43 protein-coding genes, 1 tRNA gene and 1 pseudogene are annotated in these 45,936 nt (G+C 67.6%); 37 read left to right on the top strand and 8 right to left on the bottom strand.

Going from position 1 to position 45,936, the window contains the following annotated elements; all coding sequences use genetic code 11:
- From DQP56_RS08225 to DQP56_RS08185, 9 genes are all read left to right on the top strand, one after another.
- On the top strand, nucleotides 1-784 hold a 784-nt coding region (locus DQP56_RS08225; protein WP_165824942.1), incomplete at its 5' end, for a molybdopterin-dependent oxidoreductase.
- Nucleotides 781-2,007 (top strand): NADH-quinone oxidoreductase subunit NuoH, encoded by a 1,227-nt coding sequence (gene nuoH, locus DQP56_RS08220; RefSeq protein WP_112684465.1) that lies wholly within the window; start codon nucleotides 781-783, stop codon nucleotides 2,005-2,007. The genes DQP56_RS08225 and nuoH, both read left to right, overlap by 4 nt.
- On the top strand, nucleotides 2,000-2,569 hold the full coding sequence (gene nuoI / locus DQP56_RS08215) for an NADH-quinone oxidoreductase subunit NuoI (protein WP_112684464.1): 570 nt from the start codon (nucleotides 2,000-2,002) through the stop codon (nucleotides 2,567-2,569). Before nuoH ends, nuoI begins: the two co-directional genes overlap by 8 nt.
- Nucleotides 2,569-3,414 carry an NADH-quinone oxidoreductase subunit J gene (locus DQP56_RS08210; protein WP_112684463.1) on the top strand — a complete coding sequence of 282 codons (846 nt, stop codon included), beginning with the start codon at nucleotides 2,569-2,571 and terminating at the stop codon, nucleotides 3,412-3,414. The genes nuoI and DQP56_RS08210 overlap by 1 nt, the downstream gene beginning before the upstream one ends.
- On the top strand, nucleotides 3,411-3,710 hold the full coding sequence (nuoK, locus tag DQP56_RS08205) for an NADH-quinone oxidoreductase subunit NuoK (RefSeq protein WP_112684462.1): 300 nt from the start codon (nucleotides 3,411-3,413) through the stop codon (nucleotides 3,708-3,710). Before DQP56_RS08210 ends, nuoK begins: the two co-directional genes overlap by 4 nt.
- Before the next feature lie 15 nt (nucleotides 3,711-3,725).
- A complete protein-coding gene (gene nuoL / locus DQP56_RS08200; RefSeq protein WP_112684461.1) occupies nucleotides 3,726-5,663 on the top strand; it encodes an NADH-quinone oxidoreductase subunit L in 1,938 nt (645 codons plus the stop codon).
- Nucleotides 5,664-5,665: 2 nt separating this feature from the next.
- Complete coding sequence (locus DQP56_RS08195; RefSeq protein WP_041318400.1) at nucleotides 5,666-7,225, top strand: NADH-quinone oxidoreductase subunit M; 1,560 nt, start codon at nucleotides 5,666-5,668, stop codon at nucleotides 7,223-7,225.
- A gap of 2 nt (nucleotides 7,226-7,227) precedes the next feature.
- Nucleotides 7,228-8,841 (top strand): NADH-quinone oxidoreductase subunit NuoN, encoded by a 1,614-nt coding sequence (nuoN, locus tag DQP56_RS08190; protein ID WP_112684460.1) that lies wholly within the window; start codon nucleotides 7,228-7,230, stop codon nucleotides 8,839-8,841.
- Nucleotides 8,842-9,008: 167 nt separating this feature from the next.
- Nucleotides 9,009-9,497: a flavin reductase family protein gene (locus tag DQP56_RS08185; RefSeq protein WP_013829804.1), complete on the top strand. Its 489-nt coding sequence runs from the start codon at nucleotides 9,009-9,011 to the stop codon at nucleotides 9,495-9,497.
- A gap of 30 nt (nucleotides 9,498-9,527) precedes the next feature.
- Here DQP56_RS08185 and DQP56_RS08180 read toward each other — a convergent pair whose 3' ends face one another.
- From DQP56_RS08180 to DQP56_RS08170, 3 genes are read right to left on the bottom strand one after another with little or no spacing between them, the layout of a single operon-like run.
- The gene (locus DQP56_RS08180) at nucleotides 9,528-10,520 is read right to left on the bottom strand and encodes a Gfo/Idh/MocA family protein (RefSeq protein ID WP_112684459.1); all 993 of its coding nucleotides are present in this window, start codon (nucleotides 10,518-10,520) and stop codon (nucleotides 9,528-9,530) included.
- A complete protein-coding gene (locus DQP56_RS08175; protein ID WP_013829806.1) occupies nucleotides 10,517-11,212 on the bottom strand; it encodes a PIG-L deacetylase family protein in 696 nt (231 codons plus the stop codon). Before DQP56_RS08175 ends, DQP56_RS08180 begins: the two co-directional genes overlap by 4 nt.
- Before the next feature lie 3 nt (nucleotides 11,213-11,215).
- Nucleotides 11,216-11,818, bottom strand: coding sequence for a TetR/AcrR family transcriptional regulator (locus tag DQP56_RS08170; protein WP_112684458.1), 603 nt, complete (start codon nucleotides 11,816-11,818; stop codon nucleotides 11,216-11,218).
- Between the two features lie 28 nt (nucleotides 11,819-11,846).
- Here DQP56_RS08170 and DQP56_RS08165 point away from each other — a divergent pair, with 28 nt between their 5' ends.
- On the top strand, nucleotides 11,847-13,013 hold the full coding sequence (locus DQP56_RS08165; protein ID WP_435673833.1) for a phosphotransferase family protein: 1,167 nt from the start codon (nucleotides 11,847-11,849) through the stop codon (nucleotides 13,011-13,013).
- Nucleotides 13,013-14,131, top strand: coding sequence for an Rv3169 family protein (locus DQP56_RS08160; protein WP_112684457.1), 1,119 nt, complete (start codon nucleotides 13,013-13,015; stop codon nucleotides 14,129-14,131). The genes DQP56_RS08165 and DQP56_RS08160 overlap by 1 nt, the downstream gene beginning before the upstream one ends.
- Before the next feature lie 51 nt (nucleotides 14,132-14,182).
- On the opposite strand, the gene DQP56_RS08155 is transcribed toward DQP56_RS08160, so the two are convergent.
- Both DQP56_RS08155 and DQP56_RS08150 read right to left on the bottom strand, forming a co-directional pair.
- Nucleotides 14,183-15,181: a TIGR03617 family F420-dependent LLM class oxidoreductase gene (locus DQP56_RS08155; RefSeq protein ID WP_112684456.1), complete on the bottom strand. Its 999-nt coding sequence runs from the start codon at nucleotides 15,179-15,181 to the stop codon at nucleotides 14,183-14,185.
- 5 nt (nucleotides 15,182-15,186) lie between these two features.
- On the bottom strand, nucleotides 15,187-16,101 hold the full coding sequence (locus tag DQP56_RS08150; protein ID WP_112684455.1) for an alpha/beta fold hydrolase: 915 nt from the start codon (nucleotides 16,099-16,101) through the stop codon (nucleotides 15,187-15,189).
- Nucleotides 16,102-16,278: 177 nt separating this feature from the next.
- Here DQP56_RS08150 and DQP56_RS08145 point away from each other — a divergent pair, with 177 nt between their 5' ends.
- The 8 genes from DQP56_RS08145 to DQP56_RS08110 all read left to right on the top strand — a co-directional run bounded on the left by DQP56_RS08145 (nucleotide 16,279) and on the right by DQP56_RS08110 (nucleotide 25,089).
- On the top strand, nucleotides 16,279-17,253 hold the full coding sequence (locus DQP56_RS08145; RefSeq protein WP_112684454.1) for an NADPH:quinone oxidoreductase family protein: 975 nt from the start codon (nucleotides 16,279-16,281) through the stop codon (nucleotides 17,251-17,253).
- 100 nt (nucleotides 17,254-17,353) lie between these two features.
- A complete protein-coding gene (locus DQP56_RS08140) occupies nucleotides 17,354-18,085 on the top strand; it encodes a cutinase family protein (protein ID WP_435673832.1) in 732 nt (243 codons plus the stop codon).
- Between the two features lie 117 nt (nucleotides 18,086-18,202).
- Nucleotides 18,203-20,029, top strand: a complete 1,827-nt coding sequence (locus DQP56_RS08135; protein WP_112684452.1) for a flavin-containing monooxygenase — start codon at nucleotides 18,203-18,205, stop codon at nucleotides 20,027-20,029.
- On the top strand, nucleotides 20,026-20,613 hold the full coding sequence (locus DQP56_RS08130) for a TetR/AcrR family transcriptional regulator (protein ID WP_112684451.1): 588 nt from the start codon (nucleotides 20,026-20,028) through the stop codon (nucleotides 20,611-20,613). Before DQP56_RS08135 ends, DQP56_RS08130 begins: the two co-directional genes overlap by 4 nt.
- On the top strand, nucleotides 20,610-22,016 hold the full coding sequence (locus DQP56_RS08125; protein WP_112684450.1) for a TIGR00366 family protein: 1,407 nt from the start codon (nucleotides 20,610-20,612) through the stop codon (nucleotides 22,014-22,016). The genes DQP56_RS08130 and DQP56_RS08125 overlap by 4 nt, the downstream gene beginning before the upstream one ends.
- Nucleotides 22,017-22,194: 178 nt before the next feature.
- Nucleotides 22,195-23,565, top strand: coding sequence for a flavin-containing monooxygenase (locus DQP56_RS08120; RefSeq protein ID WP_112684449.1), 1,371 nt, complete (start codon nucleotides 22,195-22,197; stop codon nucleotides 23,563-23,565).
- Nucleotides 23,555-24,184, top strand: coding sequence for a TetR/AcrR family transcriptional regulator (locus tag DQP56_RS08115; RefSeq protein WP_112684448.1), 630 nt, complete (start codon nucleotides 23,555-23,557; stop codon nucleotides 24,182-24,184). Before DQP56_RS08120 ends, DQP56_RS08115 begins: the two co-directional genes overlap by 11 nt.
- Nucleotides 24,181-25,089: an alpha/beta hydrolase gene (locus DQP56_RS08110; RefSeq protein WP_112684447.1), complete on the top strand. Its 909-nt coding sequence runs from the start codon at nucleotides 24,181-24,183 to the stop codon at nucleotides 25,087-25,089. Before DQP56_RS08115 ends, DQP56_RS08110 begins: the two co-directional genes overlap by 4 nt.
- Before the next feature lie 280 nt (nucleotides 25,090-25,369).
- On the opposite strand, the gene DQP56_RS08105 is transcribed toward DQP56_RS08110, so the two are convergent.
- Nucleotides 25,370-25,443: transfer RNA gene (locus DQP56_RS08105), tRNA-Met, on the bottom strand.
- Between the two features lie 430 nt (nucleotides 25,444-25,873).
- On the opposite strand from DQP56_RS08105, the gene DQP56_RS08100 reads away from it, so the two are divergent.
- The 16 genes from DQP56_RS08100 to DQP56_RS08025 all read left to right on the top strand — a co-directional run bounded on the left by DQP56_RS08100 (nucleotide 25,874) and on the right by DQP56_RS08025 (nucleotide 40,112).
- Nucleotides 25,874-26,107, top strand: coding sequence for a hypothetical protein (locus DQP56_RS08100; protein ID WP_112684446.1), 234 nt, complete (start codon nucleotides 25,874-25,876; stop codon nucleotides 26,105-26,107).
- Nucleotides 26,104-27,000, top strand: coding sequence for an MlaE family ABC transporter permease (locus DQP56_RS08095; RefSeq protein ID WP_112684445.1), 897 nt, complete (start codon nucleotides 26,104-26,106; stop codon nucleotides 26,998-27,000). Before DQP56_RS08100 ends, DQP56_RS08095 begins: the two co-directional genes overlap by 4 nt.
- A 3-nt stretch (nucleotides 27,001-27,003) precedes the next feature.
- Nucleotides 27,004-27,864: an ABC transporter permease gene (locus DQP56_RS08090; RefSeq protein ID WP_407663406.1), complete on the top strand. Its 861-nt coding sequence runs from the start codon at nucleotides 27,004-27,006 to the stop codon at nucleotides 27,862-27,864.
- Nucleotides 27,865-27,867: 3 nt separating this feature from the next.
- A complete protein-coding gene (locus DQP56_RS08085; protein ID WP_112684444.1) occupies nucleotides 27,868-29,274 on the top strand; it encodes an MlaD family protein in 1,407 nt (468 codons plus the stop codon).
- Entirely contained in the window at nucleotides 29,271-30,320 is a 1,050-nt protein-coding gene (locus DQP56_RS08080) for an MlaD family protein (RefSeq protein ID WP_234825557.1), read from the top strand. Before DQP56_RS08085 ends, DQP56_RS08080 begins: the two co-directional genes overlap by 4 nt.
- On the top strand, nucleotides 30,317-31,351 hold the full coding sequence (locus DQP56_RS08075; RefSeq protein WP_112684442.1) for an MlaD family protein: 1,035 nt from the start codon (nucleotides 30,317-30,319) through the stop codon (nucleotides 31,349-31,351). The genes DQP56_RS08080 and DQP56_RS08075 overlap by 4 nt, the downstream gene beginning before the upstream one ends.
- Nucleotides 31,348-32,484 carry an MCE family protein gene (locus DQP56_RS08070; protein ID WP_112684441.1) on the top strand — a complete coding sequence of 379 codons (1,137 nt, stop codon included), beginning with the start codon at nucleotides 31,348-31,350 and terminating at the stop codon, nucleotides 32,482-32,484. Before DQP56_RS08075 ends, DQP56_RS08070 begins: the two co-directional genes overlap by 4 nt.
- Nucleotides 32,481-33,596: an MCE family protein gene (locus DQP56_RS08065; protein WP_112684440.1), complete on the top strand. Its 1,116-nt coding sequence runs from the start codon at nucleotides 32,481-32,483 to the stop codon at nucleotides 33,594-33,596. The genes DQP56_RS08070 and DQP56_RS08065 overlap by 4 nt, the downstream gene beginning before the upstream one ends.
- Nucleotides 33,593-34,864, top strand: a complete 1,272-nt coding sequence (locus DQP56_RS08060) for an MlaD family protein (RefSeq protein ID WP_112684439.1) — start codon at nucleotides 33,593-33,595, stop codon at nucleotides 34,862-34,864. The genes DQP56_RS08065 and DQP56_RS08060 overlap by 4 nt, the downstream gene beginning before the upstream one ends.
- A gap of 10 nt (nucleotides 34,865-34,874) precedes the next feature.
- Nucleotides 34,875-35,471 (top strand): Rv1363c family protein, encoded by a 597-nt coding sequence (locus tag DQP56_RS08055; RefSeq protein WP_112684438.1) that lies wholly within the window; start codon nucleotides 34,875-34,877, stop codon nucleotides 35,469-35,471.
- Between the two features lie 25 nt (nucleotides 35,472-35,496).
- Nucleotides 35,497-36,045, top strand: coding sequence for an Rv1363c family protein (locus DQP56_RS08050; RefSeq protein WP_133258900.1), 549 nt, complete (start codon nucleotides 35,497-35,499; stop codon nucleotides 36,043-36,045).
- Nucleotides 36,042-36,848, top strand: coding sequence for a mannan-binding lectin (locus DQP56_RS08045; protein ID WP_112684436.1), 807 nt, complete (start codon nucleotides 36,042-36,044; stop codon nucleotides 36,846-36,848). The genes DQP56_RS08050 and DQP56_RS08045 overlap by 4 nt, the downstream gene beginning before the upstream one ends.
- A gap of 69 nt (nucleotides 36,849-36,917) precedes the next feature.
- Nucleotides 36,918-37,097, top strand: coding sequence for a hypothetical protein (locus DQP56_RS08040; RefSeq protein ID WP_112684435.1), 180 nt, complete (start codon nucleotides 36,918-36,920; stop codon nucleotides 37,095-37,097).
- 21 nt (nucleotides 37,098-37,118) lie between these two features.
- The gene (locus DQP56_RS08035) at nucleotides 37,119-38,036 is read left to right on the top strand and encodes an oxygenase MpaB family protein (protein WP_205868821.1); all 918 of its coding nucleotides are present in this window, start codon (nucleotides 37,119-37,121) and stop codon (nucleotides 38,034-38,036) included.
- Nucleotides 38,037-38,038: 2 nt separating this feature from the next.
- Nucleotides 38,039-38,848, top strand: coding sequence for an oxygenase MpaB family protein (locus DQP56_RS08030; RefSeq protein ID WP_234825556.1), 810 nt, complete (start codon nucleotides 38,039-38,041; stop codon nucleotides 38,846-38,848).
- 13 nt (nucleotides 38,849-38,861) lie between these two features.
- On the top strand, nucleotides 38,862-40,112 hold the full coding sequence (locus DQP56_RS08025; protein ID WP_234825555.1) for a TetR/AcrR family transcriptional regulator: 1,251 nt from the start codon (nucleotides 38,862-38,864) through the stop codon (nucleotides 40,110-40,112).
- Between the two features lie 87 nt (nucleotides 40,113-40,199).
- Here the strand turns inward: DQP56_RS08025 and DQP56_RS08020 are convergent, their stop codons facing one another.
- Together DQP56_RS08020 and DQP56_RS08015 are read right to left on the bottom strand one after the other, a co-directional pair.
- Nucleotides 40,200-43,166, bottom strand: a complete 2,967-nt coding sequence (locus DQP56_RS08020) for a UPF0182 family protein (protein WP_112684434.1) — start codon at nucleotides 43,164-43,166, stop codon at nucleotides 40,200-40,202.
- Nucleotides 43,167-43,221: 55 nt separating this feature from the next.
- Nucleotides 43,222-44,241: a YlbL family protein gene (locus DQP56_RS08015; RefSeq protein ID WP_112684433.1), complete on the bottom strand. Its 1,020-nt coding sequence runs from the start codon at nucleotides 44,239-44,241 to the stop codon at nucleotides 43,222-43,224.
- 101 nt (nucleotides 44,242-44,342) lie between these two features.
- Between DQP56_RS08015 and DQP56_RS08010 the strand changes: the two genes are divergently transcribed.
- Both DQP56_RS08010 and DQP56_RS08005 read left to right on the top strand, forming a co-directional pair.
- Nucleotides 44,343-45,686: a zinc-dependent metalloprotease gene (locus DQP56_RS08010; RefSeq protein ID WP_112684432.1), complete on the top strand. Its 1,344-nt coding sequence runs from the start codon at nucleotides 44,343-44,345 to the stop codon at nucleotides 45,684-45,686.
- 93 nt (nucleotides 45,687-45,779) lie between these two features.
- Nucleotides 45,780-45,936, top strand: a pseudogene (locus tag DQP56_RS08005) (cyclodehydratase); the annotation flags it as partial.

Here is a 45,936-nt window from a genome sequence, read left to right as displayed (position 1 = left end):
CGACGAGCTGCCGTCCCAGCCCGGGCGTGACACCGACGCCATCCTGGCAGCTGCCGCCGACGGGACACTGGGGGCGCTGCTGGTCGGCGGGATCGAGCCCGGTGACCTGGCCGACCCGGCCGCCGCGCTGGCCGCCCTGGACGCGGTCGGATTCCTGGTCAGCATCGAGTTGCGGCACAGCGAGGTCACCGAACGCGCCGATGTGGTGCTGCCGATCGCGGCGGCGGTGGAGAAGTCCGGCACCTACCTCAACTGGGAGGGCCGGCCCCGTCGGTTCGGCGCCGCACTGGATGAGCGCGGCACGTTGTCCGACGTGCGGGTGCTCGACGCGCTCGCCGAGGAGATGGGCATCGACCTCGGGCTTCCCACCGTGGCGGCGGCGCGCGAGGAGCTGACCCGGTTGGGCGCCTGGAACGGCGAACGCGCGGCCTCCCCCGACGTGGCGGCGGGCCGGCCCGGGCAGCCGGGCTCCGGTGAGGCCGTGCTGGCCAGCTGGCGCATGCTGCTCGACAACGGGCTGATGCAGGCCGGCGAGCCGAACCTTGCCGGGACCGCCCGCAAACCGGTGGCGCGGCTCTCGGCGCCGACCGCCACCGAGATCGGTGTCGCGGCCGGCGATCAGATCACCGTCGGCACCGAGCACGGCGCAATCACCCTGCCGCTGGTCATCACCGAGATGCCGGACCGGGTGGTATGGCTGCCGATGAATTCGTCTGACTCAGCGGTGCACCGCGATCTCGGGGTCGGCCCGGGCGCGGTGGTACGGATTGGACGCAGATCATGAGCATTCCCTGGTGGCTGGTGCTGGCCAAAGTGCTGGCCGTCTTCGCATTCCTGGTACTGACAGTGCTGTTCGCCATCGTCATCGAACGAAAGGTGCTGGCGCGCATGCAGATGCGCCCCGGTCCTAACCGGGTCGGGCCGAAGGGCTGGCTGCAGAGCCTCGCCGACGGCATCAAGCTGGCCCTCAAGGAGGACATCGTCCCCGCCGGCGTCGACCGGGCGATCTACGTGATGGCTCCGGTCATCTCGACGGTCCCGGCGATCACCGCGTTCGCGGTGATCCCGTTCGGTCCGGAGGTCAGCATCTTGGGCCATCGCACCGATCTGCAACTGGCAGACCTGCCGATCGCGGTGTTGTTCATCTTGGCGATGTCCTCGATCGGGGTGTACGGCATCATCCTGGCCGGCTGGTCATCCGGGTCGCCGTACCCGCTGTTGGGCGGCATCCGCTCCACCGCGCAGGTGATCTCCTACGAAGTCGCGATGGGCTTGTCGTTCGCGTCGGTGTTCCTCTACGCCGGCACGATGTCCACCTCGAGCATCGTGGCCGCCCAGGACGGGATCTGGTTCGCATTCCTGCTGCTGCCGTCGTTCATGGTCTATCTGACCGCGATGGTCGGTGAGACCAACCGGGCGCCGTTCGATCTGCCCGAAGCCGAGGGCGAGCTCGTCGGCGGATTCCACACCGAGTACTCGTCGTTGAAGTTCGCGCTGTTCTTCCTGGCCGAATACATCAACATCACCACGGTTTCGGCGTTGGCCGTCACGTTGTTCTTCGGCGGCTGGCACGCGCCGTTCCCGCTGAACCTGTGGGCCGGCGCAAACCAGGGATGGTGGCCGCTGCTGTGGTTCACCGCCAAGGTGTGGGGATTCATCTTCATGTACATCTGGCTGCGCGCCACCCTGCCCCGGCTGCGGTACGACCAGTTCATGGCGCTGGGCTGGAAGATCCTGATCCCGGTGGCATTGCTGTGGGTGCTGCTCGCGGCGGTGATGCGCAGCCTGGGCAACGAGGGCTACCAGCACTGGGAGGCGGTGCTGATCGCTATCAGCACACTCACCACGCTGCTGGTGCTGGCGGTGTTGCACCGCCGCTTCAGCGCGGTGAACACCGGGCCGGACGAGCCCGCGCCTGCGCCGGTCGTCGCATCCGAAGGTTCTTTTCCGACACCACCGCTGCCGCAGCGGAATTCACCGCGGGTCAAGGAGGATGTCAATGGCTAAGCTCAGAGACGCGCTCGCCGGGTTCGGCGTCACCTGGCGAACGATGTTCAAGCGGCCGATCAATGACGGCTACCCGGAGCAGAAGAAGCCGACGGCGCGGCGCTATCACGGCCGCCACCAGCTCAACCGGCATCCGGACGGGTTGGAGAAGTGCATCGGCTGCGAACTGTGCGCGTGGGCATGTCCGGCCGATGCCATCTACGTGGAGGCCGCCGACAACACCGACGACGAACGCTTCTCGCCCGGCGAACGCTACGGCCGGGTTTACCAGATCAACTATCTGCGCTGCATCGGCTGCGGACTGTGCATCGAAGCCTGCCCGACGCGCGCGCTGACCATGACCAACGACTACGAGATGGCCGCGGACAACCGGGCCGATCTGATCTTGGAACGTCACCAGCTGCTGGCGCCGCTGGAGCCCGGTATGACCGCACCGCCGCACCCGATGCCGCCGGGCGCCACCGAGAAGGACTACTACCTGGGCAGGGTCGGCCCGGATGGGCTCGACGAGAACCCGGACCTGTTCGTCATGCTGGACCGGAAGAAGCAGGGCAAAGCCTGATGGACGCCGCACTGCTTGCCTCCGACATCGTCGTCCGCACCTCCACGGGGGAGGCGGTGACCTTCTGGGTCCTCGGCGCCCTGGCCCTGGTCGGCGCCGTCGGGGTCGTGACGGCCGCCAAAGCGGTGTATTCGGCACTGTTTCTCGCGATGACGATGCTCTCCCTGGCCGTTTTCTACTTCGTCCAGGACGCGATGTTCCTCGGCGTGGTGCAGATCGTGGTCTACACCGGCGCGGTGATGATGCTGTTCCTGTTCGTGATGATGCTGATCGGGGTCGACTCCGCCGAGTCATTGGTGGAGACGCTGCGCGGCCAGCGGATCGCCTCGACCCTCGCCGGGATCGGTTTCGGGGTGCTGCTGATCGCCGGGATCGGCGGCGCGACGATGCACCTGCGCGGAATCGGCGCCCCGGCCACCGGCGGCTCGGCCGACTCCGGCATGGTGGGCCAGGGCAACGTCGAGGGGCTGGCGGCGCTGATCTTCACCCGCTACCTCTGGGCCTTCGAACTCACCAGTGCGCTGCTGATCACCGCGGTGGTCGCGGCCATGGTGTTGACCCATCGGGAGCGGCTGCAGCCGCGGCTGACGCAGCGGGAGCTGTCCATCCTGCGTTTCCGGTCCGGCACCCGCCCCACCCCGCTGCCGACGCCGGGCGTCTACGCCCGCCACAACGCCGTCGACATCGCCGCGCGACTGCCCGACGGCTCCTACTCGGAGCTGTCGGTGTCGGACACCTTGCAGCACCGCTGGGTCGGCGCCACCGGCAACGCGGCCCACGCCGACGACGATGCTGCGGGGCGGCGGATGGCTCCGGCGAGCAACGGGGAGGAGTCAGGCCAATGAACCCGGAAAACTATCTCTACCTGTCGGCGATGCTGTTCACCCTCGGCGCCACCGGGGTGATGTTGCGGCGCAACGCGTTGGTGATGTTCATGTGTGTCGAGCTGATGCTCAACGCCGCCAACCTGGCGTTCGTCACCTTCGCCCGGCTGCACTCCCAGCTCGACGGCCAGATGGTGGCCTTCTTCACCATGGTCGTCGCCGCCTGCGAGGTGGTTATCGGCCTGGCCATCATCATGACGATCTTCCGGGCCCGGCGATCCGTGTCGGTCGACGACGCGAACTTACTGCGCGGCTAGGAGTTGGGAAGCTCTATGACGAATCTGAGCCAGCTGAGCTGGCTGCTGGTGGCCCTGCCGGCGGCCGGCGCGTTGATCCTGCTGCTCGGCGGGCGACGGACCGACCGCTGGGGACACCTGCTGGCCTGTGCCGCGGTGCTCTCCTCGTTCGGGATCGGGCTGGCGCTGCTGGCCGAGATGCTGCGCCGGAGCGGCGAGGACCGGGCGATTCACAGCCACCTGTTCAGCTGGGTGCCGGTTGGTGCGCTGCAGGTCGACTTCGGGATCCTGATCGATCAGCTGTCGATCTGCTTCGTGTTGCTGATCAGTGGGGTGGGCGCGCTGATCCACATCTACTCGATCGGCTACATGAAGGACGACCCCGACCGCCGGAGGTTCTTCGCCTACCTGAACCTGTTCGTCGCGGCGATGCTGCTGCTGGTCGTCGCCGACAACTATCTGGGCCTGTACGTGGGCTGGGAAGGTGTCGGCCTGGCGTCTTACCTGCTGATCGGATTCTGGTACGCGCGGCCGGTCGCGGCGGCGGCCGGCAAGAAGGCGTTCGTGTCCAACCGGGTCGGCGACATCGGGCTGTCGCTGGCCATGTTCGCGATGTTCGCCGGCTTCGGCACGCTGTCGTTCGATGGGCTGTTCGGCGCGGTCGAAGCGGCCGGGTCCAGCGGGTGGACCACCGCCATCGGGTTGCTGCTGTTGCTGGGAGCGTGCGCCAAGTCCGCGCAGGTTCCGCTGCAGGCCTGGTTGTTCGACGCGATGGAAGGCCCCACCCCGGTGTCGGCGCTGATCCACGCCGCCACCATGGTGACCGCCGGGGTGTACCTGATCGTGCGGTCCGGCCCGGTGTTCGACCTGTCCGCCGACGCGCGGCTGGCGGTCGTGGTGGTCGGTGCGGTCACGCTGCTGTTCGGTGCGATCATCGGCTGCGCCAAAGACGACATCAAGCGGGCGCTGGCCGCATCCACCGTCAGCCAGATCGGCTACATGGTGCTGGCCGCGGGGCTCGGCCCGGCCGGCTACGCCGTCGCGATCATGCACCTGCTCACCCACGGTTTCTTCAAGGCCGGACTGTTCCTGGGCTCGGGTTCGGTGATGCACGGGATGAACGACGAACAGGACATGCGCCGCTACGGCGCGCTGCGTGCCTTCATGCCGGTGACGTTCGTGACGTTCGGCCTGTGCTATCTGGCGATCATCGGGGTGCCGCCATTCGCCGGCTACTGGTCCAAAGACGCGATCATCGAGGCCGCGTTGGCAACCGGCGGGACGCGAGGCTGGATCTTGGGCGCGGTGACCATCCTGGGTGCCGGCATCACCGCGTTCTACATGACCCGGGTGATGCTGATGACATTCGGCGGTGAGCGTCGCTGGGCGGCGGACGAGAGCGAGGTGAGCCACGAACGGGCGCTGCAACATCCGCACGAGTCCCCGCGGGTGATGACCTGGCCGATGATCGTGCTGGCCGTCGGCGCCGTGTTCTCCGGAGCCGCGCTGGCCATCGGCGGTCGCCTCGAGCACTGGCTGGAACCGGTGGTGACCGGGGCCGCGGCGGCCGGCCACGAAGCGGCGCATCTCATCCCGGCCTGGCTCACCGGCGCCATCACGCTGGGGGTGGTGCTGGTCGGGGTGGCGGTGGCCTTCCGCATGTACGGCCGTAAGCCGATACCCATCACCGCGCCCACCGACGTGTCGCCCCTGACGGTGGCGGCCCGCCAGTATCTCTACGGCGATGCCTTCAACGAGGAGGTGTTCATGCGTCCGGGTAACCGACTGGCGCAAGCCCTGGTCGACGTCGACGACCGGGTGGTGGACGGTTCGGTCAACGCCGGAGCCGGGTTGGTCGCGCTCGCATCGCTTCTGATGCGGCGCTTGCAGACCGGGTTCGTGCGCTCCTATGCGCTGACCATGCTGGCCGGCGCCGTGCTGGTCGTCGCGGTAGTCCTGGCGGTGCAACTGTGAACATGAACCTGCCCTGGTTGAGCCTGCTCTGGTTGGTGCCACTGGTGGGCGCCGGCGCCGTGATCGTGCTGCCGGCCGGAGCGGCACGACTGGCGAAGCTGACCGGCCTGCTGGTGAGCCTGGTGACGCTGGCGATAGCGGTGGTGATCACCGTCGAGTTCGACACCACCCCGGTCGCCGCCCCGTACCAGTTCGTCGAATCCCATGCCTGGATACCGGCTTTCGGGGCGCGCTACACGCTCGGTGTCGACGGTATCGCGGTGGTGCTGGCGTTGCTGACCGCCGGGCTGGTGCCGCTGCTGATGCTTGCCGGCTGGAACGACGGCGAGGGTAAGCGTCGTCGCGGCCCGCACGCCTTCGCCGCCCTCACCCTGGCCGTCGAGGCGATGGTGCTGATCTCGCTGGTATCGCTGGACGTACTGCTGTTCTACGTCTTCTTCGAGGCGATGCTGATCCCGATGTACTTCATGATCGGCGGCTTCGGCAACGGCGCCAAGCGTTCCCAAGCGGCATTGAAGTTCCTGCTGTACAACCTGTTCGGCGGCCTGATCATGCTGGCCGCGGTGATCGGCGTGTACATGGTGAGCGCCCGGGAGGGCACCTCGGGCGGCACCTTCGACTTCCGCGAACTGGTCTCGTTGTTCTCGTCCGCCACCACCACGGTGGATCCGGGTGTGCTCAAACTGCTGTTCGCCGGCTTCATGTTCGCGTTCGCGGTCAAGGCGCCACTGTGGCCGCTGCACCGGTGGCTGCCCGACGCCGCGGTGGAATCCACCCCGGCCACCGCGGTGCTGATGATGGCGGTCATGGACAAGGTGGGGACCTTCGGCATGCTGCGCTACTGCCTGCAGTTGTTCCCCGACGCCTCAACGTATTTCCGCCCCGCCATCATCGTGCTGGCGGTGATCGGGGTGGTCTACGGGGCGATGGTGGCGATCGGCCAGCGCGACATCATGCGGCTGATCGCCTACACGTCGATCTCACACTTCGGCTTCATCATCCTGGGGATCTTCGTGATGACCAGCCAGGGCCAGAGCGGTTCGACGCTGTACATGCTCAACCACGGGTTGTCGACCGCGGCGCTGTTCCTGATCGCCGGGTTCTTGATCTCCCGGCGCGGCGGCACCCGGGCGATCGCCGACTACGGCGGCGTGCAGAAGGTGGCCCCGGTGATGGCCGGTACCTTCATGGTCGCGGCGATGGCCACCCTGTCGCTGCCGGGGCTGGCCCCCTTCATCAGCGAATTCCTGGTATTGGTGGGCACCTTCAACCGCTACTGGCTGGCGGCGGCCGTCGGCAGCACCGCGCTGGTGCTGTCGTCGATTTACATGTTGTGGCTGTATCAGCGGGTGATGACCGGCCCGGTCACCGCGGGTAACGAACGCATCCGAGATCTGGTACCCCGCGAGCTCGTCGTCGTCGCGCCGTTGATCGCGTTGCTGGTGTTCTTGGGCTTCTACCCGAAACCGGTGCTCGACATCATCAATCCGGGCGTCGCGCACACCTTGACCACGATCGGTGAGACCGACCCGGCACCGCTGACCGCTGAGGGGGCGCACTGACCATGTCGGGCATGCCAACACCCCACATCGAGTACGACCTGTTGTTGCCGCTGCTGATCGTCTTCGGCACCGCGGTCACCGGCCTGCTGTTCGAGGCGTTCGTGGCGCGACGGGCGCGCTATCTGATGCAGGTTCTGCTCGCCATCGGCGGGTTGGCCGCGGCGTTCATCAGCCTGGTCGCCGTGGGACGGGACCTGCCGGCCGACGGCCACATCACGGTGCTCGGCGCGATCGCCGTCGACCGGCCGGCGCTGGTGTTGCAGGGCATCGTGCTACTGGTCGGGATCATGGCCGTCATCTTCATCGCCGAACGCAACACCGGCGCGGGAGCTTCCGAGGGGCCGGGCGCCGCGACGGCACCCGCTGCAACCCTAGCCGCCGACGGCCGGGCAGGCCTGGACTCCTTCACCCCGCAGGCCTCGGCGGTGCCGGGCAGCGTCGCCGAACTCGAGGCGGCCCGCAGCGGGATGATCCAGACCGAGGTGTTCCCGCTGACGATGCTGGCGATCGGCGGGATGCTGGTGTTCCCGGCGGCCAACGATCTGGTGACGATGTTCGTGGCCCTCGAGGTGCTCTCGCTGCCGCTGTATCTGCTGTGCGGGCTGGCCCGGTACCGTCGGCTGCTGTCGCAGGAGGCGGCGCTGAAGTACTTCCTGCTGGGCGCGTTCTCCTCGGCGCTGTTCTTATTCGGGGCCGCCCTGCTCTACGGCACCACCGCCTCGCTGACGTTGTCCGATATCGGCGAGCAGCTGTTCTCCCACAACAACGATCCGCTGGCGCTGATCGGCGCCGGACTGCTGTTGGTGGGGCTGTTCTTCAAGGTCGGCGCGGTGCCGTTCCACTCTTGGGTCCCCGACGTCTACGTCGGCGCGCCGACGCCCATCACCGGGTTCATGGCGGCCGCGACCAAGGTCGCCGCATTCGGGGCGATGCTGCGGATCATCTATGTCGCACTGCCGGCGCTGCACGACCAGTGGCGCCCGCTGCTGTGGCTGATCTCGGTGCTGACCATGGTGGTCGCCACCATTGCGGCCATCACCCAGACCGAAATCAAGCGGATGCTGGCCTACTCCTCGATCGCCCATGTCGGCTTCGTGCTCACCGGGGTACTGGCGGCGACCCCGGCGGGGGTCTCCTCGACACTGTTCTACCTGGCCGCCTACAGCTTCTCGACCGTCGGCGCGTTCGCCGTCGTGAACCTGATCCGCGGGCCCGGCGGCGAAGAAGAGCTCGACATGTCCCGCTGGGCCGGACTGGGACAGCGTTACCCCATCGTGGGGCTGCTGTTTTCGATGTTCCTGCTGGCGTTCGCGGGCATCCCGTTGACCAGTGGATTCATCAGCAAGTTCGCCGTGTTCGCCGCGGCCGCCGAGAGTGGCGCCGTGCCGCTGGTAGTGATCGGTGTGATCGCCAGCGGTGTCGCCGCCTACTTCTATGTGCGGGTGATCGTGCTGATGTTCTTCACCGACTCCCCCGACAACCCGCCGCAACTGGTGCAGCCCAGCGTGTGGAGTAAGACGGCGATCGCGCTGTGCGCCGCGGTCACCGTGGTGCTGGGCGTGTTCCCGCAACCGCTACTCGACCTGGTGGACGCCGCTACCCAGTTCGCATTCTGACGTTCACCAACGAGGGCTGACTTCCTCGGCAGCAACGTCACGGCGGTCGCGTGCTGGTGCTGCTCGACATCTTCCGGCTGGTGTTTCCCTAGCCGCGATCCACCATCGAAGCGGGCCCGAGCGGCGGTTCGCGGGCGCGCCGGCATCAGCGGGTCCATCATGGACGGGTGGACGACGAATCGTTTCAGCGACTGGTCGCGATGCTGGACTACACCATGTTCGTGGTGACCACTGCGGCCGACGGTCATGCCTCGGGCTGTCTGGTCGGGTTCGCCACCCAGACCAGCCTGGCGCCACCGAGGTTTCTGGTCGGGGTGTCCGAACGCAACCACACCTTCGGGGTCGCGGCCCGATCCGACCATTTGGCCGTCCATGTGCTGTCGCGCGGTGACATTGAGCTCGCCCGGCTTTTCGGCGGCCGAACCGGCGATGACATCGACAAATTCGAGCACTGCTCCTGGCACAGCGGCCCGGCCGGCATGCCGATTCTCGACGACGCGCCGGCATGGTTCGTCGGAAAGACGCTGAGCCGTATCGAACTCGGCGACCACCTGGGTTATCTGCTGGAACCGATCGCCGGGTACGCCCCTCCGCACACCGGCGGCCTACTGGCATTCTCCGACGTCGACGACATCGAAGCGGGCCACGACGCCTGAAGAAGCCCGAGCCGGAAGTCGTTCCGCCGCTCAGCTGGGTTGCCGCACCGCAAGGCCCGCAGCGGTGTAGATCGCGTCGATGACGGTCATGTTCTCGATCGCGTCCTCCGGCGTGGTGGGCACCGGCGCGCCGCGCAGCACGGCGTCGGCGAACGCATCGAGCTGATAGGCATACGACGCCCGGTGGGGGAAACGCTCGACGCGCCCGCCCTGCTCCGAGCGGACCCGCAGCCGGTGAAAGTACTGCGGCATCAGCGGGTTGAGCGCCCGCAGCTCGCCGCGATCGCCGATCACGCGGGCGCTGACCTGCAGCAGGTTCGACGACCACAGCGAGCAGCGAATCGCCCCGGTGTGCCCAGCCGGGAACCGCAACTGCGCGGTCATGGCCCGGTCGACCTGCGGGTCGCGCAGTTTCGCCTGCGCGGAAATCACTTCCGGCGTCGCCCCGCCAAAGGTGCGGACCATGTGCACCGGGTAACAGCCGGCGTCCATCAGCGCCCCGCCGGCCAGCGAGATGTCGTAGCGGATGTCGGAGAACCGGGGCAGCGGGAAGCTCAGCGCGGCCTCCACCCGCCGCAGCGTTCCCAACTCCCCCGAGGCGATGATCTCCTCGATGCGCAACGTCATCGGGTGATAGCGGTAGTGGAACGCCTCCATCACCACCCGGTCGGTTTTGGCCGTGACCGCCGCGATCTCGCGGGCCTCGTCGGCATTGGCGGTGAACGGCTTCTCGCACAGCACGTGCTTTTCGGCGGCCAGCGCCGCCCGCGTCCACCGCCCGTGCAGGTTGTTGGGCAGCGGGTTGTAGACCGCATCGACCTCCGGGTCGGCGATCAGCGCCTCATAGCTGTCGTGGACCCGGCCGATACCGTGCTTGGCGGCGAACGCACGCGCCCGACCGGGGTCACGCGCGGCGACCGCGCTCACCACCACCTCGGGGTTGTCGGCAGCGGGTTTGAGCAGTGCCACCGGGGCGATCCGCGCGGCGCCGAGCACACCGATCCGCAGTACCGGCCGGCTCATGCGGCCGTGGTCCGTTGCAGACTGAACCCGGCCACCCGCGCGCCGTGCTGCGCCGGTGTCGTCATGTCGATCACCGCGCGCGCCTGCTCGCGCACCGGGGTGTCGGGATCGAGCACAGACAGGTAGACCTCGTGCGCGGCCAGGGCGTCTATCGCGGCGTCGAGGTAGCCGTCCACGGCCTCGACGTGGGTGGGTTCCGGCCCGTTCTGGAACAGCCAACGCGGCGGCTTGTCCAGCGTGTCCCAGACGTCGGTGACCGCGGCGGCGAATTCGATGTGGTCGCGTTGGTTGGGGGCGTCCGGGCCGAACTGCGCGCCGCCGTAGATGCTCACCACCACCTCGGGCCGGACCTCGGTGATCACCGCGGCGATCTTGGCGCGCAACTCCGGCGTGTTACGGATATCGCTGTCGGGGAAGTCCCAGAAGTCGACGCCCTCATCCGGATGCACACCCACGATGGCCGCCGCCCGCCGCTGCTCGGCCTCCCGGAGCGGCCCGGCCTGCTGCGGTGGCATTCCCTCGATACCGGCCTCGCCGCGGCAGGCCAGCGCGTAGCGGACGGTCTTGCCCGCCGCGGTCCACTTGGCCACCGCGGCGGCCATCCCATACTCGGGATCGTCGGGATGAGGCACCAGCACCAGCAGCGATGTCCAGTCGGCCGGGAAGGGCAGCGGTTCGGGGAATCCGGACATCGGCTAGGCCATCACGCCGTGAGCGAGGATGTCGGCGGTCTGCTGCACCCAGTCACCACCGAGTTGGTCGTCGGGCCGCAGGAACATGGCCAACAGCGTTGCCCCGCCGATCAGTTCGACGAGCCGGTCGGGGTCCACATCTGCTCGTGCATCACCGCGGGCCACCGCGTCGGCCACCCAGGCGCGCATCACCTCGAACAGGTCCGCGAATCGTTCCAGGGCCCGTGCGGTGAGCTCGGCGTTGGTCGCCATGTCGGCGATCAGGCCGGGCAGCGCGGCCCGCACCACCGGATTGGTCAGCGCCTCGCGCGCGCCGGCCATCATCGCCCGGAGGTCACCGGCCACATCCCCCGGTGGCGCCGTCACCGCACTCGGGGGCACCGAGAGCACGGCCTCGTGCACCAGTTCGGCCTTGCTGGGCCACCGGCGGTACAGCGCGGTTTTGGTCGTCCCGGCCCGTTCCGCGACGGCGGCCAGGCTCAGGTTCGAATATCCGACCTCGACAACCAGTTCCGCGGCGGCCTTCAATATGGCAGCGTCGATACGGGGATCGCGGGGCCGCCCGGCACCGGATCCCTTGTCAACCGGTGAAGCTTCTGCTTTCATAACGCTACCTGTCGTATCGTAATTTTCTGTGACGGAGGACGCAACCGTGGCCGACCAACCGACCGTGGAAAGAGACGTCGGCCGGATCCAACGTTCCAGCCGCGATGTCACCACCTTGCCCACGGTAATGTCTCGCTGGCTTGCGACGCAGTTGCCCGACGGCGCCACGCCGGAGATCACCGTCGAAAGCGGGGTCGACACCAACGGCATGTCGTCGGAGACCATCATGCTCACCGGCCGCTGGGCCCAGCAGGGGGCGCCGCTCGAGCAACGCTGGGTCATGCGGGTGGCGCCCAGCGACGAAGACGTCCCGGTGTTTCCGGCCTACCGGCTGGACCACCAGTTCGAGGTCATGCGGCGGGTCGGCGAGCTCACCGACGTCCCGGTGCCCAAGGTCCGCTGGATCGAAGCCACCGGCGAGGTGCTGGGCCGGCCGTTCTTTCTGATGGACCGCGTCGACGGCGAGGTCCCCCCCGATGTCATGCCCTACACCTTCGGCGGCAACTGGTTCGCCGACGCCACCACCGAACAGCAACGGACCCTGCAGGACACCACCGTCGAGGTGCTGGCCAAGCTGCACGCGATTCCGGACGCCACCGGGCAATTCGGCTTCCTCGACGAGGACGACGACGGGTCCACCGACGACACCGCGCTGCGCCGGCACTTCGACCGCGTGCGGCAGTGGTATGAGTTCGCGGTGCCCGACATCGGGCGCTCGGCGCTGCTGGACCGCACCATCGCCTGGCTGGAGGCACACTGGCCGGCCGAGGTCGCCGCCGGCGAGACGGTGCTGTGCTGGGGCGACTCCCGGATCGGCAACGTGCTCTACCGCGACTTCCGCCCGGTCGCCGTGCTGGACTGGGAGATGGTGGCGCTGGGGCCGCGCGAGCTGGACGTGTCGTGGGTGATCTTCGCGCACCGCGTCTTCGAGGAACTCGCCGGGCTGGCCGGGCTGCCGGGGCTGCCGCAGGTGCTGCGCGAAGACGACGTGCGGGCCAGCTACCAGCGGCTCACCGGCATCGAGCTGGGGGACCTGCACTGGTTCTACGTCTACGCCGGCCTGATGTGGGCGATCGTGTTCATGCGTACCGGGGCCCGCCGGGTGCACTTCGGCGAGATGGAACGGCCCGCGGACCCCGAATCCCTCTTCTACCACGCAGGGTTGCTGAAAAAGCTGATCGGAGAACAGAACTGATGCTGGGACCACTCGACGAATACCCGGTTCACCAACTGCCGCAACCGATCGCCTGGCCGGGTTCCTCGGATCGCAACTTCTACGATCGCTGCTACCTCAACGCCCATGACCGCACCGGGGACATCTTCGTGATCACCGGCTGCGGCTACTACCCCAACCTCGGCGTCAAAGACGCGTTCGTCCTGGTACGGCGGGGCGACACCCAGACCGCGGTGCACCTGTCGGATGCCATCGATCAGGATCGGCTCAACCAGCACGTCGGGGGCTACCGCATCGAGGTCACCGATCCGCTGCGCTCGCTGCGAGTGATCCTTGAGGAGACCGAGGGTATCGCGCTCGACCTGCGCTGGCAGGGGCTGTTCGACGCCGTGCAGGAACAGCCGCACATCCTGCGGTCCGGTAACCGGGTGACGCTGGACGCGCAGCGCTTCGCCCAGCTGGGTTCCTGGAGCGGGCAGATCGTGATCGACGGCGAGCAGATCACCGTCGACCCGTCGGTGTGGATCGGGTCGCGCGACCGGTCCTGGGGTATCCGACCGGTCGGCGAGCGCGAACCGGCAGGCCGGCCCGCCGACCCGCCGTTCGACGGCATGTGGTGGCTGTATGTACCGATGGCGTTCGACGATTTCGCGGTGGTGATGATCATCCAGGAGGAGCCCGACGGCTTCCGCTCACTCAACGACTGCACCAGGATCTGGCGCGATGGCCGCGTCGAGCAGCTGGGCTGGCCGCGGGTGACCGCCCGCTACCGTTCCGGCACCCGCATCGCGACCGGTGCCACCATCGAGGCGACCCGGCCGGACGGCACCCCGGTGGTCTTCGAGGTGGAATCCAAACTGCCAGTGCCGATTCACGTCGGTGGCGGATACGGCGGCGACAGCGACTGGCTGCACGGGGAATGGAAGGGCGAGAAGTTCAGCGAGCGGCTGACCTACGACATGACCGATCCGGCGGTCATCGCGCGCACCAGCTTCGGGATGATCGACCACGTCGGGCGTGCGGTGTGCCGCGAGGGCGACGCCAACGCCCCGGTGGAGGGTTGGGGACTCTTCGAGCACGGCGTGCTGGGCCGCCACGACCCGACGGGATTCCCCGACTGGGTCACCATGGCGCCGTAACTCTGCGGCGCCGGCCCCGCACCCTCAACGCCATGGCCCCACTGTGCGCGATCAGGCCAGGCCATCGACGATCTCGCCGATCAACGCCGGCGCGATCGGCGCGGCCTGGTAGACGCAGACCGTCTCGGAGATGCCGTCGACCCGGTCGCGGATGCGCGCGGCTACCTGCGCCGGCGTGCCGCATGCGGCGATGGTGTGCAGGATCTCGTCGGTGATCGCTGCCCCCAACTGCGCCCACTGCCCCTGCTTGGACAACGCGTTGAGTTCGGGTTGCAGCGCTTCCCAGCCGTGGGCGGCCAACACCGGGGCGTATGCGGGTGTGGACGCATAGAAACCGAGCAGCATCCGGGTGGCGGCTTCGGCGGCCTCTCGCTCGGCGTCGGTGGCGCCGGTGGCCACGATGATTTCGGGCACCACTGCGAAGTCTTCTCGTGCGCGCCCCGCTTGTGCCAGCCCGTCGCGGACCGCGGCCATGGTGTTGCGGTGCAGGAATCGCTTGGTGGAGAACGGCATCACCAGCAGTCCATCGGCATGTTCGGCGGCGGCCCGGGTCAGCCGCGGCCCCAGGGCGCCGACGTAGATCGGCGGGGCGCCGTACGGGTTCGGCCCCGGGCTGAACGTCGGCGTCATCAACGTGTGCCGGTAGTAGTGACCCCGAAAGTCCAAGCGGGCGCCGGTCTGCCAGGCCTCGAAGATGGCCCGAAGCGCACCGACCAGCTCGACCATGCGGTCCACCGGACGGTCGAAGGCCGCACCGAACCGCTTCTCGATCTGCGCGCGCACCTGGGTGCCCAGCCCCAGGATGAACCGTCCGCCGCTGAGCAGCTGGTGGTCATTAGCCTGGTGGGCGAGGTGGATCGGGTTGCGCGGGAAGGCGATCGCGACGTTGGTCATCAGGTCCAGGCCGCCGACACCGGCCGCCAGCGTCAGCGGTGCGAACACGTCGTGCGGGCCCTCGAAGGTGAAGACGCCGCTCACCCCGGCGGCGCGCAACGCGCGGGCCTGGTCGGCGACACCGGTCAGCCCGCTCAGCGCCGTGAGGACCTTCAACGCCGTCAGGAGATGATTCCGCGGTCGGCCGTCATGCCGCCCGCCGATCCGCTGACCAGCTCGGCCAGGTCGCGAAGCTCGCGATTCACCACGGCGGGGTGCTCGAGGATCGAGCAGTGTCCCCCGGCGACCTCGACGAACTTCGTGAGGTTGGGCGTCAGGTCGGCGATGCGCCGCGACGCCACCATAGGCAGCAGCCGATCACGGGTGCTGCCAACCACCAGGGTGGGCACTGTCAGCCCGTCGAGGCTGAGGTAGGACGAGTAGCCGAGCGAGTCCACGAGGGTCCGCACCCAGTGGCCGCGGCCGACCGGCGGGGTGTGGGCGAACAGGTCGCAGATCAATGACGTGACAGCGGGATCGGCCTCGCCGCCGACGGCGAGCATGTGCACGAATCGCCGGACCGCCAAGTTCGCCGGCCCGACGATCGGGACACTGCCGAACGTCAGCAGCGCCCGGCGTGCCGCCTGCACGCGCGCCCGCTGCAGCGGTGGCGCCACCGCGAACAGGTCGACTTCGGCGAGCAGGTTGCCGGTGGTGGTGTTGATCAGCGCCACCGCGTCGGCGCGTTCCTCGACCCGGTGGCGATAGCGGTCCGACCAGGCGCTGATCGCGATGCCGCCCATCGAATGCCCGGCGATCACGGCGCGCTCACCGGGCGCCAGCGTGGCCTCCAGCACCGAATCCAGGTCGGATGCCAGATGCGTCAGCGTGTATCCACCGCGCTTGGGCACCCCGCTGCTGCCGTGGCCGCGATGGTCATAGGCGATCACCCGGTAGTCCTTGGCCAGCTCGGCGATCTGGTTTCCCCAAACCCGAATGGCGCAGGTGATGCCGTGTGCCAGCACGATCGGGTATCCGTCTGCCGGGCCGAACACCTGGGTGTGGAGCTTGGTTCCGTCGGCGGCCCGAACCGCCATGGTGCGAGCGGGCGGTAACGCCGACGGGAAGGTGCCGGCGCCTCGGCGCCTGTGGGACCCCGGAGAACTCAGAGCACTCATCGCCACCTCATCGAAAGGGCGGCAACGCTGCCGCATCGCGAGTCTACGCCGAGGTGGTTTAGGTTTTTCCTCAGCCACTACATACGGAGGTCGCCCATGCGCGCGGTACAGATATCCCAGCTCGACGGACCGGCAGCCGCCCGGGTGGTCGATCTCGACGAGCCGTCCGGCGACGACATGGTCGTCATCGACGTGCACGCCGCCGGGGTGGCCTTCCCCGATGTGCTGCAGTCCCGCGGGCTCTACCAGCACAAACCCGACCTGCCGTTCGTGCCGGGCGGAGAGGCCGCCGGGGTGGTGCGCAGCGCCCCGGCGGGCGCGCATGTCCGCGCCGGGGACCGGGTGGCGGCGCTGACCATGCTCAACGGCGCAATGGCGCAGGTGATCGCACTGCCCGCCGAGCAGGTGTTCAAGCTGCCTGACGTGGTGTCGTTCGAGGCCGGCGCCGGACTGCTGTTCAACGACCTCACCGTGCTGTTCGCATTGACCACCCGCGGCAAGCTGTCGCAGGGCGCCACGGTGCTGGTGCACGGCGCCGCCGGCGGCATCGGCACCTCGACGCTGCGGCTGGCGGGGCCGCTGGGGGCATCGCGGGTGATCGCCGTGGTCTCCACCGAGGCCAAAGCCGAGGTGGCCCGGGCCGCCGGCGCCACCGACACCGTGTTGGCCGACGGCTTCCGCGGCGCGGTGGCCGAGTTGACCGGCGGCAAAGGGGTGGATCTGATCCTCGACCCGGTCGGCGGTGACCGGTTCACCGACTCGCTGCGGTCGTTGACGCCCGGCGGAAAACTGCTGGTGGTGGGGTTCACCGGCGGTGAGATTCCCACGGTGAAGGTGAACCGGCTGCTGCTGAACAACATCGACGTGGTCGGCGTCGGGTGGGGGGCGTGGGTGATGTCGCATCCCGGCGAGCTGCAGCGGCAGTGGGGCACCCTGGAGCAGCTGTTGGCCTCGGGGGCGGTGTCGGCGCCGCAACCCGAGGTGTTTGCCCTCGACGATGCCGCTGATGCGCTGGCGGCGTTGGAGAACCGCACCGCGAAGGGCAAGGTGGTGTTGCGGCTGCGGGAATAACGCCCCGCGCCGACCGGATGATTCGCTGCTTCCCGCAGCCTGGACCTGGGTACCCGCATCGGGCAGGGATTCCAGACGACACCAGCCAGCGAGGACAGTGATGGACACCATTCGTAATCAGGCCGAGTGGCCACGTACTGCGGCACGCTGCCTCGGCGCGATGCTGCTGACCATCGGGGCGATGCTGCTGCACCCGGCTGCGGCGGCATCGGCGCAGCCGTGCCCGGACGTGGAGGTGGTGTTCGCCCGCGGAACCGGTGAGCCGCCCGGGGTCGGCGGCGTCGGGCAGGCGTTCGTCGACGCGTTGCGCGCCGAAGCCGGCGGCAGGTCGGTCGAGGTCTACCCGGTCAACTACGCCGCCAGCGGCGATTTCGGTGCGGGCATCGACTTCGCCCGGACCGTCGTCGACGGGATCCGCGACGAGGCCGACCACATTCAGGCGACCGCGGCGCGCTGTCCCGGCACCAAGATGGTGCTCGGCGGCTTCTCGCAGGGCGCCGTCGTCACCGGTTTCGTCACCTCGCCGTCGGTTCCCAAGGAGGTGCCCGCGGAGTTCCTGGGCTACGTGCCCTCGCCGATGCCGCCGGAGGTGGCCGATCACGTTGCCGCGGTGGCCCTGCTCGGCCTGCCGTCCGAAGACTTCCTCCGCGGCTACGGCGCACCCCCGGTCACGATCGGCCCGCTGTATGCGCCCAAGACCATCGAACTGTGCGCGCCCGGCGACACCATCTGCAATGGCGCTCCCGGCGGGCCACCGAACATCGCCCATGCCACGTACCCGGCCAACGGCATGGTCGGCCAGGCGGCACGGTTCGCCGCGCAGCGACTCTGACCCGACGCCGGCCGCCCGAGGCGAGCCCGTATACGTCGTGTCTGGCAAGATATCGGCTAGCCTGTTCACTGGACACTATGTCCCGCGAGATGGCACGGGCGCGAGGAGCACGACGAGATGCCAGACACGGTTGGCTCCCTGGGGCCTCAGCCGGCGCAGTACGACGCCGAGTGGGTGCGCGCCAAGTACGCGCTCGAACGCGACAAGCGGATGCGGCCCGACGCGGTCAACCAGTTCATCGAGGTCACAGCCGATTTCTCGCACTATGCCGACGACCCGTGGACCGAGCGAGTCGAACGGGACCCGGTGCGCGATCACGTCCAGGTGGCGATCATCGGCGCCGGCCTGGGCAGCCTGATCGCTGCCGCGCGGTTACAAGAAGCCGGCATCGACGACATCCGGATGGTCGACACCGCCGGCGATTTCGGCGGCACCTGGTATTGGAACCGCTATCCGGGCGTGCAGTGCGACGTCGAGTCCTACATCTATCTGCCGTTGCTCGAAGAGTTGGACTACGTTCCCACCGAGCGCTACGCGCACGGCCCGGAGATCCGCGAACACCTGCAGAACATCGCCAAGCACTACGGCCTCTACGAGAACGCCCTGCTGGGCACCACCGTCACCGGCCTGCGCTGGGACGAGGCCGGCAAAAACTGGCAGATCACCACCGACCGCGGCGACGCGTTCACCGCGACGCTGGTCGCCGTCTCGCCCGGGTCGCTCACCCGCCCGAAGCTGCCGGGCATTGCCGGCATCAACGAGTTCCGCGGACACACCTTCCACACCAGCCGCTGGGACTTCGGCTACACCGGTGGCGACGAATCCGGTGGGCTCACCAACCTGATCGACAAGCGTGTCGGTGTCATCGGCACCGGTTCGACGGGGCTGCAGTGCATCCCGCATCTGGGCGAGTGGGCCCGGCATCTCTATGTCTTCCAGCGGACCCCGAGCACCGTTTCGGTGCGGGGCAACCGGCCCACCGATCCGCAGTGGGCGGCCGGCCTAAAGCCCGGATGGCAGCGCGAGCGCATGGAGAACTTCACCCGCGTCACCTGCGGTGTGGAGATGGATCTGGACATGACGGACGACGGCTGGACCCAGAAGGCGCTCGAGCTGAGCGAGTCCGCGGTGGTCCGCGAAACCCGGCGTCTGGGCCGGGAGATGACGCCGCAGGAGATCGCCGACTTCCTGTTCCGCGCCGACTACGAGGCGATGGAGCGGCTGCGCAAGCGGATCGACGACACCGTCCACGACCGCAAGACCGCCGAAGCACTCAAGCCGTGGTACCGGCTGAACTGCAAGCGCCCCGGCTACCACGACCAGTACCTCGATACGTTTAACCGGGACAACGTCACCCTGGTCGACACCGACGGGCGCGGCGTCGAACGATTCACAGAGACCGCCGTCGTCGTCGACGGGATCGAATACGAGCTCGACGCCCTGGTGTTCGCCACCGGCTTCGAAGTGGGCACCGAGTTCACCCGCCGGCTCGGCTTCGAGATCGTGGGCCGTGATGAGGTGCGGTTGAGCGACAAGTGGGCCAAGGGCATGCGGACGTTGCACGGCCTGCAGACCCACGGCTTCCCGAACTGTTTCTTCCTCGGCTACACCCAGTCCGGGGTCTCCCCCAACTACACCCATACCGCCGAGGAACGGGCCCGGCATTTCGCCTATCTGGTCGGCACGTTCGTGCGGCGCGGCGCGAACACCATCGAGGCCACCCGGGCCGCGGAGGACCAGTGGCTGGCCGCGATGGACGCCGCCTCGGAGAAGCCCAAGGCCTTCTACGCCGAGTGCACACCGAGTTACCTCAGCTCCGAAGGCGACAAGGAGAATCCGCACGGCATGCTGTCGACGAACTTCGGCGGCAAGCCCGTCGACTTCTTCGACATGCTCGAGAAGTGGCGCTCCACAGGCCAGTTGGAGGGGGTGGTGCTGGAATGACGTCCGCTGCACCGAAACTCACGATGCGTGACCGGCACCGCATCATGACCCGCGAGCACATCATGACCGCCGCACTGGAGGCGTTCGCCGAACGTGGCTACGTCGCGGTGACCATCGACGACATCGTGCGCCGCGCCGGTATCGGGCGGGCGACGTTCTACCTTCACTTCGACTCCAAGGCGGCGGTGCTTCGCGAGCTGCGCAACACCCGCATGACCGTGTGGTCTCAGCAGGACGCGCCGCGCGGCGGCCGATCGGGACGGCCCTCGATCAAGGCCTTCTTCGAGAAGGTGGTCGACTTCTACACCTCCGCACCGCAGCTCTACACCGCACTGCACCAGGCGCGAGCAGCCGATCCGGAGTTCGCCGCGGCGCACCGGGCCACCATGGAGGCCAACGTCACCGAGTGGATCGAGGCTGACGCGATGCCCGGTGCCACCGAGGACCAGCTGCGGCTGGCCATCGCGATGATGTACACCATGGTCGACTCCTTCATGCATCTGTGGCTGGTCGACGGTTGGCCGCTGGACCGCGAGGCCGCCATCGAGGCGATGACCGACGCCCTGCACGCCACTATGCGATGACGACGAGCTCGGCGCGGCGGGCCAACCGTCGGGGCGCCATGCAGGCGCTCACCGGACTGAGCGTGCGCTACGTCGAGCGTCTGATGCCCGACCCGTATCTGTTCGCGGTGATACTGACGCTCATCGTTGCCGGCCTGGTCGCCGTGCTGGTACGCGGAGCGTCGGCTCACGGCATGCTGACTGCCTGGTACAGCGGGGTGTGGGGCCCGGAGAACATCTTCACCTTCGCCTTCCAGATGGTGCTGATCCTGGTGACCGGTTACACGCTGGCCGAGGCGCCGGTGCTCAAGCGGGCCACCATCCGCATCGCGGCGACACCGCGCAACCAGACGCAGGGCGCGCTGCTGTGTTTCACCGTGAGCGCCGTGCTGTCCCTGCTGAACTGGGGCCTTGGACTGGTCGCCGGTGCGCTGGTCGCCCGCCAGGTCGCGCGACGGTTCCCCGACTCGCACTTCGGGTACCTGATCGCCGCGGCGTTCATGGGCTTCATCGTCTGGACGCAGGGGCTGTCATCGTCGATCGCGCTGGCCAACACCGATCCCGGCAGCCCGATCAACGTGATCCACAAGACCGTCGGATTCAGCGTGCCGTTGCGCCACACCGTCTTCCAGCCCTATAGCTGGCTGTCGGTGATGATCGTGCTGGCGCTGCTCGCGCTCGCGGTGTGGCGGATGGAGCCGTCCGAGCGCCTGGCGCCGGATCCCGCAGTCTTCGACGACGACGATCCGCTCGTCGAGCCGCAGACCAGCACGACGTTCGCCGAATGGCTGGAAAACCAGTGGATCCTCAACGTGCTCGTGTTCGCCGCGGGCATGACGTATTTCGTGGTGAGTGGTTTCGCGCTCAATATCGCCTCGATGATCATGCTGTTCACCATCACCGCCGCCCTGCTGCACGGCACGCCGATCCGCTTCATCCGGTCCTTCACCGCTGCCGCGAAGGTCTCCGGCCCGCTGCTGCTGCAATACCCGCTCTACGGTGGCCTGATCGGCCTGCTGGCGTATCAAGGCGCCGAAGGCTCCACGCCGCTGCAGACCGTGCTGGCCCAGATGCTGGTGAACGGCGCCACGCCGTACACGCTGCCGTTCCTGACGTTCCTCGGTTCGGTGATCATCAGCCTGTTCGTGCCCTCCGGCGGCGGCCACTGGGCGGTACAGGGCCCGATCGCGGTCGACTCGGCGCTGGCGATCGGCCAGCACTCACCGGCCTATCTCGGGTTGATCTCCATGGCCGTCGCCGTCGGCGAGGGCGTGGCGAACATGATCCAGCCGTTCTGGCTGCTGCCGCTGCTGGCCATCGCCAAGCTCAATGTCCGTCAGGTGATGGGGTTCACGGCGGTGGCGTTCGTGATCGGGCTGGCGGTGATGGGGGCGATGACGTTGGTCGCGCCGTGGCTGGTGTGAAGGTTGCGCTCGATGGTGGCCGGAGGCGGCGGCCGACGGAGGTCAGCGCCAAGCTCGGATGATTGTCACCGGCCCGCCTTCCCCTCACCGCGCGCCGCTGCGGGAGAGGCCATTTTTTGACAAGTGTCAGAAAATGAGTAATCTGTGCTGTGTCCTAGTTCACAGAACGGTGGCAATCATGGCTTCATCTCCAACGGTGGCGATCATCGGGGCGGGCATCAGCGGTTTGACCACGGGCAAGAACCTCGCTGACGCCGGGGTCGAGTACGACTGCTTCGACTCATCCGACCGGATCGGCGGAAATTGGGCGTTCCGCAACCCGAACGGCCACTCCAGTGCCTACCGGTCCCTGCACATCGACACCTCGCGCGAGTGCCTGTCATTTCGCGACTTCCCGATGCGCGACGACCTCCCCGACTTCCCGCATCACTCCCAGATCAAGGAGTACCTGGACGACTACGCCGACACCTTCGGCCTGTTGAAGCGCATCCAGTTCCAGAACGGGGTCAGCCACGCACGACGCCTGCCCCAAGGGGGCTGGGAACTCGACACCGCGGACGGACAGACCCGGCGGTACGACGCCCTGGTCGTCGCCAACGGTCATCACTGGGATCCGCGCACGCCTGACTTCCCGGGCGAGTTCACCGGTGAGAGCATCCACGCCCACCAGTACATCGATCCCACCGAACCGCTCGATCTGCGCGGCAAACGCATCGTCGTCGTCGGCATCGGCAACTCGGCCGCGGACCTGGTTTCCGAGCTTTCCCAGAAGTCCTGGCGCAACACGGTTTATCTCTCCACCCGCTCGGGCGCCTGGGTGGTACCCAAGTACATCTTCGGCAAGACCGCCGACCAGGTCGCGCGCTCGCTGCCGGTGATCCCGCTGTCGTGGCAGCGCCGGGCGATGCAGCCCTTCGCACGGTTGATGTTCGGTGATCCACAGAGCTACGGCCTGCCCAAACCCAACCATCGCTTCCTTGAGGCGCACCCCACCCAGTCCGCCGAACTCCTCATGCGGCTGGGATCGGGCGATGCGACCGCGAAGCCGAATATCGAACGCCTGGACGGCAGTTCGGTGAGATTCGTCGACGGTACCTCCGTCGAAGCGGACGTCATCATCTATGCGACGGGATACAACATCACGTTCCCGTTCTTCGACCGCACCTTCATCGAGGCCCCGGACAACCGGCTGCCGCTCTACAAGCGAATCCTCAAACCGGGCATCGACGACCTGCTGTTCATCGGATTCGCCCAGGCGGTCCCCACGCTGTTCCCGTTCGTGGAGTGCCAGGCCCGGTTGGCCGCGGCGTATCTGGCCGGCACCTACCGGCCCCCGTCCGAGGCCGAGATGAAGCGCGTCATCGCCGCCGACGAACGCAAGTACGTCGGGCACTTCGCCGACAAACCACGGCACACCCAGCAGGTGGACTACTGGGACTACGAGCGCGATATGCGCAAGCGTGAACTGCCCGCCGGGCGGCGGCGTGTCGAGAAGCTGGGACCGGTACAGCTGGCCGGTCGGGCCCGCGAGGCCGCCGGTGCCGCCTGAGACGACGCAGACGTCGCGACGCAACGCGCGCCGGCCGCAACCGCGCGGCGACCAGAGCAGGCAGCGGCTTCTGGAGGCTTTCGAGAAGCTGTTGCAGACCCAATCGCTGGCCGAGATCAGCATCGCCGAGGTGGCACGGGCAGCGGGTCTGAAGCGGCCGGCGTTCTATTTCTACTTCGCCGGCAAGCATGAAGCCGTCACCGAACTGCTGAGCAACATCTTCCACGACGACGTCTTCGCGATCGGGGGCACCCTCGCAGGTGGCGGTGACCCGCGCGCCTCCGTCACCGACGCAATGATGCGGACCTTCGAGTCGTGGCACACCCACCGGACCCTGTTCCGGGCGATGCTCGACGCCCGCGACTACGACCCCGAGGCACGGACGATCTGGGACCAGTGGCTGCAGCGCTACGAGGAGTTCGTCTGCGACTTCATCACCACCCAGCCCACCATCGACATTCCCGACGCCGGGGCACTCGCCCACTCGCTGATCTCGATGAACGAACGGGTCCTCGACCGCCACGTCCGGTCCGACGACGGACCGGAGGCCACCGGCCCGCTTCGCGAAGCGATCATCCACGTCTGGCACACAGCGCTTTTCGGAGCGGCCGCACCATGACATCGGCCCGAATGCAAATCCCGGTCGCCGGTGAGATCATCGCGGCGAGACACTTCCCCGCGACGACGGACGCGTTGTCCGGTCCGGCCGGACGCCCCTGCGTCGTGATGGCCCACGGCCTCGGCGCGACCAAGGACTGTGGGTTGTTCGAGTTCGCCACGGCGCTTACCGCAGCGGGCACTGACGTCGTCACGTTCGACTACCGGCACTTCGCCGAATCATCAGGTCAGCCAAGGCAATTGATTTCCATCGATCGGCAGATCGCCGACTACCACGCGGTGGTCGACTACGCGCGGCGAGTCGACGGCGTGGATGCGGCGCGGATCGTGGCGTGGGGAGTGTCGCTGTCCGGCGGGCACGTCATCCGGGTCGCGGCAGCGGACCCGAAGCTGGCCGGGGTCATCTCGCTGACGCCCGCGACCGACGGACTGGCAGTGGTGACCCACATGCTGCGGACGCTCGGGCCGCGCCACATCATGCGAGTGATGGCTCGCGGCGCGCGTGACGTCATGGCGAAGTTGCTCGGCCGCCCGCCCGTACTCATCCCGGTCGTGGCCGCACCCGGGGAGGTGGCCGGCCTCAGCGCCGCGGGGGCCCTCGAGGGGATGATCCGCATCGCCGGGCCGACCTGGCGCAACGAGTTCGCCGCACGACTGGTGATGGTGATGGGTGCATACCGGCCGGTTGCGAGCGCCAGCCGGGTGCGCTGCCCGGCCCTCGTGCAGGTCGGCGATCAGGACCGGATCGCCCCGCCGGAAGCGGCGACCGTGGCGGCGACGCGGATGAGGGCGGTGGTCCACCACTACCCCTGCGACCACTTCGACGTGTATCCCGGCGCCGGGTGGCATGAGCGGGTCGTCAAGGATCAGATCGCGTTCCTGCAGCGCATCCTCATCCCCGGGTAGCGACCGGCCGCTCGGATGGTCCGCTGCCTTGGGCCATTCCGTGCCGCCGTCTTCCGCCGCGACCTCAGACCGAACTCACGACGGAATCGGTTCGGAACGCCCGTTCTGCGACCGGCTGCCAGGAGCGCCACGTCTTCCACCGCCGCAATCATGCGACTCGCAGTGGCGCGCGTTACGGCCGACATGGCCACCGAGCATTAGGGCCGCCGCAGCGGGGCTTAGCTGGGCAGCCCATGGAAAACGGCCCCCGGAGCGTTCTCCGGGGGCCGTTCTCAACTAGTAGCGGGGACAGGATTCGAACCTGCGACCTCTGGGTTATGAGCCCAGCGAGCTACCGAGCTGCTCCACCCCGCGTCGGTGTCTACGAGGGTACCCAACGGGCGGGCCAGGCGCCAAATCGGCATCATCCGGCAACCGCTGGCGGGTCCCCAACACCCGGTCAAGCCGAAAGTGAAGCGTAATTGAAATTAACAATTAGCCCCTCGACGCTGGCCCGGCGCCGTTGCCCGGCGGTCTGCGCCGCTCCTCCGACCTGACGTCGAGGGTCCACGATATCCACTGGTAACAGCACTATCGGGACCGCCTGCACGTCCTGCGACCACCCAGCCGCTCGAGCCGACCACCGCAGCAGCAGATTACCTGGAGGCCGCACAAAGTGGAACCCAAATTAACTTTTTGCTTGCCCGCCACTCGCCCGCTGTGTCATGCTGCACCCGCAGCACCGCGTGCGTCCTGCATCACACCCCCGCCCGCGGACGGGACATCGAAGAATCGGGAGAGTCGGATGCCTGGAATCGTCGACGGCATAGGTCGACTGCTCAGCTACCGGATGAGCGTCGGGGAACTCATCGGCCTGGGCCTGATCGTCGGCACGCCCTACCTGATCGTCGGCCTGATCTGGTCGTTGACCCACACCGCGCACCTGCACGAGATGCAAGGTGTGGACCTGGCGGTGTCCTTCCTCGGGTCGATCGTGTCGTGGCCGGTGCTGTTGTTCTCCGACGTCTGCATGCAGTGATCCCGATGACCGCATCAGACGCCACGCGCCGGTTGATCCGAATCGCCGATGCACAACTGGCCGGCCGGCCCGGTCTGCGGGCCGTGGTCGACTGGCTCCTGCAGTACGTGAAGAACCATCCGATCGCGTCGCTGGGCACCGGCGGCAGCCAGGTGGTGCTGGGCGTTCGAGCGATCCAGTATCTGTTCGTCGACCTGTTCCGCGGACGCTTCCTGGTCGGTGAATTCATCGACCAAACCGCGTTTGTGGCCGGCGCCGCCTTCCTGCCAACCGTTTTCGTCACCATCCCGGTAGGCGTGACGCTCTCGATCCAGTTCAGTGTGCTGGCCGGGCAGGTCGGGGCATCCTCGCTCGCCGGCGCGGCCACCGGCCTGGTGATCATCCGCCAGGCCGCCCCCCTGGTCGCCGCGATGCTGTTGGCCGTGGCCGTCGGATCCGCGGTCTGCGCCGACCTGGGGTCGCGGACCATGCGCGAAGAGATCCAGGCGATGGAGGTCATGGGGGTATCGCCGGTGCGGCGCCTGGTGGTGCCGCGGCTGGCCGCCCTGATGACCGTCGGTGTGCTGCTCACCGGCATCACGTTTTTCGTCGGCTACGTCGCCGGCTACATCTTCAACGTGTTCCTGCAGAACGGGACCGCGGGCTCGTTCATCGCCACCTTCTCGTCATTCTCCGATGTCGGCGACATGTGGCTGGCGTTCGCCAAATCCATCGTCTTCGGGATCATCGTCGCGATCGTGAGCTGCCAGAAGGGCCTGGCCAGCCACGGCGGGCCGGCCGGGGTCGCCAACTCGGTGAACGCCGCGGTCGTCGAGTCCATCCTGCTGCTGATGTTCGTCAATGTCTTGATGAGCCAGCTCTACGTCATCCTGTTCCCGAGGCAGGCACTGTAAAAGATGGTCATTCCCAGTGCTTTTCAGCTCCCCGGGCTACGCCCGATCGCCGGGTCGGCCCACGGAACCTTCCTGGCGGTGGCCCGCGCCGGGCATCTGGTGCACTTCTTCGGGCGCACCCTGACCGCCATACCGGCGATGCTGCGGCATTACCGGCGCGAGATGCTGCGGTTGCTCTCGGACATCGCCTGGGGCAACGGGTCGATCGTGGTGGGCGGCGGCACCATCGCCGTCGCGCTGGCGCTGGGGGCGATCGCCGGTGCGCTGGTCGCCGTCGAGGGCTACAACGTATTGGACCTGCTCGGCCTGGGACCGGCCACCGGGCTGATCTCCTCGTTCGCCACCACCAGAGAACTCGCCCCGATCATGGTCGGAATGGCGTTCATCGCCCAAGCCGGCTGCCGGTTCACCGCCCAGCTCGGCGCGATGCGCATCAACGAGGAGATCGACTCGCTGGAAGCCATGGCCATCAACCCGATCCCGTTCCTGGTCACCACCCGGGCGGTCGCGTCGGTGATCGCGGTGGTTCCGCTGTTCCTGGTGGCGCTGGGCATCGCTTACCTGTCCTGCCAGTTCTCCGTCATCCTGATCTCCGGGCAATCCAACGGCTCTTACCTGCACTACTTCTCGCTGTTCGTCAACGGGCGCGACGTGCTGTACGCGACGTTCAAGGCCACCGTCTTCGTGTTCGTCTCGTCGACCATCCAGAGCTACTACGGGTTCGTCGCCTCGGGCGGCCCAGCCGGCGTCGGCGTCGCCGCCGGACGCGCCATGCGCACCAGCGTCACCGCCGTCGTCGTGGTGAACATGTTCATGACCATGGCGCTGTGGGGCGTCGAGACCGGCGCCAGGTTCGGGGGTTAGCCGATGCCGAACTCGTTCGACACCGACCCCCGCGGACCCTCCAACCTGCGGGTGTTCGCCCTCGGCGTGGTGTTCATCACCGTCGCCGTCGCGACCGCGACGTTGATGGTCGCCAAGTCCCAAGGACGGCTGGACAACCTGGTCCGGATCGACGTGCGGCTGTCCAACATCGGCGACGGCCTGCCGCCCCGGTCCGATGTGAAGTATCACGACCTGCTGGTCGGTTCGGTCGCCGACATCACCCCCTCCACGCACGGCCTGCCCAACGACGTTCACGTGGTGCTCAAACCCGAACATGCCGCCAATATCCCCAACACCGTGACCGCCCGCGTCGTGCCGGCCAACCTGTTCGCGGTGTCGGCAATCCAGTTGGTCGACAACGGCGCCGGCTCAGACCACCTGCGTTCCGGCTCGGTCGTATTCGAGGACGAGTCACTGCCCACCGTGCTGTTCCAGAACGTGTTGAACAAGCTGCGGCAACTGGTCAGTCCGCTGGGCCGCAAGCCCGACGACACCACCGTCGGCGTGATCGCCGCCCTGGGCACGGCCACGCACGGGCGGGGCAAGGAGTTGACCGACACCGGCCACAATCTCAACGAGATCCTCGCGCAACTGAATTCCGTGGTCGCCACCGACGGCACCGACCCGACCACCCTGTCGGCCCTGGCAGCAGCAGCCGAAGGCCTGCATCGCGTCTCCCCTGAGTTGTTCGACGCGCTGGACCGATCGATCCGGCCCATGACGACCATCGCCGAGAAGGGACCGCAGCTGTCCAGCCTGTTGACCGGCGGGCATGACACCGCGACCACCCTGGCCGCCGCGCTGGAGAACCAGGCCGATCGGATGATCACCATCACCACTGCGCTGACTCCGCCGATCGGGGTGATCGCCGATCATGTCGACGAATTCCATGGCGTCTCAACGAAACTGCAGAACCTCGCCAACCGGGTCTACGACGTCATCTGGGATCCGGACGACAACCTGCTGCGGGTCAAGGCGGCGATCGCGCTCACGCCCAGTCGCACCTACGTCCGCGCCGACTGTCCCCGCTACGGCGAGTTGGCCGGGCCGAGCTGCGCCACCGCCCCGGAGGTGCCCACCGCACCGGAGCTGTTTCCCGCGCTGGAATCCCAGGGCGTCTCCCCCACCCCCGGGATGACGGAAAACCGCCCGAACATCACGCCGCCCCGGCACTCGATGCCCGGCGACCCGCAGGGGCCGCCCGCCCCTGCGCCCGCCGCCGCACCCCAGGGCGCGGTCATCGGCGGCAACGTCGGCCTGGTCGGCAGCCCCCAGGAGAAGCAACAGATCAGCCGCATCACCGGACGCGCCGATACCCCCACGGTGCTGTTGCTGGCCCCGTTGTTGCGCGGCAGCACCGTGCAGCTGTCCACGGAAGGTGGCCGATGAGAGCTCGTCGCAAGTCGGTGGTCGGCATGGCCATCTTCACCACCTTCGCGCTGACCGTCACCTGGATGGTCTACAACACGTTGCGCCGCGACATCACCGGGCCGACCTACACCTACTCGGCGATCTTCAGCGACGCCTCCGGAATGACCCCGGGCGATGACGTACGCGTCGCCGGCGTCCGCGTCGGACGGGTCGACCGGGTGCAATTGCACGGCACCGCCGCCAAGGTGCAGTTCCGGGTGCAACGCAGCCAGCAGCTTTACCAGAACACGATTGCCTCGGTGACCTATCAGAGCATCATCGGACAGCGCTACCTCGGCCTGGCCCAGGGCCCCGGCGACAACCGCGACATCCTGCCCAATCACGGCCAGATACCGCTCGAACGCACCAACCCGTCGCTGGATGTCTCCTACATGCTCAACGGCTTCGAGCCGCTGTTCGCCGAGCTGGATCCCGAACAGGTCGACAACATCAGCAATGCGACGGTGCTTGCCCTGCAAGGCAATCGGACATCGATACTGACGCTGATCACCCAGGCCTCGCAGTTGGCCGAGACCTTCGCCGGCCCCGACGAAGTGCTCAGCGCGCTCATCGCCAACCTCGATCAGCTGATGACCGACTTGGCCAACCAGAGCACCAACATGGAGAAAATGATTCGTCAGTCGCGCGACACCATGGTGCGGCTGGCGAACCACCGCGAACCGCTGGTCGACTCGGTGGGCTCGATCAATGCCACCATGGCGCGGTTGTCCACGATCGTCGACAACATCGCCCCGGATCTCGAAGAGTTCGTCGGGCGCGAGCCCGGTCTGCTCAACTACGGCGTCAACGACGGCCGCGAACGGTTCGCCTACATGGCGGCCAACCTGCCCTACGTTCTGCAGGGGCTGGCCCGGGTCACCCAGAGCGGCACCTACAGCGACGTCTACGCCTGCGAACTGGACTTCGGCTTATGGCGCGGTCTGTTCCACTGGTTCCGGGCATTCGTCGGCGCCGCCACCGCCGGCGAAGGTCTCGCCCACCAGCACACGGCGGCGTGCCGATGAGCCTGATTCCCGTCGCGCTCAAACGCCCCATTGAGTCCTTCAGCCGGCCCTGGATGGGCGTGTTCGCGATCGTCGCCATCGGCGCCGTACTGATGGCCACCGTCGTCTACTCCGGCCTGGGCATCGGGAAGACCCGCTATCAGGGCGAATTCGCCCAGGCCGCCCAGATCCGCTCGGGCGCCGTGGTGACCATCGCCGGCATCAAGGTCGGCACCGTTGATCGAGTCAAGCTCGCCGGTGACCACGTCGTCGTCGGATTCAACGTCGAGCGCGCCATCGCACTGGGCGCCGACACCCGTGCCGCGATCAAGTTGACCACCATCCTGGGATCGCGCTACCTGGAACTGTCACCGGCGGGCACCGGGCAGCTGGCGAACCGCACGATCTCCCTGGCGCACACCGAGGTTCCCTACGATCTGCAGCGCACCCTCGCCGGGGCGACACGCACCCTGGGGCCCGTGGATGCCAACCGGTTCGTCGACTCACTGAACCTGCTCAACGCCAACCTCGGCGGGGTCGCCGAGGAATTGCCCCAGGCGCTGAACAACCTGCAGGCGATGGCCGACATCATCGCCGACCGCCGCGAGCAACTCGGCACACTGCTGACCAACACCGAAACACTCACCACCATGCTGCGCGATCAGCGGGCCAACCTCGGCGCCCTGGTCCTGCAGGGCCGCGACGTGCTGCGCGAGATCGCCACCCGGCGCGCGGCCGTACAACAGCTGTTCGCCAGCGCCACCCTGCTGGTCGATCGCGCCCACGGGATCCTGGGCGACGAGGCGGCGGTCAACCAGATGATCCGCGACTTCAGTGAATTCATGCAGATGACCGCCGAGCACGACGCGTTGCTGCGCAGCTTCCTGCAATCAACCCCGGTGGCCCTGCGCAACTTCGCCAACGCCACCGGCAGCGGCAACGCAACCGATGTCTTCCTGCCCGCCGGTATCTTCGTCGACTCCTGGATGTGTGCGCTGAGCGGACGCGCCCGGCAGTTCAACCTGGTCGAGTACTTCAAGGACTGCCAATGAGCCGCGCCGTCAAGCTCTACCTGCTCGCCGGTGCCGCGGCACTGGTATTGGCCGTCACCGGAGCCGCGGTCGCACCGCAACTGGTCCCCGACCTGCCGCGGATAGCACTGCACAAAATCCGGGTGACCGCCCATTTCGAAGACGCCGTCGGCCTCTACACCGGCAACGGCGTCTCGGTACTCGGAATGGACGTCGGCGAGGTCACCAGCATCACCCCCAAGGGCGGCTACGTGGAGGTCACACTCGCGATCGATGCGAGCGTCGATATTCCCGCCGACGTCGAAGCCGTGACCGTCTCGTCCTCGGTGCTCACCGACCGCCACGTCGAACTCACCCCCGCCTACACCGGCGGGCCCAAGCTGCGCAACGGCGATGTGCTGAGCCTGGAACGCACCCGCACCCCGGTCGAATTCGAACGGACGCTGGCGATGATGCACAAGCTGGGCAGTGCGTTGCGCGGCGACGAGAACAATCAGGGCCCGTTGGGCGAGTTCGTGGCGCTCGGATCCAAGATCACCGTCGGGAACGGCCCGGACCTCAAGGCGACGCTGGGCCGGCTCTCCGAAGCCCTGCAAGTCGGGGCGGACAAGGGCGCACACAGCAAGAAGGCCATTCAGGCGATCATCGCCAATGTCGCCGAACTCAGCGAAGCGGCATCCCGAAACGACGCCGCGCTACGCGAATTCGGCTCCTACATACATCAGCTCAGCGACATCCTGGCCGCGGAGAACCTCGGTGCCGGCAACACCGGAGCCACGATCAATCGGCTGCTCGCCGAGACCTCGCGGCTGCTGGAGGGCAACCAAGAACGGCTGCGGGATGCGTTCACCGGGGTCCGCACGGTCGCCACAACGCTGACCGACAACGAACGCGACCTGCGCGAGATCCTTGATGTCGGACCGTTGTTCATCGACAACTTCTACAACGTCATCGATGACGGCGCCGGCAGTCTGCGATCGCACCTGCTGCTGGGCAAGACCCTGTTCAACAGTCAGTTCGGCAAAGAGATCTGCAACTTGATGGGACTCAAACAACTGGCGTGCGCGACCGGGACGCTGCAGGATTACGGACCGGACTTCGGCCTGGGCAGCATGCTCGATCTGATGCAGGACGGGATCGGTGAGCAGCCATGAGGCGACTGACGTGGTGCAGACGCGGTGGCCGCGCGGCGCTGGCGATCGCGACCGCACTGCTGACCGTCGGGTGCGGCCTGGACCTGCAGAGCGTGGCGCTGCCGGCACCCGGCGGCGGAGGGCCCTACTACACCATCACCGCGGTCTTCTCCGACGCCCTCAATCTTCCCGAGAAGGCCAAGGTGCGGTTGTACGGCGCGCAGATCGGTGAGGTCGAATCGATTCGGGCGCAAGACTTCAACGCCTACATCACGATGCGGATCAAATCGGCCGTGCCGCTGTATGCCGGCAGCACCGCCGAACTGCGCTCGGCCACCCCGCTGGGTGACATCTTCGTCCAGATCTGGCCCGACAAGAACCGGCCCGAGGACGCACCCCTACTGGCCAACGGTGCCGTCCTGCCGCTGGAATCGACCGCCAACGCGCCGACCATCGAGGAGCTGATCAGCTCGATGGCGATGCTGGTCAACGGCGGAACGGTGCGCCACCTGGTGTCCATGCTCAACGGTGCGGGCAAGGCAGTCGGTGGACGCGGCGAAAAGCTCGGTCTGCTGTTGGACCAGACCGCGACCCTGCTCTCCCGGATGAGCGCCCGGTCGCAGCAGTTGGACGCCGCGCTGCGCAGATCCTCGGAGCTCGCAGCGGCGATGTCGGCCCGCCAGGACACCTTCGACGCCGCCCTGACCCAGCTGGCCCCGGCCCTCAACGTCATCTCCGACAACACTTCCGACTTGATCGAGCTGGTCGACACCGGTGCGCGGATCACCCGTCAGCTGTCCCGCTTCCCGTCGCTGCAGGGCACCGACACCCGCAGTGTGAGCGCCGATCTCAACAAGCTGGCGCGGGTGTTCAACGACATCGCGGTCGATCCCGAGCTGTCGCTGATGCCGTTCAACCGGTTCCTGGGCATCCTGATGAAGACCTTCAACGGCCCCGCCGCCCACGTCAAAGGGGAGATCAACAAGATCACCCTGGTTCCCTGGCCCGACAAGAATTACCCGGGCGACCCCGAATTCCACTGGACCGACGGCACCGACTGGCACCTGATGATCGGGGACCTGCGCTACGAGTGGAACATGTTGCTGTCCCGGATCTACGGACCGCAGCGATGAGACCCTTCCTCGATCTGGTCGACCTGATCGCCAGGCTCGCCGTCTGGCTGGTCCAGTTCGGCTATCGGCGACGTATTCTGCTGTCCGGCATCGGGTTGGCGCTGACCACGGTGGTAGCGGCCGCCTATGTGACCATCTTCGGCGTCGGGATCAACCCGGCGCAGCAGACGATCTCGGTGCGGGTGCTGCTCCCGCAGTCCGGCGGGCTGCTGGTCAACCAGGATGTCACGTTGCGCGGTATCCCGATCGGCCGCGTAACCGATGTTCAGCTGACCGCGGCGGGGGCCGAGGCCGTCGTCGCGATCCGCGCCGATCGCCCCATTCCGCGTGACGCCCGGGTACGGGTGTCGGGACTGTCGGTCGCCGGTGAGCAATACCTCGACTTCCGCCCCGAACACGACAACGGGCCCTATCTGAGCAACGGATCGCTGATCGGCCAGGACCAGACCAGCGTGCCGGTGTCGCTGCCGCAGATCATCGATGACAGCCGCGGTGCCCTCGGCCAGATCGACGCCGAGAAGCTGACGTCCGTCTTCGACGAACTCCGCGTCGGACCCCAGGGCGCCAAGAAACTGTCCGCGCTGTTGGACGGCACCGTGCTTCTGGCCTCGACACTGGACGGCGTCCTGCCCCAGACCACCAGCATGCTGCGCAATACCCGGATCACCTTCACCACCTTCGGCGATGTCACCCCGGGCCTGAGCGCCACCAGCAACGACCTGCAACAGATCCTCGGCGGCGTCAACAAGATGGACGGCGGCTTCCGGACCCTGGTCGACCTCGGCAGCACCGAACTGGCCCAGGTGGATCGTTTCATCGGCGACAACCGGGAGAACGTCTATGCGCTGCTGGGCAACCTGACCACCCTGTCGCAGATCCTCTACCTGCGGGTGCCGGCCCTGCAGAATCTGTGGCGCCCCGATCACGGCTCACTGGTGGATCGCCTGGCCGGCACCGTGCACGACGACGGCATCTGGGTGATCGCCGACATCTACCCCCGGCACCGCTGCGACTACGGCCTGCCCCGCAAACCACCGTCGGCAGTGAACTTCCCTGCCCCGTACCGCTACACCTACTGTCCCGATGACGACCCGTCGCTACTGATTCGCGGGGCCCGCAACGCGCCACGCCCCCCGGGTGACGACACCGCCGGACCGCCCCCGGGCCACGACCCGCTGGCGACGCTGGAACCGCCGCCGGTCTATCCGCCCTACACCTTGCCCACCCCCGACGGCGGTCCAGCGCTGCCGGCCTGGATTCCGAACTGAGGACGCCCCGATGCCCAACGCAGCCGATCCCGATGTCTTCGACCAACTCGCTGAGCAGGTCGACGATGACACCCCCGCCGAGGCGAACGACGATGCCGCCGATGAGCAGCCCGCCACGCCCGCACCGCCGCGACGTCGTGGTAGGGCGGCGATGCTGACCGTCGCACTGCTGATCGCGGCCCTGGCGTACTCGGGATACACGAGTTGGCAGCTGTATCAGGCCCATACCCGCGCCGCCGCCGGCGAGGCCGCCCTCGCCGCGGCCAGGGACTACGCGGTCACGTTGACCACCCTGGACACCGCCGACATCGACGGCAATTACGACCGGGCGATCGACGGAGCAACCGGACAGTTCAAGGAGGCCTACAGCCTGGGCGCCAAACAGTTGCGCCAGATCCTGATCGACAACAAGGCCTCCGGAAAGGGCATCGTCATCGACGCGGCGGTCAAATCCGCCACCGCAACCCGGGTCGAGGTGTTGCTGTTCGTCGACCAATCCATCACGAACGCGGTGCGTTCCGAACCGCGGATCGACCGGAACCGCATCCAGATGACCATGGAACTCATCGACGGCCGTTGGCTGGCCAGTGCAGTCGATCTCGTGTGATCACCGGAAGGGCAACATGACCAACGTGGCAGAAATCGACATCGAGGCGCCCGCAGCCCCGCCCCGGCCTCACCGGCTGCGGCGTTGTGCACGACCGGCCGCCGCGCTGTGCGCCACCGCCGTGCTCGTGAGTGCGGCATACCAGAGCTGGTTGCTGTACCAGCACCATCAGTCGGCCGTCGCCGCCCGGGAGGCGCAGCACGCCGCGGCCCACTACGCGGAGATCCTGACGACTGCGAGCCCCGGCACCATCGACCAGCAGATCACCAGGATCCTCGACGGATCGACCGGCGGGTTCCACCAGCGCTACGCCAAGCAGAGCCCGGAGCTGCGGGCACTGCTGCTGGCCAATCAGGTCACCACGACCGGCAGCGTCGTCGATTCGGCGGTCAAATCGGTTGATACCGGCAGTGCCACCGTGTTGCTGTTCGTTCGCCAGAGCTTCACCAGCGCGACCGCGAAAGGCGCCCCCGCCGAGCCGCCGGATGACATCACCCCGATGGCGATCACCGTGCAGAAGACGGCCGGCCGCTGGCTTGTCAGCGAGGTCACCGCCGGGGAGTTGCCGCGATGACCGCCGCCGGCCGGGTCACCACCGTGGCCATAGCAGTGGGCGCGGTGGCCGCGGTGGTGGGCTCCGCACCGGTCGCTGCCGGTTCGGCACCGAGTTTCTGCGACGAGCTGCGGGCGACCTGGGACGGCCAGCGTTGCACGACGATGGTGGTGTCGACGCGAAATGCTGAGCGCTACATCGCCTTGGACCTACCCGAGCCACAGCTCGACGCAGCGGTGACCGGGCCGGTCCTACGCGACTTCTACCACCGGCTGATGACCGGCTGGCGGGACTCGGGCGCCGAGGCGGCGCGAGACAGCAGCGCAATCGCCTACGTCGACAGCTTCTCCGGTCCTGGCGCCGTGCAGTCGCTCGTCGTACACGAATGCCTGGAACCGTTTGGGATGCAAGCCAACAACGCGTATCGAACCTTCGTCTTCGATATGGACAAGGGCCGCCGGCTTTCCCTGGCAGACCTGTTCAAGCCGGGGATCGATCCGATGGCCGTCATCCCACCGGCAGCCGCGCCGGTGCTGCCCGCAGCGCTGGACGCCGCGGCACCCCCGCACGCCCCGAACAGCTACCCGTTCACCGTCGAGGAATTCCAGCCCGGTCCCGGCCGTCCCGGCTATACCGGCAACTACCGCGCCTTCGCGCTCTCACCCGGGGAACTGATCCTGTATTTGCCCGATGCCCCGATGCTCCGCGAGAACCCGCGGCCGGCGGACCGACTGGTGTGGTCCATGGACGGCGGCGCGGTGGTCGCCCGGGTGCCGCTCACCGCACTGTCGGCCTCACTGCGGCCGGAATACGGTGGAAGCTGATGTCGCACACACGAGAGGGACACCGATGATCCGACGATCACCGACGCCGCAGTACCGGAGGTCGCTGCCATGATGATGCTGGTACGGCTCATCGACCTGGTCGTCAGCATGCTGCGCATCCTGGCCTCCCCGGAGGCCCGGCTGCTGCGCGCCGGCGTACTCACGGTGCTGGCCTGCGGTGCACTCGTCGGGGCGGTCGGCGTGGTCTGGCTGCTCGCTCAGCTACCGCAGTACTTCGCCCATCCCTAGCCGATTGAAAGGACCGCTGACATGTCGACCTGTCACGACGACGACCGTGAACTGCAACGGCCCCGGCACCGGCAGGCAACCACCGCCGAGACCCGGATTCACATCGACACCTACACGCCGCGCTGGGACGTAGAACTCGTCGATATCACTGAGGCGCTGGACTTCTGGACGGCAGCCGCGTCGGCGGCGAACGTCGTCATGCAGTTGAGCATGCCGGGAGTGGGCTACGGGGTGGTGGAGAGCCGGGTGGAGTCCGGGGCGTTGATGGAGCATCCGTGGAAGCGGCTGCGTACCACCGCGCAGTACATGGCCGTCGCGCTGCTGGGTACCGACGCCGAGCGCGCCGCCTACCGCGACGCCGTCAACGTCGCACACCGGCAGGTCCGCTCCACCGACAGCAGCCCGGTCAAATACAACGCCTTCGACCGCGACCTGCAACTGTGGGTCGCCGCGTGCCTGTTCGTCTTCTACGAGGACACCTTCCAGCTGCTCCGCGGCAAGATGACGCCGGAAGAGGCGGAGAACTTCTACCAGCAGGCACGGCCACTGGGCACCACGCTGCAGGTCACCGAAGACCAGTGGCCGGCCACTCGCGCCGACTTCGACGCCTACTGGAACGCAACATGCCAGACCCTGTTGCTCGACGACGTCGTCCGCGACTACCTGATGCGGCTGATCACCCTGCAGATGATCAACCCGGTGCTGCGGGCGCTGTTCGGACCGCTGCTGCGGTTTTTGACGGTGGGATTTCTGGCGCCGAGATTTCGTGAACTACTGCGCGTCGAGTGGTCGGCCACCGAGCAACGGCAGTTCGAGAATCTGTTCCTGTTCGTGTCGTTCGTCAACCGTTTCCTGCCGCGGTTCATCCGGACGTTCAACTACAGCGTGCTGATGGGCGACGTGCGCTACCGCATCCGGCGACGCAAGGCGCTGATCTGATCATGGCGCCTGCGGTGGGAGACCTGGACCGGGACAGCATGCTCTGGCATGTTCTGGCCGACCGGCGCTACCTGTTCGTGTTGCCCAGGGCGGTGTGCCTGTTGATGCTGCATCCGGGCATCGCCGCAGGCATCACCGAGCACGCGCTGATGCGGGACCGCATCTGGCTGCACAAGAAGCGCACCGTCACCCAGGCGGTCAACTACGTCTACACCGGGGTGGATCTGAGCCCCCAGATGCGGTTCTCCCACGAGCACGTCAAGGGTGTCGACAGCGTCGGCCGGAAATATCATGCGCTGAACCCCGATACCTTCCATTTTCAGCACGCCGCTTACGTAGAGTCGCTGTTTGTCATGGTCAACAGATTCATCCGGCCGTTGGATCCCGACGAACACGAGCAGCTCTATCGCGAGTGCTGCGTCTGGTACCGCAGGTACGGCATATCAAGCCGGTCGATGCCGCCGAACTGGCCGGAGTTCGTAGAGTACTTCGAGAACCACTGCCGCACAGAACTATTCGCCGGTGCGCATTTTGAGCCGTACCGCGAACAGATTTTCGCTCCCGCCGACTGGTGGATGCGGGCTGTCCCCCACGGTGCCATCCGCGCGTTGCAGCATCCGCATGCCCGGGAGCTGACCGGGATCAGTGTCACGGCCGCCGACCGGCGGTCGCTGTGGCGGTTCATCCAGGCGGCTCGGCTGTCGGCGCTGGCGCCCAGGCACCACTGGAATGCGCGGGCGCGCGCTGCGCTGAGCAGCGACCGCGAGGGTGACACCCGCTCCCCGCGCTCCGCACCGTCCCGGTCGACGTGAGACGAGATTTCCGTTGGCTCAACATCTTTCTGCGGTAGCGCCCACCGCCCGGCGGCGCCCCAAGGACCGCAAGGACCAGATCGCCCGGGTCGCCGCCGAGGCCTTCAGCGCTCTCGGTTATCACTCGGTCCGGTTGGAGGCCATCGCCGGCGAGGTGGGCATCTCGGCTCCGGCGCTGTACCGGCACTACGCAAGCAAATACGACCTGTTCCGCGACGCCGTACTGGCGTTGAGCCAGCAGTTGGTCGACGCCACGGATCTGGCCACCGACCTGACGGCCGAGGCCACCGACGAGGCGACGCTGGATCAGCTGGTACAGGCCCTCATCGACGTCGCTTTGCGTAATCGGGAATCCGGTGGCCTCTACCGATGGCAGTCACGCTACCTGCGCGAGGCGGACGAGACCCGGCTGGTCGATCAGCTGCGGCTCGTCAATCACCGCCTGCAGGCGCCGCTGGCCGCGCTGCGTCCCACGTCGACCTCGTTGCAGCTGCGGATGCTGTCGGCCGGGCTGCTCAGCGTCGCCGGCGGGATCGCCGACCATCGCGTGCGCGCCCCGGCAGAAGAGATCAAGGCCATGCTGAGCGGGGCATCGTCGGCCTTGCTCAACGCCGAGTTGCCCGCGGCCGACGACTTCGTGCCGGGCCCGCCCGCATGGCGGATCTTCACCCCCGACGCCGGGACCTACGAAGCGCTGCTGCACGCCGCGATGATGCTGTTCCACCAGCGCGGCTACGGCGAGACCTCCATGGCGCAGATCGCAGCGGTGGCCGGCGTGCGCGTCGCCGGGATCTACCGCTACTTCCCCGGCAAGGCCGACATCCTCAGCACCGCGCTGCGGCGCTCCTCGGACCGGCTTTCCGCGGAACTGTCCCGGGTGAACAGTGACCGGCCGGAACCGCGGGACGCGCTGACACAACTGGTCGACGCCTATGTCGCCACCTCGTTCGCCAACCCGGAGTTGGCCTCGATCTACTACAGCGAGCGGGTCAACCTCACCCCGGCCGATCAGCAGGCGCTGCGCAACGTGCAGCGGTCGACGATCGACTCCTGGGTCCGGTTGCTCGCCGCGGTGCGCCCCGAACTCACCGCCACGCACGCGCGGTTTCTGGTTCACGCCGCGATGGGCCTGGTCGTCGACATCGGCCGGTTGGTGCACTATGACCGGCCCGAAACCGATTCGGCGGGCTCACCGGCCGCCAACCGCGGCTATCCGCAGGCGTGCGTCCGCACCCTCATGCTCGCCGTACTCTTCGATGCCTGAGCGAGTCAGGGCGGCTGCGAGCGTGCGCGAAAACGGTCCGACACGCGGGTATGGGGCCGGGGACACGCACACCCGCGCAAAAAGGGGCTACTTGGCGCTGTTGAACTTCTCCACGGCGTCGTCGAGGCGCTGAAGCGCCGCACCGTAGGCGGCGAAGTCACCCTTGTGCTGGGTGTCGCGTAGCGCGGCGATGGCGGCGTCGATCTCACGCAACGCAGCGGCCTTCGCCGCCGACAGCTCGACGCTGCCGGCCGGCGGTGGCGGTGCCGGTACCGCCGCGGCGGCGGGCGGAGTGGGACCTGCCGGCTTGGCGGCCGGCGCGCCGCCGTCGGTGGGCGCGATGTCGGTCGCCGCCGCGCTGGCTCCGGGCCCGAACAGACCGGTCAGCGCGTCGGAGACCGTCGGCCCGAAGCCGATCTTGTCGTTGTACATCATCGCCACCCGGATCAGCCGCGGATACGACGACGCGGCGTCACTGGAGCCCGGGGAGGCGTAGACCGGTTCGACGTAGAGCAGCCCGCCGTCAGCCACCGGCAGCGTGAGCAGGTTGCCCCACCGGATGCGGTTCTGGTTGTCACGTCCGATCAACCCGAGTTCCTGGCTGACCGTGGTGTCGGTGGTGATCGCGTTGTTGGCCAGCTTGGGCCCGTTGACCTGACCGGGAATGGTCAGCACCGTGATCTTGCCGTAGGTGTCGGGGTCGGAGCTGGCGGAGATGTAGGCGGCCAGGTAGTCGCGCTTGAACCGGTTCATCGCGCTGGTCAGCTGATAAGAAGCCGAACCGTCTTCCTTGACAAGGTTTTTCGCGACGATGTAGTACGGCGGCTGAAAACTGCTGGCGGTCGGGTTGGGGTCCAGCGGCACGTCCCAGAAGTCCGACGTCGAGAAGAACGTGATCGGGTCGTTGACGTGGTATTTGGCCAGCAGCAACCGCTGCACCTTGAACAGGTCTTCGGGGTAGCGCAGATGCTCGGCAAGTTCTGCGGAGATCTCCGCCTTGGGCTTGACCGTCCCGGGGAATACCTTCATCCAGGCCTGCAGCACCGGGTCCTGCTCGTCCTGGGCGTACAGGTTCACCGTTCCGTCATAGGCGTCCACGGTCGCCTTCACCGAGTTGCGGATGTAGGACACCCGCCGGTCGGGCAGCAGCCGGTTGAACTCCACCTCTTTGGAGTCCATGGTCGCCGACGACAGCGACGTCAGCTCCGAGTAGGGATAGTTGTCCAACGTGGTGTAGCCGTCGATGATCCACACCAGCCGCTTGTTGACGATCGCCGGGTACACCGTCGAATCGGTGGTCAGCCACGGTGCCACCGCCTGCACCCGGCCGGCCGGGTCGCGGTTGAACAAGATCTTGCTCTCCGCGCCGATCACCGACGAGAACAAGAAATTGCGTTCGGCGAACTTGGCGGCGAACACGCTGCGCGCCAACCAGTTCCCGATGTTGACGCCGCCCTTACCGGTGTAGGTGTAGTTCTTCGTCTCGGTGTTGGTCTCGTAGTCGTACTCGCGGTCGGGACCGTTGCGCCCGACGATCGCGTAGTCGGCGACGGTGTCGGCGATCACCGGGCCGTAGTAGACACGCGGCTGGTCGAGCCGGGCCGGACCGGCGGAGACCACCGTGCCGTTGGCACCGACGACGTTGGCCAGGAACTCCGGGTAGCCGCCGTTCTGATTGGGGTCGTTGGCGATCCCGCGCACGGTGTTGGCCGGCGAGGCGATGAACCCGTTGCCGTGGGTGTAGACGGTGTGGCGGTTGATCCAGTCGCGCTGGTTGTCGATCAGCCGGTCCGGGTTGAGCTCCCGGGCGGCGACGACGTAGTCGCGCAGCTGGCCCTCGCTGTCGCGATAGCGGTCGATGGTGAGCTGGTCGGGGAAGAAGTAGAAGTTCTTGCCCTGCTGGAACTGGGTGAAGGCGGGACTGACGATGGTCGGGTCCAGCAACCGGATGTTGGAGGTGGTGGCGGCATCGGCGCCGACCTGCGCGGCCGTGGCACGCGCGTCGCCACTGTAGTTGCGGTAGGTGACCACATCCTCGGTCAGCCCGTAGGCGTGCCGGGTAGCGGCGATCGACCGGGAGATGTACTCGCTCTCCTTCTGCGCCGCGTTGGGCTTGACGCTGAACTGTTCCACGAGCAACGGCCAGCCCGCACCGATGACCACCGACGACAACAGCAGCAGCACCAGACCGATCGCCGGAATCTGCAAGTCGCGCAGCACGATCGCCGAGAACACCGCGATCGCACAGATCAGCGCGATCGCCAGCAGGATCATCTTGGCGGGCAACACCGCATTGATGTCGGTGTAGCCGGCGCCGGTGAACGGCTTGCCGGCGCGGGTGTGGCTGAGCAACTCGTAGCGGTCCAGCCAGTAGGCGGCGGCCTTGAGCAGCACCAGGGTGCCGATCAGGCTGACGACCTGAATACGCGCCGGCCGGCTCAACGCCCCGGCACGACCCGACAACCGGATGCCGCCGAAGATGTAGTGCGTCGTGAGGTTCGCGATGGCGGCGAGGAAGAACGTCACCAGCAGCAGACCGATGATCAGCCGGTAGAACGGCAGGTCGAAAGCGTAGAAGCCGAGGTCCTTGCCGAACTGCGGATCGGCGATCCCGAAGTCACCGCCGTGCAGGAACAACTGGATACGCACCCAGTAACTCTGGGCGACGATCCCGGCCAGCAGACCGATCCCCGTCGGGATGCCGAACGCGACCAGTCGCAACCGCGACAACACCGCGGTCCGATACCGCGCCACCGGGTCGTTGGCGCCGCCTGAGGGCACGAACACCGGCCGGACCCGGAAGGCCATCGCCAGGGCGGCGAACACGATTCCGCCGACGACAAGGCCGACCACCACGAAGGCGATCAGCCGGGTCAGCAAGGTGGTGACGAAAACGGACCGGTAGCCCAGTTCCCCGAACCAGAGCCAGTCGACGTAGCCGTCGATCAGCCGCGGCCCGACCAGCAGCAACACGATGACGGCGAGCGCACTCCCGATCATGATCCGGCTGCGCGGGGTCAACTTCGGCATTCTCGCGGTGGGCCGCATCCCCACGTGCCACGCTCCCTAGCTCGGTTGTCCTGACGGCCCCACTGTAGCCAACCGGGCTTCAGCAAGACGGCGGCTGACCTCCGCCGGTGAGGGTGCGCAACGCGTCCACCGCCTGGGCGAGGCTGTCGACCTTGATCAGCTGCAACCCGTTGGGGTCCGAGCGGGCCTCGTAGCAGTTCTCGGCCGGGACCAGAAACACCGTCGCGCCGGCCTCGCGGGCCGCGATCATCTTGTGGGTGATTCCCCCGATCGAGTCGACCTGACCGTTCGGCTTGATGACCCCGGTGCCGGCGATGAAGTTCTGCCCGGCCAGCGTGCCGGTGCTGAGTTTGTCGACGACGGCCAGCGAGAACATCAGCCCCGCCGACGGGCCGCCGATATTGGCGAGGTTGAACTCGACGGTGAACGGGGCCCATGGCGCGTCGAGCACTGACACACCGAGGAATCCGTTGGGCCGGTCTTTGTTCTCGCCGAGCGTAATCCGCGCCGTGCCGGGCGCGGCGTTCTTGCGCCGGTAGTCGATGGTCACCGTCTCGCCCGGCTTGGTGGCGGACAGCCGCTTGGTGAACTGCTCGACGGTGTAGACGGGTTCGCCGTCGACGGCGTCGACCGCGTCACCACGCTGCAGCGCGCCGACCGACGGCCCGGGGTCGTGGACCTCGGCAAGGGTGACCGCGCTCGGGTAGCGCAGGTAGCCGAGGGCGGCGTACTCGGCGCTCTGCTCGGAGGTACGGAACTCGGCGTCGTTGTCCTCGTCGACCTCCTCGCGGGACTTGCCGGGCGGATAGACCAGGTCACGCGGCATGAGCTGTTCGCGCCCGGACAGCCACAGGGCCAGCGCCTCACCCAGCGTCAGTCCGTCGCGCTGCGACACCGTGGTCATGTTCAGCTGCCCCGACGTGGCTCGCGTCGGGGTGCCCTGAATGTCGACCACCTGCTTGCCGTCGACCGTCCCGAGGGTGTCGAAGGTGGGGCCCGGTCCCAGCGACACGAAGGGCACGGTCACCGCCGTCAGCAGTGCGCCGAACACGACCACCGGCAGCAGGGCCGCCAGCAGCGTCAGAATCCGCCTGTTCACCCCGGGTATGGTAAACGGCCCGGATCCGGCCGACCTCGGGCCACACATCGGAGTGCCGCGTGTCGCACCGTGGCCGGACGCCGGTCGGTACGGTTGGGGCTATGGCTGATCTGCCCTTCGGTTTCTCTTCCGGGGACGACCCCGACCGCGAGCGGCCCGGGGGACGAGATCCCGGTCCGAGCGACTGGGGAATGGGCGCCGGTTTCAACATCGCCGATCTGGGGCAGATCTTCACCCAGCTCGGCCAGATGTTCAGCGGCGCCGTGTCCACCAGCGGTCGGCCGTCCGGACCGGTCAATTACGACCTGGCCCGCCAAGTCGCCGCGCGCTCAATCGGTTCGGTCGCGCCCGTGACGGCCTCGACCACCACCGCGATCGGTGACGCGGTGCACCTGGCCGAGACGTGGCTCAACGGCGCGACGTCGTTGCCGGCCGGCACCACCGGCTCGGCCGCCTGGACGCCCGTGGACTGGGTGGAGCACACCATGGCGACCTGGCAGCGCCTGTGCGACCCGATGGCCGAGCAGGTCTCATCGGTGTGGGCCTCGGCGCTGCCCGAGGAGGCCAAGAGCATGGCCGGCCCGCTGCTGTCGGTGATGTCGCAGATGGGCGGGCTGGCGTTCGGGTCACAGTTGGGCCAGGCGTTGGGCCGGTTGTCCGGAGAGGTGCTGACCTCGACCGATATCGGATTGCCGTTGGGGCCCAAAGGCGTCGCTGCGCTGCTGCCCGGTGCGATCGAGGAACTGGCCGGCGGGCTGGAGCAGCCGCGCAGTGAGATCGTCACGTTTCTGGCCGCCCGTGAGGCCGCGCACCACCGGTTGTTCACCCACGTCCCGTGGCTGGCCAACCAGCTGCTCAGCGCGGTGGAGGCCTACGCCCGCGGCATGAAGATCGACATCCGGGGAATCGAGGAGCTGGCGCAGGGGTTCGACCCCGCGGCGATGTCCGACCCGTCGGCAATGGCCGACCTGCTCAACCAGGGGGTGTTCGAGCCCAAGTCGACACCGGAACAACTGGCCGCCCTGGAGCGGCTGGAGACGCTACTGGCCCTGATCGAGGGCTGGGTGCGCACGGTGGTGACGGCGGCGCTGGGCGAACGGATTCCTGGCACCGCGGCGCTGTCGGAGATGCTGCGCCGCCGCCGTGCCACCGGTGGTCCGGCCGAACAGACCTTCGCGACCCTGGTCGGCCTGGAATTGCGGCCCCGCAAGCTGAGTGAAGCCGCGGTGCTGTGGGAGCGGTTGACCGTGGCTGTCGGGATCGACGCCCGCGACCAGGTGTGGCAGCACCCCGATCTGCTGCCCGAGGCCGCCGATCTCGACGACCCGGCCGCGTTCATCGACCGGATCATCGGCGGAGACACCAGCGGCATCGACTCCGCGATCGACCAGGCCATCGCCGAGTTCCGGCGCGACGCCGACGCCGGCGGCGACACCGACGACTGACCCTCGGGGTCAGGCCGGCCGCACGGCGCATCGTCGCCGACGCTGTGGACAACCGGAGGCGGTGACGCCGCCCGCCGTGACAGGCTCCGAGGCGTGACGAGGGCCGAATCCCAGACGCCCGCCTACATCATCGACCCGGCACGGCCGGTGCTGCTGCGACCGGACGGGGCGGTGCAGGTGGGCTGGGATCCCGGGCGGGCCGTCCTCGTGCAGCCGCCGCGCGGGCTGACCGCGACCGGGCTGGCCGCCG

The sequence above is a fragment of the Mycolicibacter senuensis genome, from assembly GCF_003284925.1.
In the GTDB taxonomy this organism is placed as follows: Bacteria; Actinomycetota; Actinomycetes; order Mycobacteriales; family Mycobacteriaceae; genus Mycobacterium; species Mycobacterium algericum_A.
The sequence above is the reverse complement of the archived record's forward strand: the minus strand, read 5'-3'. Positions and strand labels throughout refer to the sequence as shown.

Coding starts and splice junctions, on each gene's coding strand:
- nuoH (WP_112684465.1), top strand. CDS start 781: ATGAGCATTCCCTGGTGGCTGGTGCTGGCCAAAGTGCTGGCCGTCTTC.
- nuoI (WP_112684464.1), top strand. CDS start 2,000: ATGGCTAAGCTCAGAGACGCGCTCGCCGGGTTCGGCGTCACCTGGCGA.
- DQP56_RS08210 (WP_112684463.1), top strand. CDS start 2,569: ATGGACGCCGCACTGCTTGCCTCCGACATCGTCGTCCGCACCTCCACG.
- nuoK (WP_112684462.1), top strand. CDS start 3,411: ATGAACCCGGAAAACTATCTCTACCTGTCGGCGATGCTGTTCACCCTC.
- nuoL (WP_112684461.1), top strand. CDS start 3,726: ATGACGAATCTGAGCCAGCTGAGCTGGCTGCTGGTGGCCCTGCCGGCG.
- DQP56_RS08195 (WP_041318400.1), top strand. CDS start 5,666: ATGAACCTGCCCTGGTTGAGCCTGCTCTGGTTGGTGCCACTGGTGGGC.
- nuoN (WP_112684460.1), top strand. CDS start 7,228: ATGTCGGGCATGCCAACACCCCACATCGAGTACGACCTGTTGTTGCCG.
- DQP56_RS08180 (WP_112684459.1), bottom strand. CDS start 10,520: ATGAGCCGGCCGGTACTGCGGATCGGTGTGCTCGGCGCCGCGCGGATC.
- DQP56_RS08175 (WP_013829806.1), bottom strand. CDS start 11,212: ATGTCCGGATTCCCCGAACCGCTGCCCTTCCCGGCCGACTGGACATCG.
- DQP56_RS08170 (WP_112684458.1), bottom strand. CDS start 11,818: ATGAAAGCAGAAGCTTCACCGGTTGACAAGGGATCCGGTGCCGGGCGG.
- DQP56_RS08160 (WP_112684457.1), top strand. CDS start 13,013: ATGCTGGGACCACTCGACGAATACCCGGTTCACCAACTGCCGCAACCG.
- DQP56_RS08150 (WP_112684455.1), bottom strand. CDS start 16,101: ATGGCGGTTCGGGCCGCCGACGGAACCAAGCTCCACACCCAGGTGTTC.
- DQP56_RS08145 (WP_112684454.1), top strand. CDS start 16,279: ATGCGCGCGGTACAGATATCCCAGCTCGACGGACCGGCAGCCGCCCGG.
- DQP56_RS08140 (WP_435673832.1), top strand. CDS start 17,354: ATGGACACCATTCGTAATCAGGCCGAGTGGCCACGTACTGCGGCACGC.
- DQP56_RS08135 (WP_112684452.1), top strand. CDS start 18,203: ATGCCAGACACGGTTGGCTCCCTGGGGCCTCAGCCGGCGCAGTACGAC.
- DQP56_RS08130 (WP_112684451.1), top strand. CDS start 20,026: ATGACGTCCGCTGCACCGAAACTCACGATGCGTGACCGGCACCGCATC.
- DQP56_RS08125 (WP_112684450.1), top strand. CDS start 20,610: ATGACGACGAGCTCGGCGCGGCGGGCCAACCGTCGGGGCGCCATGCAG.
- DQP56_RS08120 (WP_112684449.1), top strand. CDS start 22,195: ATGGCTTCATCTCCAACGGTGGCGATCATCGGGGCGGGCATCAGCGGT.
- DQP56_RS08110 (WP_112684447.1), top strand. CDS start 24,181: ATGACATCGGCCCGAATGCAAATCCCGGTCGCCGGTGAGATCATCGCG.
- DQP56_RS08100 (WP_112684446.1), top strand. CDS start 25,874: ATGCCTGGAATCGTCGACGGCATAGGTCGACTGCTCAGCTACCGGATG.
- DQP56_RS08090 (WP_407663406.1), top strand. CDS start 27,004: ATGGTCATTCCCAGTGCTTTTCAGCTCCCCGGGCTACGCCCGATCGCC.
- DQP56_RS08085 (WP_112684444.1), top strand. CDS start 27,868: ATGCCGAACTCGTTCGACACCGACCCCCGCGGACCCTCCAACCTGCGG.
- DQP56_RS08080 (WP_234825557.1), top strand. CDS start 29,271: ATGAGAGCTCGTCGCAAGTCGGTGGTCGGCATGGCCATCTTCACCACC.
- DQP56_RS08075 (WP_112684442.1), top strand. CDS start 30,317: ATGAGCCTGATTCCCGTCGCGCTCAAACGCCCCATTGAGTCCTTCAGC.
- DQP56_RS08070 (WP_112684441.1), top strand. CDS start 31,348: ATGAGCCGCGCCGTCAAGCTCTACCTGCTCGCCGGTGCCGCGGCACTG.
- DQP56_RS08065 (WP_112684440.1), top strand. CDS start 32,481: ATGAGGCGACTGACGTGGTGCAGACGCGGTGGCCGCGCGGCGCTGGCG.
- DQP56_RS08060 (WP_112684439.1), top strand. CDS start 33,593: ATGAGACCCTTCCTCGATCTGGTCGACCTGATCGCCAGGCTCGCCGTC.
- DQP56_RS08055 (WP_112684438.1), top strand. CDS start 34,875: ATGCCCAACGCAGCCGATCCCGATGTCTTCGACCAACTCGCTGAGCAG.
- DQP56_RS08045 (WP_112684436.1), top strand. CDS start 36,042: ATGACCGCCGCCGGCCGGGTCACCACCGTGGCCATAGCAGTGGGCGCG.
- DQP56_RS08040 (WP_112684435.1), top strand. CDS start 36,918: ATGATGATGCTGGTACGGCTCATCGACCTGGTCGTCAGCATGCTGCGC.
- DQP56_RS08035 (WP_205868821.1), top strand. CDS start 37,119: ATGTCGACCTGTCACGACGACGACCGTGAACTGCAACGGCCCCGGCAC.
- DQP56_RS08030 (WP_234825556.1), top strand. CDS start 38,039: ATGGCGCCTGCGGTGGGAGACCTGGACCGGGACAGCATGCTCTGGCAT.
- DQP56_RS08010 (WP_112684432.1), top strand. CDS start 44,343: ATGGCTGATCTGCCCTTCGGTTTCTCTTCCGGGGACGACCCCGACCGC.